Annotated in this window: 53 protein-coding genes and 1 pseudogene (2 of these 54 running past the window's edge); 34 read left to right on the top strand and 20 right to left on the bottom strand. The window is 56.4% G+C overall.

Features of this window, described 5'->3' with window-relative positions; all coding sequences use genetic code 11:
• The 3 genes from fae to RCI_RS06025 form a co-directional block, all read left to right on the top strand.
• Positions 1–382: the 3' portion of a formaldehyde-activating enzyme gene (gene fae, locus RCI_RS06040; protein WP_012035518.1), read on the top strand. The gene continues 110 nt to the left of window position 1, outside the view; the window shows 382 of its 492 coding nt (coding positions 111–492); the start codon falls outside the window, past its left edge; the stop codon is at positions 380–382.
• Positions 383–1,012: 630 nt separating this feature from the next.
• A complete protein-coding gene (asnS, locus tag RCI_RS06035; RefSeq protein WP_012035517.1) occupies positions 1,013–2,305 on the top strand; it encodes an asparagine--tRNA ligase in 1,293 nt (430 codons plus the stop codon).
• 852 nt (positions 2,306–3,157) lie between these two features.
• Positions 3,158–4,465: a glycosyltransferase family 4 protein gene (locus RCI_RS06025; RefSeq protein ID WP_012035515.1), complete on the top strand. Its 1,308-nt coding sequence runs from the start codon at positions 3,158–3,160 to the stop codon at positions 4,463–4,465.
• Positions 4,466–4,502: 37 nt separating this feature from the next.
• Here the strand turns inward: RCI_RS06025 and RCI_RS06020 are convergent, their stop codons facing one another.
• Positions 4,503–6,263, bottom strand: coding sequence for a glycoside hydrolase family 15 protein (locus RCI_RS06020; RefSeq protein WP_012035514.1), 1,761 nt, complete (start codon positions 6,261–6,263; stop codon positions 4,503–4,505).
• A gap of 31 nt (positions 6,264–6,294) precedes the next feature.
• Positions 6,295–6,975, bottom strand: coding sequence for an HAD family hydrolase (locus tag RCI_RS06015; RefSeq protein WP_048198136.1), 681 nt, complete (start codon positions 6,973–6,975; stop codon positions 6,295–6,297).
• A gap of 403 nt (positions 6,976–7,378) precedes the next feature.
• On the opposite strand from RCI_RS06015, the gene RCI_RS06010 reads away from it, so the two are divergent.
• From RCI_RS06010 to RCI_RS05975, 8 genes are all read left to right on the top strand, one after another.
• A complete protein-coding gene (locus RCI_RS06010; RefSeq protein ID WP_012035511.1) occupies positions 7,379–9,280 on the top strand; it encodes an NADH-quinone oxidoreductase subunit 5 family protein in 1,902 nt (633 codons plus the stop codon).
• Positions 9,277–10,197 (top strand): respiratory chain complex I subunit 1 family protein, encoded by a 921-nt coding sequence (locus RCI_RS06005; protein ID WP_012035510.1) that lies wholly within the window; start codon positions 9,277–9,279, stop codon positions 10,195–10,197. The genes RCI_RS06010 and RCI_RS06005 overlap by 4 nt, the downstream gene beginning before the upstream one ends.
• Positions 10,194–10,667: an NADH-quinone oxidoreductase subunit B family protein gene (locus tag RCI_RS06000; RefSeq protein WP_012035509.1), complete on the top strand. Its 474-nt coding sequence runs from the start codon at positions 10,194–10,196 to the stop codon at positions 10,665–10,667. Before RCI_RS06005 ends, RCI_RS06000 begins: the two co-directional genes overlap by 4 nt.
• The gene (locus RCI_RS05995; protein ID WP_012035508.1) at positions 10,668–11,009 is read left to right on the top strand and encodes an NADH-quinone oxidoreductase subunit C; all 342 of its coding nucleotides are present in this window, start codon (positions 10,668–10,670) and stop codon (positions 11,007–11,009) included.
• Positions 11,006–12,085, top strand: a complete 1,080-nt coding sequence (locus RCI_RS05990) for a hydrogenase large subunit (protein WP_012035507.1) — start codon at positions 11,006–11,008, stop codon at positions 12,083–12,085. Before RCI_RS05995 ends, RCI_RS05990 begins: the two co-directional genes overlap by 4 nt.
• A 13-nt stretch (positions 12,086–12,098) precedes the next feature.
• On the top strand, positions 12,099–12,551 hold the full coding sequence (locus RCI_RS05985) for a 4Fe-4S dicluster domain-containing protein (RefSeq protein WP_012035506.1): 453 nt from the start codon (positions 12,099–12,101) through the stop codon (positions 12,549–12,551).
• 243 nt (positions 12,552–12,794) lie between these two features.
• Entirely contained in the window at positions 12,795–13,172 is a 378-nt protein-coding gene (locus RCI_RS05980) for a hypothetical protein (RefSeq protein ID WP_148266543.1), read from the top strand.
• Between the two features lie 131 nt (positions 13,173–13,303).
• A complete protein-coding gene (locus tag RCI_RS05975; RefSeq protein WP_012035504.1) occupies positions 13,304–13,951 on the top strand; it encodes a response regulator in 648 nt (215 codons plus the stop codon).
• A gap of 538 nt (positions 13,952–14,489) precedes the next feature.
• Here the strand turns inward: RCI_RS05975 and RCI_RS05970 are convergent.
• Positions 14,490–14,888: a pyridoxamine 5'-phosphate oxidase family protein gene (locus RCI_RS05970; RefSeq protein WP_012035503.1), complete on the bottom strand. Its 399-nt coding sequence runs from the start codon at positions 14,886–14,888 to the stop codon at positions 14,490–14,492.
• Between the two features lie 96 nt (positions 14,889–14,984).
• Between RCI_RS05970 and RCI_RS05965 the strand changes: the two genes are divergently transcribed.
• The 3 genes from RCI_RS05965 (at position 14,985) to RCI_RS05955 (ending at position 16,919) form a co-directional block, all read left to right on the top strand.
• Positions 14,985–15,296, top strand: coding sequence for a hypothetical protein (locus RCI_RS05965; protein WP_012035502.1), 312 nt, complete (start codon positions 14,985–14,987; stop codon positions 15,294–15,296).
• 37 nt (positions 15,297–15,333) lie between these two features.
• Positions 15,334–16,038 carry a hypothetical protein gene (locus RCI_RS05960; RefSeq protein ID WP_148266542.1) on the top strand — a complete coding sequence of 235 codons (705 nt, stop codon included), beginning with the start codon at positions 15,334–15,336 and terminating at the stop codon, positions 16,036–16,038.
• 74 nt (positions 16,039–16,112) lie between these two features.
• Positions 16,113–16,919 (top strand): MBL fold metallo-hydrolase, encoded by an 807-nt coding sequence (locus tag RCI_RS05955; protein WP_012035500.1) that lies wholly within the window; start codon positions 16,113–16,115, stop codon positions 16,917–16,919.
• 278 nt (positions 16,920–17,197) lie between these two features.
• Here the strand turns inward: RCI_RS05955 and RCI_RS05950 are convergent, their stop codons facing one another.
• Both RCI_RS05950 and RCI_RS05945 read right to left on the bottom strand, forming a co-directional pair.
• Positions 17,198–18,238 (bottom strand): ABC transporter permease, encoded by a 1,041-nt coding sequence (locus RCI_RS05950; RefSeq protein WP_012035499.1) that lies wholly within the window; start codon positions 18,236–18,238, stop codon positions 17,198–17,200.
• Positions 18,238–20,076, bottom strand: coding sequence for an ABC transporter (locus RCI_RS05945; protein WP_012035498.1), 1,839 nt, complete (start codon positions 20,074–20,076; stop codon positions 18,238–18,240). Before RCI_RS05945 ends, RCI_RS05950 begins: the two co-directional genes overlap by 1 nt.
• Before the next feature lie 99 nt (positions 20,077–20,175).
• Between RCI_RS05945 and RCI_RS05940 the strand changes: the two genes are divergently transcribed.
• Together RCI_RS05940 and RCI_RS05935 are read left to right on the top strand one after the other, a co-directional pair.
• A complete protein-coding gene (locus RCI_RS05940) occupies positions 20,176–21,048 on the top strand; it encodes an ABC transporter ATP-binding protein (protein WP_012035497.1) in 873 nt (290 codons plus the stop codon).
• Between the two features lie 9 nt (positions 21,049–21,057).
• On the top strand, positions 21,058–21,336 hold the full coding sequence (locus RCI_RS05935) for a hypothetical protein (RefSeq protein WP_012035496.1): 279 nt from the start codon (positions 21,058–21,060) through the stop codon (positions 21,334–21,336).
• Between the two features lie 46 nt (positions 21,337–21,382).
• On the opposite strand, the gene RCI_RS05930 is transcribed toward RCI_RS05935, so the two are convergent.
• The 10 genes from RCI_RS05930 to RCI_RS05885 all read right to left on the bottom strand — a co-directional run bounded on the left by RCI_RS05930 (position 21,383) and on the right by RCI_RS05885 (position 28,353).
• Positions 21,383–22,018, bottom strand: coding sequence for an HIT family protein (locus tag RCI_RS05930; protein ID WP_012035495.1), 636 nt, complete (start codon positions 22,016–22,018; stop codon positions 21,383–21,385).
• Positions 22,019–22,147: 129 nt separating this feature from the next.
• A complete protein-coding gene (locus RCI_RS05925; RefSeq protein ID WP_012035494.1) occupies positions 22,148–22,822 on the bottom strand; it encodes a TetR/AcrR family transcriptional regulator in 675 nt (224 codons plus the stop codon).
• Positions 22,819–23,370 carry a CDP-alcohol phosphatidyltransferase family protein gene (locus tag RCI_RS05920; protein WP_269446495.1) on the bottom strand — a complete coding sequence of 184 codons (552 nt, stop codon included), beginning with the start codon at positions 23,368–23,370 and terminating at the stop codon, positions 22,819–22,821. The genes RCI_RS05925 and RCI_RS05920 overlap by 4 nt, the downstream gene beginning before the upstream one ends.
• A 74-nt stretch (positions 23,371–23,444) precedes the next feature.
• The gene (locus RCI_RS05915; protein ID WP_012035492.1) at positions 23,445–24,212 is read right to left on the bottom strand and encodes a flavodoxin family protein; all 768 of its coding nucleotides are present in this window, start codon (positions 24,210–24,212) and stop codon (positions 23,445–23,447) included.
• 13 nt (positions 24,213–24,225) lie between these two features.
• A complete protein-coding gene (locus tag RCI_RS05910; RefSeq protein WP_012035491.1) occupies positions 24,226–24,813 on the bottom strand; it encodes a flavodoxin domain-containing protein in 588 nt (195 codons plus the stop codon).
• A gap of 385 nt (positions 24,814–25,198) precedes the next feature.
• A complete protein-coding gene (locus tag RCI_RS05905; RefSeq protein WP_012035490.1) occupies positions 25,199–25,609 on the bottom strand; it encodes a secondary thiamine-phosphate synthase enzyme YjbQ in 411 nt (136 codons plus the stop codon).
• 37 nt (positions 25,610–25,646) lie between these two features.
• On the bottom strand, positions 25,647–26,180 hold the full coding sequence (locus RCI_RS05900) for a flavodoxin domain-containing protein (RefSeq protein WP_012035489.1): 534 nt from the start codon (positions 26,178–26,180) through the stop codon (positions 25,647–25,649).
• A 2-nt stretch (positions 26,181–26,182) separates the two neighbouring features.
• Positions 26,183–26,494 carry an NAD(P)H-dependent oxidoreductase gene (locus RCI_RS05895; protein ID WP_012035488.1) on the bottom strand — a complete coding sequence of 104 codons (312 nt, stop codon included), beginning with the start codon at positions 26,492–26,494 and terminating at the stop codon, positions 26,183–26,185.
• Between the two features lie 12 nt (positions 26,495–26,506).
• A complete protein-coding gene (locus tag RCI_RS05890; RefSeq protein WP_048198130.1) occupies positions 26,507–27,709 on the bottom strand; it encodes a DUF116 domain-containing protein in 1,203 nt (400 codons plus the stop codon).
• A 2-nt stretch (positions 27,710–27,711) separates the two neighbouring features.
• Positions 27,712–28,353, bottom strand: a complete 642-nt coding sequence (locus RCI_RS05885; protein ID WP_012035486.1) for a TetR/AcrR family transcriptional regulator — start codon at positions 28,351–28,353, stop codon at positions 27,712–27,714.
• A 253-nt stretch (positions 28,354–28,606) separates the two neighbouring features.
• On the opposite strand from RCI_RS05885, the gene RCI_RS05880 reads away from it, so the two are divergent.
• The 3 genes from RCI_RS05880 to RCI_RS05870 all read left to right on the top strand — a co-directional run bounded on the left by RCI_RS05880 (position 28,607) and on the right by RCI_RS05870 (position 30,924).
• On the top strand, positions 28,607–28,972 hold the full coding sequence (locus tag RCI_RS05880; RefSeq protein ID WP_012035485.1) for a hypothetical protein: 366 nt from the start codon (positions 28,607–28,609) through the stop codon (positions 28,970–28,972).
• Between the two features lie 757 nt (positions 28,973–29,729).
• Complete coding sequence (locus RCI_RS05875; protein WP_012035484.1) at positions 29,730–30,440, top strand: ATP-binding protein; 711 nt, start codon at positions 29,730–29,732, stop codon at positions 30,438–30,440.
• A 37-nt stretch (positions 30,441–30,477) separates the two neighbouring features.
• A complete protein-coding gene (locus tag RCI_RS05870) occupies positions 30,478–30,924 on the top strand; it encodes a GNAT family N-acetyltransferase (protein ID WP_012035483.1) in 447 nt (148 codons plus the stop codon).
• Between the two features lie 54 nt (positions 30,925–30,978).
• On the opposite strand, the pseudogene RCI_RS05865 reads toward RCI_RS05870, so the two are convergent.
• Positions 30,979–31,692: pseudogene (locus RCI_RS05865) on the bottom strand (DUF362 domain-containing protein); the annotation flags it as partial.
• Between the two features lie 180 nt (positions 31,693–31,872).
• On the opposite strand from RCI_RS05865, the gene RCI_RS05860 reads away from it, so the two are divergent.
• The 13 genes from RCI_RS05860 to RCI_RS05800 all read left to right on the top strand — a co-directional run bounded on the left by RCI_RS05860 (position 31,873) and on the right by RCI_RS05800 (position 45,854).
• On the top strand, positions 31,873–32,538 hold the full coding sequence (locus RCI_RS05860) for an acyltransferase (RefSeq protein WP_012035482.1): 666 nt from the start codon (positions 31,873–31,875) through the stop codon (positions 32,536–32,538).
• A gap of 4 nt (positions 32,539–32,542) precedes the next feature.
• A complete protein-coding gene (locus RCI_RS05855) occupies positions 32,543–33,628 on the top strand; it encodes a DegT/DnrJ/EryC1/StrS family aminotransferase (protein ID WP_012035481.1) in 1,086 nt (361 codons plus the stop codon).
• A 1-nt stretch (position 33,629) separates the two neighbouring features.
• Positions 33,630–34,613, top strand: a complete 984-nt coding sequence (locus RCI_RS05850) for a UDP-N-acetylglucosamine 3-dehydrogenase (RefSeq protein ID WP_012035480.1) — start codon at positions 33,630–33,632, stop codon at positions 34,611–34,613.
• A 13-nt stretch (positions 34,614–34,626) separates the two neighbouring features.
• The gene (locus tag RCI_RS05845) at positions 34,627–36,171 is read left to right on the top strand and encodes a glycosyltransferase family 2 protein (RefSeq protein ID WP_012035479.1); all 1,545 of its coding nucleotides are present in this window, start codon (positions 34,627–34,629) and stop codon (positions 36,169–36,171) included.
• 59 nt (positions 36,172–36,230) lie between these two features.
• Positions 36,231–37,364, top strand: a complete 1,134-nt coding sequence (locus RCI_RS05840; RefSeq protein ID WP_012035478.1) for an N-acetyl sugar amidotransferase — start codon at positions 36,231–36,233, stop codon at positions 37,362–37,364.
• A gap of 4 nt (positions 37,365–37,368) precedes the next feature.
• Complete coding sequence (gene hisH, locus RCI_RS05835) at positions 37,369–37,977, top strand: imidazole glycerol phosphate synthase subunit HisH (protein ID WP_012035477.1); 609 nt, start codon at positions 37,369–37,371, stop codon at positions 37,975–37,977.
• 2 nt (positions 37,978–37,979) lie between these two features.
• Entirely contained in the window at positions 37,980–38,798 is an 819-nt protein-coding gene (locus RCI_RS05830; protein ID WP_012035476.1) for an AglZ/HisF2 family acetamidino modification protein, read from the top strand.
• On the top strand, positions 38,798–39,880 hold the full coding sequence (locus RCI_RS05825) for a DUF354 domain-containing protein (protein ID WP_012035475.1): 1,083 nt from the start codon (positions 38,798–38,800) through the stop codon (positions 39,878–39,880). Before RCI_RS05830 ends, RCI_RS05825 begins: the two co-directional genes overlap by 1 nt.
• Positions 39,877–40,941 carry a non-hydrolyzing UDP-N-acetylglucosamine 2-epimerase gene (wecB, locus tag RCI_RS05820; protein WP_012035474.1) on the top strand — a complete coding sequence of 355 codons (1,065 nt, stop codon included), beginning with the start codon at positions 39,877–39,879 and terminating at the stop codon, positions 40,939–40,941. The genes RCI_RS05825 and wecB overlap by 4 nt, the downstream gene beginning before the upstream one ends.
• A 67-nt stretch (positions 40,942–41,008) precedes the next feature.
• On the top strand, positions 41,009–42,307 hold the full coding sequence (locus tag RCI_RS05815; RefSeq protein ID WP_231844951.1) for a phenylacetate--CoA ligase family protein: 1,299 nt from the start codon (positions 41,009–41,011) through the stop codon (positions 42,305–42,307).
• Between the two features lie 14 nt (positions 42,308–42,321).
• A complete protein-coding gene (locus RCI_RS05810) occupies positions 42,322–43,392 on the top strand; it encodes a polysaccharide deacetylase family protein (protein ID WP_012035472.1) in 1,071 nt (356 codons plus the stop codon).
• Complete coding sequence (locus RCI_RS05805) at positions 43,367–44,368, top strand: GNAT family N-acetyltransferase (RefSeq protein WP_012035471.1); 1,002 nt, start codon at positions 43,367–43,369, stop codon at positions 44,366–44,368. The genes RCI_RS05810 and RCI_RS05805 overlap by 26 nt, the downstream gene beginning before the upstream one ends.
• 4 nt (positions 44,369–44,372) lie before the next feature.
• A complete protein-coding gene (locus RCI_RS05800) occupies positions 44,373–45,854 on the top strand; it encodes a DUF362 domain-containing protein (RefSeq protein WP_012035470.1) in 1,482 nt (493 codons plus the stop codon).
• A 504-nt stretch (positions 45,855–46,358) separates the two neighbouring features.
• Here the strand turns inward: RCI_RS05800 and RCI_RS05795 are convergent.
• The 4 genes from RCI_RS05795 to RCI_RS05780 form a co-directional block, all read right to left on the bottom strand.
• The gene (locus RCI_RS05795) at positions 46,359–48,257 is read right to left on the bottom strand and encodes a hypothetical protein (protein WP_148266541.1); all 1,899 of its coding nucleotides are present in this window, start codon (positions 48,255–48,257) and stop codon (positions 46,359–46,361) included.
• An 82-nt stretch (positions 48,258–48,339) separates the two neighbouring features.
• On the bottom strand, positions 48,340–50,238 hold the full coding sequence (locus RCI_RS05790) for a hypothetical protein (RefSeq protein ID WP_012035468.1): 1,899 nt from the start codon (positions 50,236–50,238) through the stop codon (positions 48,340–48,342).
• Positions 50,235–51,479 carry an oligosaccharide flippase family protein gene (locus RCI_RS05785; RefSeq protein WP_012035467.1) on the bottom strand — a complete coding sequence of 415 codons (1,245 nt, stop codon included), beginning with the start codon at positions 51,477–51,479 and terminating at the stop codon, positions 50,235–50,237. Before RCI_RS05785 ends, RCI_RS05790 begins: the two co-directional genes overlap by 4 nt.
• Before the next feature lie 181 nt (positions 51,480–51,660).
• Positions 51,661–53,070, bottom strand: a complete 1,410-nt coding sequence (locus RCI_RS05780) for a phenylacetate--CoA ligase family protein (RefSeq protein WP_048198125.1) — start codon at positions 53,068–53,070, stop codon at positions 51,661–51,663.
• Between the two features lie 697 nt (positions 53,071–53,767).
• Between RCI_RS05780 and RCI_RS05775 the strand changes: the two genes are divergently transcribed.
• Positions 53,768–56,206, top strand: coding sequence for a NosD domain-containing protein (locus RCI_RS05775; protein WP_148266540.1), 2,439 nt, complete (start codon positions 53,768–53,770; stop codon positions 56,204–56,206).
• A 170-nt stretch (positions 56,207–56,376) separates the two neighbouring features.
• Positions 56,377–57,671: the 5' portion of a right-handed parallel beta-helix repeat-containing protein gene (locus tag RCI_RS05770; protein WP_081477288.1), read on the top strand. The gene runs 1 nt beyond the window's last position; only the first 1,295 of its 1,296 coding nucleotides appear in the window; its start codon is at positions 56,377–56,379; the stop codon is cut by the window's right edge — 2 of its three bases fall inside, at positions 57,670–57,671.

Here is a 57,671-nt window from a genome sequence, read left to right as displayed (position 1 = left end):
GCTGATGCAGCCGGCAATGGGCCACTCTCCACTACTGGCAGTGCTGGAGCCGAACCTGCCCTGCAAGCCGTCCACGCTGATGGCCAACAAGGTGACCATCAAGAACGCCTCCCAGGCGACCCTCATGTTCGGGCCAGCCCAGGCCGCGGTCGCCAACGCAGTCACTGACTGTGTGTCCGAGGGGGTCATTCCGAAGGGACAGGCAGAAGACCTGCTCCTCATCGTCTCCGTCTTCATCCACTGGGACGCGAAGGATAAACAGAAGATCTACGACTACAACTATGAGGCCACGAAGCTGGCTATCAAGCGGGCCTTCGACGGCGAGCCGAAGATCGACGAGATCCTCGCCCGGCGCAAGACTGCTAAGCATCCGTTCGCGTGATAACTCCTTACGATCACTGCGCTGTGCCAGGGTCACAGATTGCTCAGATAGCACAGATTGACACAGATGGTCGTCGAATCAGTCGGGTAAAGGTGACCGTTACCTGTTTTATCTATTGCGTTCATCTGTGCAATCTGTACGATCTGTTAAATCTGTGTCCCAGCACAGCGCAGCGTTCGTGTTGCTGTCTCACCGAATCATAGCAATCGGAGAACGCACAGCGCAGCGATAGTGTGCGGATCGCCTTCGAGAACGCCTGCATTCGCAGGCGTTCAAAAGGCGAACATCCTGGCAGGGATTAAATTATACGTTTGGGTAGTGGATTATCTTAACGGGCAACCAGAATGAATTATAAGACAGTCTACTTAGCATCTTTGCGGCCTGACGTCTCTTCTCCCTAAGTTCCATGAAAAATTAGCTCTTGGCGAGCTTGGCCTCTTGGCGAGCCTGGCGGTATTTTCGACTCACATAGGGCCGACTTTCAATTTTTCATAGCCTCTACATAAATATCCCATTTTTCATTACGCGAGTGCTTTGCGCCTTTGCAACTCTAACTTACCGTGCACCTCTTTGGCACGCTAAAAGCTTTTTATCGATGCCAGCCATGTATCTCCTTTAGCAGTGATTGACATGTTCGTGAAAATCAAGGACATCCTGGCCGGCAAGTACCCGGACGGCGAGGAGGTCCAGGTCGGCGGCTGGGTCGTGAAGAACCGGTCCAGCGGCAAGATCGTCTTTACGGTCATACGGGACAGCTCGGGCGAGATCCAGGTCACCACTAAGAAAGGCAACGTCTGCGACGACGCCCTGCGGGAAGCAGATGCACTGTCGCTTGAGGCTTCTACGATCATCAAAGGCAAGGTCCGCACGGACCCGAGAGCCCCGGGCGGGCGGGAGCTGGTGGCCACTGATGTGAAGATCGTCGGAGCGTCCCGGGACTACCCGATTTTCGGCGAGGGCCACAACCCCGAGGTGCTGCTCGATTTAAGACACCTGCACATCAGGAGCAAAGAGCTCGTCGCCATCATGAAGGTGAAGGACTCGGTGCTCAGCTCCTGTAGAGAATGGTTCCGCGCCAGCGGCTTCTACGAGGTCACTCCCCCCATCATCATGTCCAGCTCTTGCGAAGGCGGCTCTACGCTGTTCGAGCTCAAGTATTTCGACGAGAAGGCGTACCTGTCCCAGAGCGCCCAGCTCTATCTCGAGTCCCTCATCTTTGGCCTGGAAAAGGTCTACTCCGTCACCCCGTCCTTCAGGGCGGAAAAATCCAGGACCACGAGGCATCTGGCTGAGTACTGGCACATCGAAGGCGAGATGGCGTGGGTCGGCTTATACGAGATGATCGACATGCTGGAGCAGCTTGTCTCCTACGTGTGTAACAAGACAGCTGAAGAGCGTCATGAAGAGCTCAGGATGCTGGGCAGCGATCCTGAATACTTCAAGAACCTGAAGCCCCCCTTCCCCCGTATTACGTACGACGAGGCAGTCAAAATCTTACAGGCAGACGGCTTCGATTTCAAGTGGGGTGACGACTTCGGCACCCACGAGGAGCGCCAGCTTTCGATGCACTATGATAAGCCGCTGTTCATCACCGAGTACCCGCTCGAAGTCAAGGCCTTCTACATGAAGGACGCAGGTAATGCCAAAGTCCTCAACGTCGACATGATCGCGCCCAGAGGCTTCGGCGAGATCATCGGCGGCAGCGAACGTGAGACGGACCTGGCTCTCCTGGAGGAGCGGATCAGAAAGCAGGGCGAGGACCCGGCGAAGTACGGCTGGTATCTGGACTTACGTCGCTATGGTTCCGTTCCACACTCCGGCTTCGGCATGGGTGCAGAACGCCTCGTCCGGTGGATATGTAACCAGGAGCACATTCGGGACACGATACCCTACCCGAGGACGATCAGCCGGTTTAACCCGTAATAAAAATACTATGCAACGGGCTCGGACTAACCGAGTCCATATTTCTCACTCTTTTTAACAATTCGACAACAATTATCCTATTTGTTGTTAATATCCTAAGCGGGTCGACGCCCGCCTGATGGCGGGCTACTCGTCGTTTCGGGTACCCCGATGCCGGGGCCGCGCTCGCACCCTCGTAGGACGACCTGGCTGCGCCTTCGGCTGCGCCAGTCGACCCTCCTTCGCAAGCGCTAAGCAACGCCGCTTTCAGCAGGCGCCGACTGTATATGGCAGTCGCCCATTGCCCCGTCATCTCCGTATCCTGCCCTGATGGGCAGGACAAGCCCGAAACGCCTCGCCGACCGCTAAACCTTTCAGGTTGCATAGATTCGCCGATACAACAAGTTTTATGGATATGTGGTCGACGGAGGTTTTTCGGGTCTGCCCGGAGCGTAGCGAAGGGATGCGGAGGCGGCAGGGCAATGACCGCCTACCGTAGGTGGCGGTGTTTAGGGCTTGCGAAGCAACGTAAACCGGCGGCAGCGATAGCGCCCGCCGGGCTTTCGTTGCGGGGGTGCGAGCCCGGCCCTGACGGCGCAGCACCCGAAAAACCGGAGTAGGACGACCCGAAGGGTCGGCCGTCGACCAGCGTTTAGATATATTATCTGATTTGTTGTTTGTTGTTGTAATGTCTTGTATCAACTTCAACTCCCGTCCTCTAACTGATAGCCGATTGCAGTTTCGGCGTATGCAGATTCAATTATCTTCTTTCTATACTAATCGCACCTAACGCTCTACTACCACTAATCACCGTACTTTCCCGTGCTAAAATTCGGAAAATATACTTATTCTTAGATAAAAATACCCGTGTTTATGAAAATTTGTTCTGTCTCCCAGTCATTTTATCCATACGTTGGTGGGGTGACGAGGTACCTTCAGGCCCTCGGCAAGCATTTGATCGGGAGGGGTGACGAGATGATCGTCATCCATTACAAAACGCCGGAAATGTCGGACTACGAAGTGGTCGATAACATCCGGATTTACCGTATGGCCGAGTCCCCCGGGCTCAGGGAGTCCATGGACGGCTATCTTAAGTTCAAGGAACTGATCATCGATACCACTCACGGTAGCAAGGCTCCGGTCAGCGTCGACGACCGGTTCGATTACGGGTACTACGATTACCTCGGGTTCAACCTGGCCATGTACGAGAAAGTCAAGGAAGTCTACCAGACAGAACAGTTCGACATCCTGCACGTCCACGACTTCCAGGTGATGCCCCTGGCCTTCCTGCTCAAGGATGAAATCGACGTGCCTCTGGTCTTCACCTGGCACGTGCCGTTCACGAACGCCATGCCTGCAGACTGGCGGGATTTCATGGTGAGGTACCTGCGCTACTACGATCAGGTGATCTTTTCGACGGACGAGTACGTCCGGACGGCCGTGGAGAGCGGGCTGAGCCCGGACAAGGTGACCAAGATCAACCCGTTCATTGAAACCACTAACTATTGTTTCGCTGGCCCCAACAACTTCCGGGAAAAGTTCGGCATACCGGAGAAGGATAATCTAATCCTGTGCGTTTCCCGGATGGACCCGAGAAAAGGCCAGGAATACCTGATCAAAGCCCTGGCAGAAGTGGTGAAGAAGCACCCCGATACGAGCTGTGCATTTATCGGGAACGGCTCGCTGACGAAGAAGCTCATGGGCCGGAACGAGAGGGTCGAGAGCCTGAAAGCGCTGGCAGCCGAGCTTGGCGTGGCGGACAAGGTCAAGTTCCTTGGCAAGGTCTGCCAGGATGACCTGCTGGCCGGCTACGACGCCTGCGACATGGTAGTGCTGCCGTCCATCAACGAAGGCTTCGGCCTCGTCTTATCGGAGGCAATGTGCTTCGGCAAGCCTCTCATAGGCTCCAACATCGGCGGCATCCCCGAGCAGATCGTGGACGGGGTGAACGGCTTTTTATTCAAGCCGACCGAACATGAGGAGCTCGCACAGTACATCAGCTCACTGATAGAGAACCCTGAGCTGCGGAAGCAGATGGGGAATATTGGTAAGGAGCTGGTGCACACGAAGTTCTGCGTGGAGCGGGGCTACAAAGATCACTGCCAGATCTACGATACCATCCACCTGAAGAAGAGGATGAAGGATAACTCGGGGGCCGGTGAATCACTGCTGACGGGATAACACATTGGAGGTAGCCGGGCCTGTATCAGGCCCTCCATTATTCTTTCCCCAGCAGATAGTGTATCGATTTAACGAACTCCTCATGCGAGAACGACTGCGGGATGTTCCCCACCAGCCGCTGGTAATACATATCATACTCTTCGGCGAACAGCCCTAAATCGCTGGATGCATATCGCGCAGCTCTGTTAATGATGTCCAGCGAGTTCACCACTTTCCCCTTCTTCATCATGACCTGCGCGAGCCATAATGAGGATAGCATGAACGCCCCCGGCTCTTCCTCGAATCTTTTTAGTAAGCCTCCGGTGCCCAGGTGATCGGTGATGCTCTTGACGCTCGTCCTCACCAGCGGATCTGTAACGGGCAGCATGTTCATCAGTGGTATGGCCAGTATCGAGGCATCGTAGGCCTCGTCCTGGTACGCACGCTTGAAGCACTTCCTCTTTTCCGACCAGCCGTTGGCGATCACGTCTTCTCTTATCGCGTTCGACTCGTGCCTCCACCGCCTGGCCAGGTCTTCCCTGTCCACCCGGAGGGCAAGCCGGGCACCATGTTCCAGCGCCGCCCAGCACATTGTTTTGCTGTGGACGTAGTCCATGTCCTCTCTCCTGAACTCCCAGATACCGGCGTCCTTCTCGGTCCAGTGGCTGGCGACGTAGTCCACTATACGCTCGATCTCGCCGAAGTGCTCTGGCACGTATTCCGTATCCCCGGAATACCTGTCGTACAGCGAGAGGGCGTGGATGACCTCACCTTCCAGGTCGTTCTGCTTCTGATCCACGGCCTTATTGCCTATCCGGACCGGGCGGCTGTTGCCGAAGCCGACCAGGGAGTCCAGCAGCACTTCCTCTGTGCCGTTCAGATCGCCGTCGATGGATACGAGCGGATACGGGTACGGCTTACCCTCTTTGCTGGCTATGCGGAGTAAAAAGTCGAGGAGCTTGCGGGACTCGGCTTTCATGCCTGCCAGTACCAGCGCTTCGGCACTGTAGGCGCCGTCTCTCACCCAGCAGAAGCGGTAGTCCCAGTTGGAGTCCTTCCCGACGACCTCGGGGAACGAGGTCGTGGGGGCTGCCAGGATGGCGCCTGTGGGGTCGTAGATGAGCTGTTTCAGCACCAGCAGCGAGCGCATGTAATAATAGTGTAACCTGGGGCTGAGCTCGAAGACCGGGTGCGCTTTGGAGGCGTAGCACCGCCAGAAGCGGAGGTCGGCCTGATGGTCTTTGAGGAAGTCGGCCCGCTTCGCCTCCTTGTGGCACTCTTCCGGGGTTTCGCCGTACGTGAGAAGCAACGGTATCGTGAGCGGCGGCTCGACGTCGAAGGTGAGCCGGCTTTTCCTGATGGACGGCTTTTCGGTGGTCGAGATCCTGATCGCCTGGCCAGGTACAGACAGAGTGATGTCATTTTCGCCTGTCGCCATTTCCGGGATGGCGCGGTTGTAGTCGGGCCTCGGGTCGATGTTTATGTGGAGCTTGAGCCTGTCCGGGCCGGAGATGCCCAGTATCCTCCACAGCCGGCGTTTGCCCCACGGCATGAAATCGGTGGCCCTGATTGTGTCGTCCCCTACGTAGGTCGTCGTCTCCAGGACACAGGTGTCCTCGACGTACCGCTGCTCTCCCCCTTCGAATGGCAGTGTGGATCCGCCCATCTCCCAGGACAGGGTGACCGAGCCACCGTTCGTGCTGTCCAGCGCCCGGGCGAAGAAGGTGGGCGAGTCGAACCGGGGCACACAAAGCCAGTCCAGCGAGCTGAAAATGCTGATGAAGGCGCAGGTCTCGCCATTGCCGATGATACCGTACATGTGAGAAGGTTACGCCTGCAATTTATATAAATTATTCAATAGTTTTTATGGCCCGCGTCTCTATGTATTCCAAAAATTCCTTCAGGCCGAAGCCGAAGCTTTGCCGGCACACGTAGTCCGACTCTTTTTTCACCGCGGGGAGCGCGTTGCAGACCGCTCCCATCAGGGAGCAGAGGCTGCGCATCTCCAGGTCGTTCTCGGCGTCGCCAATGCAGGCCATCTGGACCGGGGTGAGGTTGTACACGCCCATCAGCCACTGTATGCCCGTAGCCTTAGAGACGCTGTGCGGCAGAATCATCAGCGAATCCACGTTCCTGACCACGTGCATGTTCTGGTAGCCCTTTATTACTTGATCGACCTCTCGCTCATAATCAACACTCACGGAAACGACTACGTCCCCGGCGTCGTACGGAACATCGAGCGATCGGAGCCCGACAAGCATCTCTTCCCTGCCCTCGGACCGTGCAATGTAGTGCTTCCGGCCGTTCGCGTAGCCCACGCAGCCGTTCTCGGCGATGAAGGAGTCGACCACGCCGCCCATGCTCTGGTAAAGGTCGTACATGAACGAGTACTTTCGCCCCGAAACGATGGAAAACAGCGTTCCCTTGCGCTTCAGCCTGATGATCGCGTCCACCAGCCCGGGCTCGACACGGAGGCTGGAGTCCGTAAATGTCCGGTCATAGTCGCTGAGCACGAGGCGTATTGAGTTCATTATGATAATTTATATATTCATACAATTAATATTTTTCTTCGCCCATAGACACACCCGTTCCTTGCGGCCGCTTTGAATCATGGCCGCTCAGCAATTGTTCTGCTATATTAGATTTTCCTCGCCACACGTCAGATCATTAATTTTTCCGCCGGCCTGGCGATCGATTACGACAAATGACGAATATATCTGCAGGCCCGGAAACTGTGTTATTTTTTCCGCCGGCCATCCTCATGTGCCCTTATCTGTTTTCGTGCCGCCGCATGGGGAGAATCCGCTCTTACAGCAATAATTAACGGCGTTTCCTGATATTTTCGCTGTCAGCGGCCTTATCATCGTGTCGATGTTCTCCCATTCACTTTATATATCATGATTGACTATGACTTTTTATTGCTTGGTGTATTGTATGGACGGATTATTGCTTTTGTCGCTTACCGTACTGGTGCCTGCCGTTTTAGGCATCATCACCTACCTGCTGCCGGGCTATGGCCTCAAAAAGTACGCGGTCATCCTGTGCGCGGTGGTGCTGTCCGCAGCCTCGCTGCTCGTACTGTACAGCGGTCCGCAGAGCGTCTCCGTTGAGTCGATTAACACGGCTATACCTATCTCAACCATCATCGTTATCTTAGATTTCCTGCTGCTCCTGACGTTCCTGTACTTCGGTATCAAGGATAAGGAGTATAAGGTGATGGCGCTGGCTGTCCTGCAGGCTATACCTCTGGTGTACCTGGAGTTCTTCATGCCGGCCTCGCATTCGGCCGCAGCCTCGACCTTCGTGATTGACGACCTGTCGATCGTCATGTGCCTTATCGTCTCGATCATCGGAGCGCTGATCCTTATCTACTCGATCGGCTACATGAAAGGCGATAAAAACGTGTCTCCGTTCTTCCTCGTGATGATGCTGTTCCTCGGGGACATGAACGCCCTCATCTTCGCCAACGATCTGACGTGGCTGCTCTTCTTCTGGGAGGTCACCACACTGTGCTCCTTCCTGCTGATCCGGCACTACCGGGACGAGGCTTCGATCAAGGCTTCGGACCGGGCCCTGTGGATGAACCTGCTGGGCGGGTTAGGCCTGGTCACCGGCATTCTCCTGATAGAGATGTTCTACGGTACCCGCTTCCTGTCCGAGCTACTGAGCGCAAAAGCGATGCTCCCCGGAGCGCTGTCGTTCCTGCCGGCAGCGGCAATCGTGCTGCCTTTCGCCTTCCTCGCGTTCGGGGCCTTCACCAAATCTGCCCTCATGCCGTTCAACTCGTGGCTCACCGGCGCCATGGTAGCACCGACACCTGTATCAGCCTTGCTGCACTCCTCGACGATGGTCAACGCAGGAGTATACCTGCTCATCCGGATAGCGCCGTTCATCATCGGCACCACCCTGTCCTCCATTATCGCCATCGTGGGCGGCTTCTCCTTCATGATGTGCGCGCTGCTGGCGATCTCACAGACCGACTCCAAGAGGATTCTGGCCTATTCGACCATCAGCTATCTCGGCCTGATCGCGATGTGTACGGGCATCAATACGGCGCTGGCGCTCACCGCAGCCGTCGCCCTGCTGGTATTCCACGCGGTCTCCAAAGGCCTGCTGTTCCTCTGTGTCGGAGACATTACCCACCTGATCGGCTCGAGGGACATCGAGAAGATGGAGGGGCTCATCACTAAGGCCCCGCTGGCAGCCATCCTGACTGTGATCGGCCTCATCTCCCTGATGGCTCCTCCGTTCGGCATCTTCGTGGGCAAGTGGCTGGCCTTCCAGTCGGCCTCGACCTTCACCGAGATCGGCCTGTCGCTGCTGGACATCTTCTTCATCATCTTCGGCAGCATCTTCTCAGTATTCTACTACTCGAGGTGGGCGGGCCGGATGATGGCTTCCCGGGGCGACGAAACGCCCGCAAAGCCGCACCACGACTGGTACATGGAAGTGCCCCTGATCATCCTCACCATCGGCATCTTCGTGTCTGTCGGCCTGACCACGGTCTTCTTCAGCCAGCTGATCGATCTTCCAGACGTTTATGGCCAGGAACCCTCGCAGCTGGTCACCGGCTGGGTGGCCCTGCAGAACGCGCTCGGAGGCTTCTCGCCGCTGCTGTTCCTGATCATCTTCCTGCTGATCATACTGGTGCCGATGATCTTCATCCGCATCAGGAAAGACTCGGTCACCCCTGCCTACTCGTGCGGTACCGGCACGGAGCCAGAGATCGGAGGAGGCTACTTTGAGAGTCTGATCGGTGAAAGCAGGTTGCTAAAATATTTAGTCCCGATCGGCATTCTGTTGTTAATCGCCCTCTTCGCGGCGGTGTTAATATGAACACGTTCCTCGATTCAATACTGACCAACAGCTATGTCACCACCTATGGTCTGCCAGTGCTGCTGCTGATCCTGTCACCGATCATCGGCGGCCTGCTCATGGGCATCGACCGCAAGCTTACCGCCCGGCTGCAAAATCGCAGAGGGCCGCCTATAGTCCAGCCCTTCTACGACGTCTTCAAGCTGTTCGGCAAGGAGGACAACGTGATGAACAAGGCGTACCTCGTGTTCGGCCTCGCCTATCAGACCACTGTGGTGCTGAGCCTGGCGCTGCTGCTGTTCGAGTACGACCTGTTAGTCATCGCGTTCGTGTTCGGCCTGTCCTTCATCTTTCTGGTGCTGGCAGGCTACAGCGTCCGCTCCCAGTTCAGCTACATAGGCTCGAACAGGGAACTGCTCCAGATGATGACCTACGAGCCCATCCTGCTGCTCGTTGTCTTCCTTATAAGGCTGGTCACCGGAAGCTTCGAGGTAGAGGCTATCTACAAGGTGGAGCCGCTGCTCTACACGCTGCCGCTGGCGCTGCTCGCCATCTTCCTCATTCTGCCGATCAAGTTCCGCAAGTCGCCGTACGACATCTCGTCCGCACACCAGGAGATCGCCCAGGGCCCCATGACGGAGTTCGCAGGGAAGTACCTCGGCCTCATCGAGTCGGCGCACTTCTTCGAGATGTTCTTCATGCTCTGGTTCATCGGCCTGTTCTTCGTGCATGACCTGGTCATCGGAGCTATCACCATCCCAGGCTGGATCATGAGGCTGGGCCTGATGTTCTTCGCCTACATATTCTCGATCGTGGTCGACAACGCCACCGCGAGGCTGCGGGTTGATCAGATGCTGAAACAAGTATACATTATAGGATTGATCCTGATCGTCCTGAACCTGGTATACATACTCATTACCGGGAGGTGGATCGCATGAGTTTTGTTGAACTGTCCCGGAAAAAATCGCCATGGGTCATTCACGTCAACACCGGCGGCTGCAACGGCTGCGACCTGGAGATCCTGTCGTGCCTGACGCCGAGGTACGACATCAGCCGGTTCGGCGTGTACAGCACGGGCAACCCCAAGCACGCCGATGTGATGCTGGTCGTCGGCCCGGTGACGCTGAAGTACAAGGAGATCATCACCAATCTCTACAACCAGATGCCGGACCCTAAAGTAGTCATGGCAGTGGGCTCGTGCGCGAGCACGGGCGCCATCTACCAGGGCTGTTACGGCACCTGCGGCTCGCTTGACAAGGTCATCCCTGTCGACGTGTACGTGCCCGGCTGCAACTGCCGGCCCGAAGGTATCATCGACGGCCTGGTGCTGGCCCTTGATATCCTGAACGAGAAGGAGAGAAAGATTCTGGAAGAGAAAAAGAAGGCTAAAGCCCAGGGGATGGCATAGATGGAAGTAACTATTGTCACGCAACAGGAGCTACAGGCAGTCGCAAAGCGGATGAAGGAGTCGGGAGCCCGGCTCATCACCATCGTCGGCACCGACGCCGGCGCAAACATAGAGGTCACCTACTTCTTCCACACCGGCACCGGTAAGACCGAGCAGTACCGGGTCGTGGTCCCTAAGACTGGCGGCAATGAGGAGATCGAGGGGATCTCCCACATCTGGCCCGCCGCCTACGTGGCCGAGAACGAGGTCTCGGAGATGTTCGGCGTAAAGGTGAAAGGCGTGCCCGGCAGGTTCTTCCTGCACGAGAGCATCACCGCGCCGCTAAGGAGGAAAACGCCATGAGATCTACAGTACAGTTTGGTCCCCAGCACCCGGTATGGATCGAGCCTATCAGGCTGAAGCTCGCCCTCGACGGAGAGCTGGTCAAAGACGTCGAGCTGGAAGCCGGATACGTGCACCGGGGGCTGGAAAAGAAGTTCGAGTGGGACTACAATAAGGCAGCATACCTCGCGGAGAGAGTCTGCGGCATCTGCACCCAGCACCACTCCACCTGCTTCTGTCTCGCAGTCGAGAGCACCATGAAGCTGGAAATCCCCCGCCGCGCAGCCGTCATCAGGAATATCATGCTGGAGCTGGAAAGGCTTCACAGCCACCTGCTGGCCATAGGGCTCACGCTCGAGGCGATCGGCTTCGAGAACCTGTTCATGCTGTGCTTCCGCAACAGAGAGATTGTCCTCGACGTGTTCGAGCGCACCACCGGCAACCGCGTCCTCCACGGCATCAACCTCGTGGGCGGCGTCACACGGAACATCGGCCCGGAGATGGCGCAGGAGATCATGGATTTCTGCGACACCATAGAGAAGCGCTGCCGCGATCTGGAAGACATGATCGTCCACAGCCGCACGATCAAGGACCGCATGAAGGGAGTCGGCATTCTCTCGAAACAGACTGCTCTCGACTACTCTGTAGTAGGTCCGATCGCCAGAGGCAGCGGCATACCGTACGACGTACGGATCGACGCGCCCTACCTGCTGTACGGAGAGCTCAAGATGAAGCACGTCGTGGAAGAGGGCTGCGACGTCTGGGCCCGCTCTATCGTAAGAGTAAGAGAGTTATTCCAGTCCATCGACCTGATCAGGCAGCTGGTACCCATGCTCGAGGGGCTGCCCGACGATATCCTGGCCAAGTCCAAGACAATGCCCGATGGCGACGGCTTCGCACGGGTAGAACCACCCCGGGGCGAGCTGTTCTACTTCGTCAGGGGAAAGAAATCCAAGGAGCTGGACCGGGTCAAGGTCAGGACCTCCACGTACGCCAACGGACCGGCACTCATCCCTGTGATCAAGGGCTGCCAGCTCGCGGACGTAGGGCCGATTACGATCAGCTACGACCCATGCATAGGGTGCTTTGACAGGTAGGCGGTGATAAGACATGCTCAAGATTCTCGAGAACATCGTCAAAAACGCGTTCAGCCCGGTGTACACGTCCAACTATCCGTACACCCCGTACCAGCATTTCCCCGGGACGAGGGCGGACGTCACCTTCGACGGCACCAAGTGCATCCTCTGCGGCCTGTGCCAGCGGTCGTGCCCTCCCGAGTGCATCATCATCCACAAGGAGAAGGAGGAGATCGAGTACCTCAACACCCAGTGCATCCGCTGCGGGTACTGCGTGAGAGTCTGCCCGACCAACGCCATCGTCCAGAACGAGGTCTACACCAAGCCCTCCAGAGAACGGCTGACCATCTACACTAAGGTCACCAACGAGAACGCCCCGGTGATCAAAAAGCGCAAAGCCGCCGAAGCCGCCGCCAGAGCAGCCCCGGCCGCCAAAGCCCAGGAGCCGGCGTCCCTGCCGGGGAAAGAAGATAAGACGGGTAAGTAAACCCGTCCATCTATTTTTTGTACAGTAAGCGTAAAAAGGCATATGCCCTTATTAATTCGATTTTATACCTTAATAACAACCACATAAATCATTTTTCTTTTACCAATGGTTAATACGGCGCTGGATAAAATTCAAGTTAGAGAAGATTGCCGGGCTTAGTAGTGAACAGCATGAACGCCAGGGCACGCTCAGGCCGGCGATCGGCGTGGATTGTGCAAATGATATCTTAATCAGGTGATACGAATGGTATTTGGCAGAAGTAGAAGGACCGGAATGGCCGGCACAATGGAGCGGCAGGCGAGCCAGATCGAGCGCAAAGGCACGGAGCTATCTCAGACGGCGGCTGAAAAGGGAGCCATGGCCAGCCGGAGGATATCCGATATCCTCCGCAGGGCGGCGGACGATATCACCCACGTCGCGCCGGAAAACTATCGGGCAAAAGTCTCTGACACCATGAGCTCTGCCAGGGTCGCCATGGATAACAGCACGGAATCCGTCAAGAGTAACATCAGATCACATCCGCTTGCCAGCGTTGCCATGGCGGCAGGCGTAGGTTTTGCGATGGGCGCTGCCATCAGCATCATAGGCAGCTTGTTATACCGGGAAACCACAGAGTACTAGGCCTTCCCCTGCCAACGGGCAGGCCGATCTTTTTTGATCCTGTCATTCGACTACAAAAGATTTATGTGTTGCAGGCTGGAATTATGTAGCGAACAACCTGCAACTCCAGGCGCTCACAGGATCAACCACATATGGCAATAGATAGCAAGCGCATACTGGTCACCGACGACGAACGTAATATCGTGGACATCATCGCCGGAATGCTCGCCCGCTCGGGCTACACTACTCTCAAAGCGTACAGTGGCGAGGAGTGCCTGAGCATCGCCCGGGCCGAGCGCCCCGACCTCATCTTTCTCGACATCATGATGGAGCGCATGGATGGCTGGGAAGTCGCCCGCATCATCAAGAACGACCCGGCCATTAAGGACATTCCCATCATCATGGTCACCGCCAAACCCCTGACCTTCGAAGACGTCAGGGATCGATCCGTCCTCATCGAGAACTACATCATGAAGCCGGTCAGCGCCGCCACCCTCAAGCAGGCCCTCGAAGAAGTCTTCACCGCCCGCACCAGGATCGAGCGCACCCTGGAGATGGCCCGCAAATCCGGCGTGGCAGCCGAGATCATCAACGCCTACCGGGACCGGTATGAAAAATTACACACCCAGGCCCAGCGCAACAAAAAACTTTTGACACTGATGTCCCAGCTTTACCCGGAGGACAAGCTCAAGGCCAGCCCCGCTTCCCGCAACATGCTCATGAGCCTCAAAAAAGGGCTGGAGAGCCAGGAAGAAGAGCTGCGAAGGCTGGAAAAAATACTTACGACGCCTGCGCAGTGATCAACAATTCTAACAGGAACCATTTCGGCGACAGGCCGCCTTGTATTTAGCTCGCAAAGGCGCAGAGCAGGCTGTCTCTTAATTCATGTTCGTTATACAATAAGGAGACATGTATCCTTTTTAGAGAATCCGTATGATCTTATCCCCGATGTTCGCCCGCCAGGACGCCTGCAATTGCAGGCGTCCGATGCGGGCGATGCAATGACGAACGCTGCGCTGTGTCAGGGCCACAGATTGCACTGATTGTACAGATTAGACAGATGATCATTGAATCAGGCTGGTAAAGACGGCCCTTACCTGTTTTATCTTTAAATTCATCTGTGCAATCTGTACAATCTGTTAAATCTGTGTCCAAGCACAGCGCAGCGTTCGTATTGATGTCTCACCGAATTTGGACAGTATGACTTATGAGACAGCCTGAGAGGCGCAAGGACGCAAAGGTTTTCCGATTATTCGTTGCGTCCTTGCGCCCTTGCGACTTTGCGATTTAAAAATAAGGCCTCGCGAAGCGGGGCCGATTGTATCCTGCATCTTCTGGTTACAGTATCTTCTTGCCCGCATCCGGGCCGCCCTTGACGATGTAAACATCCGTAATCTTCATCACTACGGCGGATTTGGGGGTGAGGTTGGGCCTTACTTCCTTCATCCAGGCCACGTTCTGCTTGAAGACGTCGTCGTCGGTGTGGAGGGTGACGGGGCCTTTGATCTGGTAGCCGCCTTTTTCTCCCCAGTAGGACAGGGCTACTTTCGGGTTCTCCTTCATGTTTGCCAGCGTCTTCAGGAAATACTGGTCGGAGATGAGGAGCGTCTCGTCGTCGAGCAGCTTGAAGGCGCCGATGGGCACCACGTTGGGGGTGCCGTCCCTCGAGGCGGTGGCCAGGAACAAAGTTTTCGTGCCGGTGAGCGATTCCTTGATCTGATCGGTTAGCTTTACCATTATATTCCTCCTGATCACAGTATTTATATTCCCGGCTATTAATCTTTATCTCTCGATACGATAAACATAATACCGATCGTCTCCATCCTTTCTTTCATGGACCGGATCATCATCAACGTAGTGGACAAGAGCACCAACTACCAGAAGCGACTGATCATCGAAGTGAAAGCTCCGTTGCAGCAGTGCGATTTCATCACCATCGGAGAAGAGCTGATGTTCGACAAGGATACTGACTTCATGACCTTCGGCCTCGACATCACGACTGGCGACCGCCAGATAGCCATCGTGGCCGGAGAAGGCCACGGATTGAGCTCCGAGGAACTTGTTGCGGAGATACGGAAGAGCCTGGCGGACCGGTTCGAGGTCGCGGGCGAGGACGAAGTCCAGATCTGGCTCCGGGAGAAATAAGGCCTTCTCAAGTACGCGGACTGTGGCGGGAGTTGACATGTCGCTCGATTCTGGAGTACAACAGCACGATAGTGAACTGATCCCGGGTGAAACAGGCCGGTGGATGGCGGTCTCTCGCCGTAAATCCGTAAACCCGGCTGATGAGCTGCGCTTTATTGCCGAATACAGCCTGCCCGGCATCATCGGCTTCGCCCTCGGCGGGTTCCTGTGGGGCGTGCTCCAGGTCTTCTTCCCCGGCTTCTCTGGCGTCTCTACTGACATTCTGTCCTGGATGTCCAGCGGCTCTTACACAGGCATTCTGTTCTGGATCGCCGGCGGCCTGATCTTCGGGTTTTCCGGCGCTTACTGTCTCGACATCCTGCCCGGAAACCGGCTCAAAATGGCTGCGTTAAGCGCCGCCGGGTACGCCACTGGCCTCGCTTTCATGGTCGTCGCGACTGAGCTGATCATGAAAGGACACCATCTCTCGGGCGGCCTCTTCTTCGCGACAGGCATTGTGGCAGTAGGCCTGATCTTCGGGCTGCCGCTGAAAAGGTCCCAACTCTTCGTCATACTGGGGTCGATAGGATTCGTGGCGGGAGGTGCGCTGGGCTTAGGGCTGTACCATACGAGCATCTTCCTCATTCACTCTCACTATCTCCCCTACATGGGATGGCTGCCAGGGCTTGCCATGCTGGTAGGCCTGGGGATCGGCACCGGGGCTGTGATGGGGCTGGGGAAGTATCTCGTGGAAACGAGGTAGCTCATATCTCTGACTGCTCAAGTTCATCCCGGGGCAAGCTGTTTTATACGATATAATACTAGTTATATATCGATATGTCGGGCGTCACTTTTCTCGGGACTGCAGGGGGGAGGATGGTGGTCACCAGCCAGCTGCGGAAGAGCGGCGGGTTCTGGCTGAGCCTCGCGGGCAAGAACATCCTCGTCGATCCCGGGCCGGGCAGCCTCATGAGAAGCGTGGAGCTGGGGCTGAAGCCGGCCAATCTCGACTGCATCGTTTTATCCCACAAGCACATCGACCACAGCAACGACGTCAACATCATGATCGAGGCCATGTCCGGCGGCAGCTTCCGGCCGAGGGGCATACTGCTCGCGCCTTCCGACGCACTGGAAGGCGACGACCCGGTAGTCCTGAGGTACGTGCGCACCTACATCCGGAACAACATCAAAGTCCTCGAGCCCGGCTTCAAGTACTCACTCGACGGCGTAGGAATCGAAGTGGCCGTCCGGATGATGCATGCGAATGTCGAGTCGTACGGCCTCAAGTTCACCTTCGACGGCAAGACCCTCGGCTACATCACCGACACAAAATACTTCAACGGCCTGCCTGAAGCCTTCAAAGGCTGCGACTACCTCATCGTCAACATGGTCCGCATGACCCACGACGCCCGGTTCGAGCACCTGCTGCCCGAAGACGTGATCAGAATCCTGAAAGTAGCGAAGCCCAGGCAGGTAATACTCAACCACTTCGGCATGCAGGTGGTCAAAGCAAGGCCAGACGCCGTAGCCCGGCGCATCGAAAAGGAGTCCAGAGTCCGCACCATCGCCGGCGCCGATGGCATGCAGTTCAGCTTCGACACCGGGAAAGCCGTCACCGAGCCCACCATAAGCAGCTTTGGCTAAAACCTTAGCCATGATGATCTATCGCTCGCTTTTCTGACTACAGAGGCACAGAGGTTCACGGAGTACTGTTTTACCACAGAGGCACAGAGGTTCACAGAGACTCACAGAGAAACGGTCAACCACAGAGGCACAGAGGTTCACAGAGTCTTACTTCATTATCTGTTGTATATCATACTTCAATTAAAAATCTCTGTGCGTCTCTGTGTTTCTCTGTGTCTCTGTGGTGAGCCGTTCTCTGTGTCTCTGTGGTGAAAATATCCTTGAACTGGTGTTTTTGTTCAAGCTTTCAGCGCAACAAGCCGCTTAGTGTTTAACATTATCGCAGCGAGCAGCAAGACGAGCGGTATGACGTACAGTAAAACGTTGATCGCCCCGACGCCCGGCGCTCCGGTGGCGAGCCTGGTGATGAGGCCGATGGGCGAGGGCTCGACGAGGTAGCTGAGGCTGGCGACGGTGATGAGGAGGACGGAGTAGATGAACTGGGATCTTTCCCTGTCTTTGAAGTACAGCGCTATCAGGGCTGAGCCGGTGGCTACGAAAGCGGCTATCAGTCCGGCCATGACGATGACGAGGACTACGTTCTGGATGTATATCCTGTTGAAGGACAGGAGTATCGACCAGAGGATGCACTGGACTACGGCGATGAAGATCGATGCGGCGAGCTTGCCGGCGATCATATCTTTGAGAGCTACGGGGGCGGCGAGCAGGGTGTCTATTGTCTTGCTCTCGAACTCTTCGGAGAGGGTGTCGATCACAATGCTGCCGGCGATGAAGGCGGGGAACAGCATGAGCATGGGTACGATGAAGGAGAACAGGAACTCGTAGGTCGTGCTCGACCGGCCTGTGACTTCCGCGAATTTGATGTCTATGCCCTGGGCTGTCCGGAGCTGGTTTTCGAACTTCTTGAGCGGCTCTTTCAGCACCATCAGGATGACGGTGCTCCTGGAGTCGGATTCGGGCAGGAACAGCTTCAAATCCATGGGGCCGCCCGTATACTGCGGTACATAGATAACCGCGTCGAGGCTGCCTCCGGCGAAGGCTTGCTGGGCGATCTCCGGGTTGTCGTAGTATGTCGTGTTGACGTGCGCCCGCCGCAGGTCCTGGATCAGCTGTGTGTTTTCGGCGCAGATGATGCCGACGTTAAGCTTTATGTTGGTGTTCTGGCCGATGGTGCCCGGGTCGTAGAACGACATGAGGCCGATCAGGATGACGGAGGACAGCGAGGCGATGATCAGCTGGATCACGATGGCCAGCACGATCGTCTTTTCCTTGCCTATCGCCCTGATCTCTTTATTGAATATGGTCCAGAAGGCGCCCATCAGAATAACCCCGCAGCTCTTAAGTTGTAAATGTTATAGGTCGTGTGCACCAGCGTGCCCGCCAGCACGGCCACAATATACCATTTCGTGCCCAGCTTCCTCGTAGAGACGCATACGATGGTTGTGAAGATGAAGTGCGCGACGAGCGGTATCAGTAAAAGTCCCGCGTCGTTGATAGCCTCCATGAGGACGTTGCCGGAGATGATGCCCAGCGACAGGTACAGCAGCGCCTTTTCCCCGATCAGGAACCCGAGGGCGGACAGGAACGAGAGCGCCACGATCTCTTTGTAAGACTTGAGCATGCCGTTCTCCAGCAGCATCACGATGCCGGCGGACTTGGCGATCTCTTCCACGAGAGCGCTGAAGACGAGGAGCACGATGAACATGAGGAACATCTGCTGGATGTTGGTCGCCAGGGCTACGATGATGAGCTGGACCATAAAGACGGCTGGTATCAGGAGCAGGCTCAGCAGGGCGATCGACAGATAAACATGATTCTTGTTGATGGCCAGGTAGATCGCGTCCCCGACTTTCCTGTATAGCGGCCCGTAGCTCAGCAGGTACTCTTCGTTGAAGATGCGCACGCCCACGTACATCGCCAGCAGGAACACAAGGTACATCGGCAGGGTGGAGAACGTGTACTCCAGCAGGCCGAAGCTTTCCCCCCGGTACATCTGGACCGCCAGCGTCAGGGGCGATATGAAGCTCAGGTTGTTGATCCCGGTGAACAGGGCGGGGAACACGAGGTACCCGGTGATGAAGGTGATCGCCGCCATAGAGAAGAACGTCTGGTCTTTGTACGTGCGGTAGAACAGCGCCACCATCAGGTAGACGGCGAAGATAAAGAGGACGATCGGGGTGAAGATGGCGATGGCGAGCAGCAGGTTGCCGTTCAGCGCCAGCGTCACGCCCACGATGACGACGAGGGCGAAGGCCAGATAGGGCAGCATCTTGCCCATGATGACGTCGAGGGCAGAGACGGGCGTCGACATGAGGATGTTCAGCTTTCTGTTGATCTTTTCGTCCATGAAGCTGCTCGTGAAGAACACGCTGATGAAGAAGATAGGCACGATGTAGAGGAACGCAATGATGACCTGGGACAGGGGCACCGGCGGGTTCATCAGCGAGGGGACGATGATCTCGTTCTCCGAGACGAACTGGGCCTTGAACTTAGGCTGGGTGCCGTTCATCGCCTGCTCAAGCTGTGCTTTCACAGCCGCATCTGTGGTGCTGCCAGTGCTGCCGGTGCCGCCACCAGTTGGCGTCGGAGCAGGAATCGCAGTCACTGTTACTACTGGAGCGCTCGTCGTAGGGGTCGGCACCGGGGCTTCCGATGCGGCCGGCTCTGGTATATGCCCGATGAGGTCCGTGATTGACCCGCCAGCGGCCTGCGCGGTAGTATTGACGTTTAAGTAATGAGTCTCGATGCGTAGGGGATAAGCCCTGTCGATGTCATACTGCTCGGTGATCCTTTCGAGCTCCTGCTTTTCCAGGTACTGCTTGAGCGCGCCTATCGCATACCTCGACCGGGAATCGCTCCTGCCTGTTACCGTATCTGCACTCACGTAGGCATCGATGGAGTTGTTACGCACCAGATTGTACCCCGTCGAAGGGTCTGTGTAAACCAGACGGAAGCGGCTGTCGTCGATGGCCGGCCCATCGGCAGACACTCCCACCGTGTACATGCCCTTGCTCAGCGTCAGCCCGCCCTGGGAGACGAAATAAGAGATGAGCAGCGAGGCGGCGATGATCGCCAGGATCAGGGCCCGGGAGTTGCCCCGGAAACGGGTGCTAAAGCGCTTTACTTCCCTCGTAGCGATGATCAGTATATTCTTCATCGGAACCCCATCACGCCCGCTCGCTCACTCACTCGCTCGTTCGCCCCCGCCCCGATGCGCACGAAAAGATTATCAATTATTCTATTTATTGGAAAGATAATGATTAAACTGACAGGGGTTACGAAATTATATAAACATTTTGCCGCGGTCAGCGATCTGAACCTGGAGGTCCGGCAAGGCGAAATTCTTGGCATCATTGGCCACAACGGCGCGGGAAAGAGCACCACGCTAAAGATGATGGTGGGCCTGGTGGCTCCCACGGCCGGCTCAGTGGAGATCCTGGGAAGGGACATGTCCCGGGACAGCACAAACGTCAAGCGGCAGATCGGCTACCTGCCAGAGGAGAGCCCCCTGTACGAGAACATGACTGTAGAGGAGTACCTGCTGTTTTTCTCCGAGCTGTACGGCATGCCTAAGAAAGCCGCTAAGGCCCGGATAGACGAGCTGCTCGGCTCGCTGAAGCTGAAGGACCAGAAAAAGCTGACCGGGGAACTATCAAAGGGCATGAAGCGTAAGGTAGCCATCGCGAGATGCCTGCTCCACGACCCATCCCTCCTGATCCTCGACGAGCCCAACTCGGGCCTCGACCCGCTGACCTCTTTCTTCATCATCGACTACCTCAAGCAGCTCCGGGGCCAGGGCAAGACCATCGTGCTCAGCGCCCATAACCTCTTCCACATCGAGTACATCTGCGACCGGGTGGCCATCATGAAGGACGGCAGGCTACTGGTCTGCGACAATATGGAGGCTATCCGCAGGAGCCTGGGCATCCGGGAGTACCAGGTAATCTTTAAGGCAGATCAGAGCCTCGATTATGAGCAGCACGAGGGCAACTACGTGTTCAAGACCGCCGACATAAGCGAAATCGCCGGCCTGCTCCACAACATCTCCGACAACAACTGGGCGCTGGTCGACCTGTCGGTCCGCCAGTCGGCGCTGGAAGACATCTACGTCAAGCTCATGACTAACTGAGGTACCAGAGTGTTCGGATTCCTGAAGAAATTGTTCGGCGGCGGCAAGAAGATCGCATTCAAAAAGTGCTTCTTCGAAAAGAACCAGATCTGCGACCAGACCTGCAGGGCGTTCTCCGAAAAAGGCACCTGCTCCATCGTGGACCGGGTGAGAGAAACTCGGGATCCCAAAGAATGTGCCGAGGCGCTGAGGGCGCTACGCAACATTCACAAAGACCCCGACCGCATTGCCCGGGACTACCCGGATCTGTTCCCTCCGCCGAAGCTGTATTACGAGAACGACGGCTAGCTTTATCCTGTACCCGTGGCGGGCCTCTGGCTACCTATAGCGGCACCTATGGTGGAAGCCCTTGATTAATGAGCTGTTCGCAGTACTTGCTGAGCTCCGACTGCTCGAATTTCAGGTTCCTGCGGATTCTCACCGCCAGCGAGCGGTAGTCGAAGTCCGGGAACATCTGGTTTATTCCCCTGAACGGCGGAGGGCCGTAATACGCGTCTCCCTCCCTTTTGTACCGGGGGATGAGGTGGACGTGCAGGTGCTCGTTCTGGTTCATGTAGATGGCGTAGTTCATGCGGTCCGGGTTGCAGACTACTTTTAATGCATCGACCGTGGCCGACACGTCCTCCATGAATGCCATGAACAGCATCTGCTTGTACTTCATCAGTTCGTTCAGGTCAGTCACGTGGTCCCGCAGGATGACCACCGAGCGGCCGGGAAAAGTCTGATCGTAGCTCAGGGCGGCTACGCTGACAGGCAGGCGCCTGATAAAAGTGGGCTCCGGGTGCTCGTACTCCTCGTTGATCAGCACGATGAGCCTGTTTTTTCTGCAAAAGCCGCAGTGCGGGTCATAGCTCACCTGAAACGGCCTGGCCATGGCGTGGCTGCGCCTGAGCACGCCTGCGGCGATCATGTCTGCCATGTCGTGGGTAAAGCACTCGTCTACCCGGCCATCTCTCTTGCTGTAATCCATCGTGACCTCCGGAGCAGTCCAGGGCGTGAGCGTAGCCCGGGCATACTGTAAAAAATATTGTTGCGATAGGCTAAATTCTTACCTGTCCTGATCTGCATGCCAGAGTTTTAATGCCACATGGGCATATGCTCACGAACTCTCCGGCTTCAGCAAGTCCTCAAACAATCCGATCTGGGCTTCCAGATCTGCCTTTATCTCATCCATGTCGAGGGGCTTGCCGTAATCGAAGACGAAGCTCTTGAAGATCCACGAGAACCTGTACGCGTTGAAGAGCCCGGAGAGCGCCCTCACGTTGCAGGGCCTGATTTTTCCTGCTTCCATCTGCTCCTTGAAGATGGCTTCGGTCGTCGCGTCTCCCCTTTCGATATACTCTCTCCGCACGTAGTCGCGGATGCGGTCGTTGTGATACATCTCGGTGAACATGATGTGCGCGATCTTGATCATGATCGGGTTGGCCTCGATAAACCAGGGCAGGCCCGCGAGCATATCCCTGAAAATACTGCTTTCCTGACGATTCTCTGCGTCCGGCGCCGGGGGCAGAGGGGCATATATCTGACTTTCCATGTAGTCGAAGATCGCATCGAGGATGGCTTCTTTGGACTGGTAGTGCCTGTAGACGGCGCTCTCCGCTATGCCTACTGCTCCTGCGATGTCTCTGATGGATGTCCTGTCGTATCCTTTCTCGGCGAACAGGTCCACCGCAGCGTCGAAGATCTTCTCCTTCGTGTGCTTTTCTCCCGGCACTCTTGCAGGCCTGCCGGTCCTGCCGGCCTGCTTTTTCTCGCCCATGCTCTCTTTCCTCATCTTAAAACCGGCCCTGTGCTTTCATTTTGATCTCTGCTGCTACGTAAACCTGACGCCAACGCCTGGCCCGAAGAGATCAGGCAGAGCAGGCCGGCGATCGTAAACAGGGCCAGATCGTACGGCGCCGGCGCCAGCAGCCCTGCAATTAAGAGGGCCAACCGCTCGGGCCTGCCGAAGCAGGCGGCGTTCGAGTTCAGTCCTCTTCTATGATTGAAAATTCTGGTAGTCAGCAGCAGGCACGAGCCCGCTATGACGACAAGCGCCATGACCGGGGCACCTCCTATAATTGCTCCCGCCACGAAGGACAGCTCAGAAAGCCGGTCGCAGACGCTATCGTAGTACCTGCCGAACTCTGTACACTCACCCGACACTCTGGCCAGTGAGCCGTCGACCGCATCCATTATAGCCCCCAATGTGAAGACGGCAATGCCCGCGTAGAGCTGACCTGAAGCGGCGAGCAGCCCCCCGATCACAGACATCAGCAGTCCGGCAGAAGTGACCATATTAGGCGTTACTCCCGCCCTATGAAGAGCACAACTGATCGGCATCAATGTCCGGTCCTTAAGGGGTTTAAACACGTAAAGCAGGCTCATCTGTTGCTCCTGATTGCATCGTACCACGATTACCTTGCGGCTAAGCTAAAGAATCTGGATAGCAGCTTTGCCGCCGTTTTCTTTACCAGGCCCGCCCGGGGCTCGTAGTAATACCATGTGTCTTTTTCCAGCCACCCGTGCTCTCTCCAGTAGTCGTAATCGTAGTATTCCGACGATAGCTTCCTGATGGACGCCTGGGCTGCCAGGAATACAGCCATGTTAACCAGGCCAGGCTTAACTCTGCCGGCTGTCACTGCGCTGTGGAACTTTTTCGCCGCTACCTCTACTTTTTTATCGGCTTTAGCCGCCCGGGTGCCGAATTCCGGGACTTCGCTGGCAGCTACGGCGAATCGGTCTGCGATACTGAAGCCCCAGACCTCTGCCATGAATGAGAACAATTTGAGCATCTGGCCTGTTCCCAGCTCAAAGCCAGCGGTAGCCAGCACTAGAGCGCTCTTGAAAAAGCGGGGGCGGTGGCAGACGTAGGCAAACCTGTCGAAGAAGTTCTTCATCAGGCCGGAGACGTTGAAGACGTAAACTGGGGAGGCAAAGATGACTCCGTCAGCCCTGTGCATTTTCTCCTCCAGCATCGCCCGGTCGTCCTTGTGAGGGCAGTGGTCTTCACCTTTGACGAAGCAGGCCCCGCAGCCGAGGCATGGCCTGAGATCCAGGTCTTTTAAATACACGTATTCGAAGTCCACGTCTCCGAGCTTTTTCATCTTCTCCTCGACTTTTCTGGTCAGCCTGTAAGTGTTACCGTTCTTTCTCGGGCTTCCCATGATTGCCAGTATCTTCACAAACATTACCTTCCTACTGTGTCACTACTGCCACCAGGTCTCTGCAACTCCGGGCAGCTTTTATCTCGTCACGATCCCCGATCAACATGACCTCTGCCTTGCGGTTTTGAAGAGAGGCCACCTGGCTCTCCAGCGAAGTCAGATCGCTTGCAACAAAGTCATTTGAGCCGGTGGTCCCGAAGACGCCCAGTTTCGTATTCTCCTGTAGCTCCAGCCCCTTCAGGTACGCCTCGATCGAGTTGCTGGCCTTCCCGAAGTAGATGGGTCCGCCGACTACGACTACATCGTATCCGGAGGCACTGGATGCTGCCGTGCTGCTTACGCCCGCCAGCTCAACTTTATAGCCCTTAGATTGCAGGTCGCCGGCAATCTCAGCTGCCGCTTTCTTCGCCGCCCCTGTGACGCCCGGATCATAGACGACCAGAGCATTTCCGGCGATCTGTCCCGCAGGGCTCAGCGATTCGGCGCCCGTAGCCATCTTGCCCGTCAAACCGGAACATATGATACCCCCGCTTGCTACGAGGGCGATTATTGCCAGCAGTACAAGAATAACTGCGACTAGAATGATTATTGTCAGTAAGGACATCCTGATTCTCTCCATCTTGCCTCATCCTGTTATGTGAGTTAACATTCACTCACATAAATTCATATGGGATATCCGCTATAAAAAGTTAACGCTCATTCACATTTACCGGTTGCCCGCGAGCAGCGCCTGCGCCCACTCTCTCTTCTTCCAGATTTCCATTGTACAGGTGCGCAAGCCGGACAACAGGGAGGTTTCGGAGGTACCGGAGATCAGAGAGAACGATCTCAGGGGGAGGTCAGGGAGGTCAGGAGATCAGAGAGGAGTACAGTGAGGAGCCGGAGGTCAGGGAGGATTTGAATGGCGAATATCCAAAAGGTTACAGTAAGAAATATACTTCGTGCATAGTCCTTACTGAAATGTTTCGTACGAGCAGTCCTATAAAAAGAATAAGCGCTGACTTCTACTCTCCGGTAATACCCACAAGCATCTTGCGGCTCCGTGGGCCGTCGAACTCGCAGAAGTAGATGCCCTGCCAGGTGCCGAGGGCAAGCCGGCCCTCTACCACCGGTATCATCTGGGAGAAGCCCATCATAGACGCCTTCAGGTGTGCGTCGGAGTTGCCCTCAGCGTGGCGGTAGTTCCCGTGGACTGGCACCAGCTTTTCCAGCGTAGCTAAAAGATCGGTGACCACGTCGGGGTCGGCGTTCTCGTTGATGGTGACGCCCGCGGTCGTGTGGGGCACGTACACGTAGCACATGCCGTTCTTTACACCGCTCTTCGCCACCTCGGCTGATACCTGCCTGGTTACGTCGATGAACTGCGCCCTGGTGCTGGTCGGTACTGAAAGTTCTTTCCAGATGATCGTGATCACTCCCGCATACTCAGGTATGCGATTGATAGAGAAAAAATTATCTGGCCTTAACGGCCACGTCCTTCGCCCACTGGCGGATGGCTTCCCAGTCCCTCTGGTCGACAGGCTTGCTGGTGTCGATACCCTTCTTCTCGAAGTCCGCCTTCATGGCGTTGGCCATTATCTTCGCTAAGATGTTCGGGCTGTCGAAGTTGACGACGCCGCCGAAGTAGGCCAGCGCTACCGGTTTTATGGCCGGGAACTGAGCCGCAGTTTTTTCGATGCTCTGCTTAGCGGCGTCAGCCTGGGCCGGATCGCTGCCTGCGAGGCCAGAGGAGAACAGCGCGACCTTTTTGGAGGCCAGCATTTTCTGATTCTTCTTCAGGAAGCCCTTCGCCTTGCCGCTCCACATACCTGCGTAGACCGAGCTGCCGACGACGAAGAGATCGTAGTCCTCTACCTTCACGTCTCTCAGGTCCGACGCGTTCTTCACGACCGATTCAAAGCCCTCCGCCGAGAGCGTTTTACCGATCTCCTCAGCGATCGCCGTGGTGGCGCCGCCTCTGGTCCCATATACTACTAACGCTTTCATCTCTAAGCCTCCTTCTGTTTCGGGGGCCACTGCACCTCGCCTGGCCCCATATCTTTCATCATATTCATGACCAGGCTGACCACCAAGTTGACTGCCGCCTTTTTGATCGGATTAATCCTGGTCTCGTAGTGGTACTCCTTGCCCTTCGTCACGCAGGCGAAGCAGCCTTTACAGAGCTGGAGATTTGCGTCCTTCAGGAAGACGTAGTCGAAGTCGACCTCGCCCTTCCGCTTCATCCGTTCTTCGACCATCCTGACTACCTTGTAGCCGCTGCCCTTGCCTTTCGGGCTGCCCATTATAGCAATGATCTTCATCTTTTTAGCCTCCTATGCCGCAGCTGCTCCCTGCGCTTTTTCCGCATTCTCCGCAGCCTTTTCATCGGTAATTCCTATGATCTGGTAGAGCCTGCCAAAGTTGATGTCCGTAGGAATGCCCTGCTCGTGCCAGTGCTTTCTGCACCCGCAGTGGTCCAGCAGGACGCACTGGGGCGGCAGGCCGAGCCCTTTCGCCTTCCACCCGCCGGAGACGAGGTTGGACACGCAGGCGATGCCCACGATGCCTACGCCTTCACCGATAAGCTGCTTTCCTGCGTCCCCCGAGAACACGGACGACTCGTGGGGCACGAGGTGGACGCTGAAGCCGTGCTTTTGGCCCAGCTTCATGAGCATGTTCACCCGGCACTTCGGCTCGCACCCGGTGCACTCGCACGATAGGCCGTTCGAGCGGGCCTGGCACTTCGGCTTCGAGTGGTAGCGCATGCAGGCCGGCAGAATCACCGCCTTGTGTTTCGTCTGCTGGAAGTCCGCCCGGAACGATCGGTTCATGATCTCTGCGCCCACCATGTTGAGGTGGTACTCCACCCTGCGGCGGGCGGAGAAGACCACGTCTTCCTTCCACCTGTGCTCCCGGTGTTTCTCCTGCAGGAACTGCTCGACGTTCGGGGTGTACTTCCCCAGACTTTTCAGGCTGCGCTCCTCAAACCACCTGGCGAAGGCAATCGCTGCCTCAATATCCCCCGATACCTGTCCCGCAGAGAGAGTTTCCCAGTACTCACTCCAGTTGTGCAGCCTCCTGACCTCCTGCACGTGATCCCCCGTCGCCTCCATCCACTGGAGCAGCTGGTCCAGGTGCTTCAGGGATGCCTTAGGGGACCATGCCCTGTCTGTCGGGGCCAGGAAAATGGTCGCGAGGACGCCTCTGATGCCGTCGGCGACGGGCTTGAGCGTCTGGTTCCGCTGGCGCAGCCTCGACAGGTATGCCATGATGCCGGTCCAGCCGCTCGAAATGTCCTGGGCGTCGTCGGCGTATATCCGCCACAGCGTCCCCAGCATCAAAAGCTCGAAAGTGTACTCCTCCGCCGACCGAATTGCTTCAATGCTCTCGTTCTGTACGTACTCCTGGAAGCGTCCGACGATCGGGAGAAGCACCTTCGCCTCTTTTAGGACTTCGTCAGTAAAGGCCGCCGCATCCTGGTAGTACTGGTTGGAGTTGAACTGGCCGTTCCTGAGGGAGTAGGTGACCACTTCCATCCTCACGCCTCCTTTACCCTGACGCTCTCGAATACGAACCTGATGTGGGGCTCCAGGTCCTTCAGCATGCTATCTGTAAACGTGTCGTATGTCGTCTCGTCGAACCGGATGATGAAGTAGTCGAAGAAGAGGTAGATGCAGTGGTAGAAGAACTCCTGGGCCAGCAGCCTGGTGTCACATTCCTTGATGTAGCCGAGCTTCATCATGATGTCGAAGGTCTGCTGCCAGGAAGCGACTGGGGTTTCCACCATGCTGGCCTTGAAGAACCTTCTGACCTTCTCGTTCCGGAAGAGCTCGATGGCGATGATCCGCCAGATCTTCGCAATCCGGGGGGTGTTGATCAACTGCAGGTAGCTCCGGGCGCCCATCTTCATGAACTCCTCGGCACCGTACTGCTTTAGCAGGTCCTCCATAGGCACGTCGAACGGGGCGGCCCGGGCCAGCTCGGCAATAAAGTAGTCGGTGATCGTGTCCATGATCTCCTCTTTGCCCTTGTAGTGGTTGTAGATCGAGCTTTCCCTGATGCCGACCTCCCGGGCGATCTCCCGGATGGATACCTTGTCGTAGCCCCACTTTGAGAAGAGATCGATGGCTGCGTCCATGATCAGCTCTTTAGTGCTGGCGGCGGGTCCAGTGTTCTTCATACTTTTCTACCTCTTATTCGACTTTTTATCTCAACTAACGAACGAACGTTCGTCATCCCTGTAGATACGCTATGAGTATATAAAACTAACGTTCGTTCGTTAGTTTGGAGCGCTTATTGCATAATCGTGGCGCCGAACTGCCCGACCCTTAGTAACCGGTACGCTTCCGCACGCAGGTGCGATCGATTACGGGGAAAGTATTTAAGGCTGCGAGTAACTGTTCGTTAATGATAGAACAATCTGGTGATATCGCATGACCGAAGAGCAAATTCGTCCCATAACCCCGGCCGAGACCTTCGCGGAGGCTGTGGATGCAGCGATCGTCCTGAAGCAGCGGCTCATCGAAAACCTCAGCACCGATGACGGCGACTACCGGGCGGCGTTCTACAAGTTCTACAACCGGTTTATGAGCCTGTACTACATGACCAAATCCGACGTGATCAACGGCAGGACCTTGAACGGGCTGGAAGACGCGGAAAAGCGCCAGGAGCTGATCAACCGCCTGGAGCAGTACGACGAAGACGTCATGACCGGCAAGCTCGACGTCGCCGACGCCCGGACCGGCATCAGCCTGCTGCGCCAGTATACTGACTATCTAAAGTACTACAACCTCGTCTGATCCCGGCGGGCAGACTCTTCTTTTTCACTTTCTCCGCAAACGTCCCGATGGACTACCCCGGGTATCTGGACGCTAAGGGCCCAAGACGCTATACTTGAGGTGAAGAGATCAAAGCCGCTAAGCCGCAAAGGGAACTCTCAGGCGGTCTCATAATTCACGGTGATTGCCTGTTTTAATAATACGCTACCCGAAAATACGATTAGATCTTGCCAGGATGTATGCCTTTTGAACGCCTGCCAATGGCAGGCGTTCTCGAAGGCGATCCGTACACTATCGCTGTGCTGTGCGTTCTCTGTTTGTCCGGGTTCGGTGAGACAGCAACACGATCGCTGCGCTGTGCTGGGACACAGATTTAACAGATTGTACAGATTGCACAGATGAACACAATGGATAAACGGGTAATAACTGTCTTCACAAGCCTGATTCGATGAGCATCTGTGCAATCTGTATAATCTGTACAATCTGTGTCCGAGCACAGCGCAGCGATCGTCATCGCATCGCCCGCATCGGACGCCTGCCACGGCAGGCGTCCTGGCGGGCGAACATACAGTATATGATTTTACGGTTTCTCTAATTGGGATAAGTTCCTTATAGTATGATAAAAACAAATTTCGAAATTACTTTGCGGCTCTGCGGCTTTTGATCTCTTCCCCCTAAATAGCGTCTTTGACCCTTTGCCCCCGACCTTTCCCTGTGAAGTGAACAGCCGGCAGGCAGAGAGTTTTTAATCCCCGGAGCCAATTGTCAGGGAGATACTATGGCTGACAAGCTTCTCCACGGCAACCGAAAGGTCGTATCCGTAAGCCTGCGCATAAAAAGCCGCCCCGTCGTCCTGACCACTGAGACGGCCGAGCAGGCCGTCCGTGAGGCTTCCTTCATCAGCCTGGCAGACCAGTGTGTCTGCCGTGCAGAGCGCAAGTGCGAGAACTACTCCCCCGGCTTCGGCTGTCTGTACCTGGGCGAGGGCGCCAGAGGTATAGTGGCTAAAGGCAACGCGAGGGAGATCACCGTAGAAGAGGGCCTCGACGTAGTCCGGCAGGCCAGAGAGCTCGGCCTGGTTCACATGATCCTCTGGACCAGCCGGGAACTGCGAGCGCTTGGAGGCGACGCTGACCATGCGCTCGAGCTGTGCTCCTGCTGCCCGTGCTGCTGCATAAACCGTAGGACCGGCGACGGCATGCAGGCGTACATCGACGGCATGACTGGCCTCGCCATCGCCCGGGCAGACGATGGATGCACCTCCTGCGGCGACTGCGAGCGGGCGTGCTACTTCAAAGCCGTCTACATCACCGAGGACGGCCCGTCGATCTACGCCGATCGCTGCAAAGGCTGCGGCCTGTGCGAGATCGCCTGCCGGCAGGGCGTGCTGAAAGTTTACCCCCTGGAGCAGGTGCCCGTTTACGATGACGGCTGGGAACAGATACCCTCGCAAGAGTTCATTGACCAGATTCTAAGAACCATTCGGTAGGAAAATCTTTTCTCGCTACCGATAGTAAAGTGATCTGATGCCCGAAGAAGTGCGCCTCATCCGTCCGGAAGAGCTCGATCAGCTGCTGGAACTCTACCGGCTGCTTCATCCTACAGACCCCGACGCCCGGGAAAATCCCGGCCTGCCACAGTTGTGGGAAGAGATCATTGCTGACAAAAATTTGTTCTACCCTGTAGTCGTCGCAGACGGAAAAATCGTCTCCTCCTGCACGCTGGCTATCGTGAAAAACCTGACCAGGGGTCTCCGGCCATACGGCCTCATCGAGAACGTGATTACCCATCCTGATTACCGGAAGCGAGGCTACGGCACGATGGCCTTGCATAAGGCGGTCGACATCGCCCGGGAACACAACTGCTACAAAGTCATGCTCCTCACCGGGCACAAAGACGAGGCTACGCTGAACTTCTATGACCGGGCAGGGTTCGTCCGGGGCGAAAAGACTGGGTATATCCTCCACCTCTGAATTATACATGTGATAATTCACTACACTGTCTTCTCTGTGTTTCTGCTGTAAAAATTAGGTTGTCCGGACAACTGTGGCGCCTTTTAGCTCGCTTTCGATAACTCTGGCCGCATCCCGGGCGCCGTCGTTGAGTGGTATAATCTCAATATCCTCCGGCCTTTTGGCCCCCAGCCCGAGTTCGGCGGCGCGCCTGATCTGGGGCAGGCTGAATATGTCGCCGTCTGCCACTTCCGGGGTCGTCCCGTACGATCTTAATATTGCGACTCCGCAGGCGTCTATGGCAATGCGGTCGCTGCTGGCGAGCATGAGGCCCGGCTCTATTAAAGTGCCTTTCTCCGGCCCGCCTCTGGAGAAGCCCTTGATTGCGTCCATGATAGCTACTGTGGGGGAGTACGCGGCGTTGATCTCGGCGATCATTTCCCGCTGGTAAGGTGACGAGTGGAGCTCGTCCATATAGTCATAATTATCCCCGGGGTCGTACCGGGCGACCATGCCTACGCTGTTTTTCAGGGACATGGTGAAGTGGCCGCCGAACCTGTGGGCTTTGAGGCAGCAGGTCTGGATAGTCAGGTCGGCGTCGGCGAAGTATGGGGCGAACAGGTAGCCTCTCTTCCAGTGGCTGGCGCTGTGCTGTACCCAGTCTCCCATGTCCTGCAAATCGTCCAGGACGATAACGTCTACTCCGTTGCGGCGGGCGAGATCCAGGGCTCCCATGTCCTGCAGCACTTCTCGGGTGACGCCCATGCCGCTGCGCTCGGCCAGCCAAAAAGTTGCCTGACCGGAATGCCGGCCATGCGGCTACGTATGCCGAATTATTCTCCCTGGGTCTGCATTTGCCTGACAGCCCATAATGCATACAGGTATTTTTATAGAAATGTTTAAGTATTAAACAGTAAATATAATTGTGGCATTATTTAACACGATGGGGTTGAAAGCATCGAGACACAAGTGATAGCAAAAAGCCGTATACACGAGTCGTGCAGGCTGTACGGCATCAACACGATCGGCAGGAACTGCACCATTCTCGAGAACGTCACTCTGGGCTATCCCAGCGGCCGCATTCTGGACGAGATCGCAGCGGCCGGGGCTACGCCGGAGACTTATTCCTACGTCGGGGTCCGCCTCGGCGACGATGCGGTGATCCGGCCAGGATCTACCCTCTACTGTGACGTAGTGATCGGGAATGCCCTGCGAACCGGGCACAACGCCCTGATCAGGGAAAATACTCTGATCGGAGACCGGGTGCTCGTCGGTACCAACGTCGTCATCGACGGCAACTGCAGGATAGGGAACCGCGTCAGCATCCAGAGCAACGTGTACATCCCGACAAACACGACCATCGAGGACAACGTGTTCCTCGGGCCGTGCTCAGTCCTGACTAACGACAAGTACCCGATCAGGATACCCTACGATCTGAAGGGCCCCGTCTTGCGCAAAGGGGCATCCGTCGGAGCTAACGCCACCATCCTGCCCGGAGTTGAGATCGGGGAGGGAGCAATGGTTGCGGCAGGCGCGCTGGTCACCAAAGACGTGCCGGCATGGAAGCTTGCCATCGGGGCGCCGGCGAAGATCGTCGAACTGCCAGAAGCGCTCAGGAGCTTAAACAGGATTTGATGCTATGATTCCTATTGCAAAACCATTGATAGGCCAGGAAGAGATCAACGGAGTCGTGAGTGTCCTCCAGTCGGGCACTCTCGCCGAAGGTCCCAGGGTCAAGGAGTTCGAGGAGGCCTTCGCCTCGTATACCGGCGTAAGGCACGCCATTGCAGTAAACTCAGGCACAGCCGCCTTACACGTGGCACTGCTGGCGAAGGGTATCGGCAAGGATGACGAGGTTATCGTACCGCCGTTCACGTTCATTGCCACCGCCAACTCGGTGCTCTTCGCAGGAGCAAAGCCTGTGTTCGCAGACGTGGACCCCGAGACCTTCAACATCGACCCGGAGAAGATCAAGGAGAAGATCACGAAACGTACCAGAGCCATCATTCCGGTGGACCTTTACGGGCAGGCGGCGGCCATGGAGACCATCATGGACCTCGCCAGAGACCATGGGCTTGCAGTCATAGAAGATGCCTGCCAGGCTCACGGGGCTTCAGTGAACGGCCGGAAATGCGGCTCGTTCGATGTCGGCTGCTTCAGCTTCTACCCGACCAAGAACATGACCACCAGCGAAGGCGGCATGATCACCTCTGACGACAGAGAGTTCGACGCCAGGGCACGCATGATCCGGTCCCACGGCTCCCGGGTCCGGTACTATCACGAGATGCTGGGCTTCAACCTACGCATGACTGACATCAGCGCAGCCATCGGGCTGGCCCAGCTCAGGAAGATCGAGGAGTACAACGAGAAGAGGATCGCCAACGCGAGCCGGCTGAGCCAGCAGTTGCAGGGCATCAAAGGCATCGTCACGCCCGTAGTTCGGCCCGGTCACAGGCACGTCTTCCACCAGTACACCCTGCGGATTACGCCAGACTTCCACCTGTCAAGGGACGAGGTCGTCAGGAGGCTCGGCGACGCCGGCATCGGCTCCGCAGTCTATTATCCTGTGCCTGTCCACCGGCAGCAGCTGTACCAGGAGATGGGCTACACCGACTCCTTCCCGGTATCGGAGATGCTTTCCGGCCAGGTCATTTCTCTGCCGGTGCACCCGTCCGTGACTCCCGAAGAGATCGACTTTATCGCCGCCACTATCCGGAGGCTCTGAGATGCGAGTCGGCGTCATCGGAGCTGGCGCAATGGGCCAGAACCACATCCGCACCTATAGCCAGATGAACGACGTGGAGCTTGTCGGCATCGCTGACGTGGATCAGCAGCGCATTCAGTCCCTCTCGAAGCAGTATAACACCATGGGTTTCACTGACTATAACGAGCTCCTGAAGCAGAACCTCGACGCGGTGAGCATCGTGGTGCCGACCACCCTGCACAGGAAGGTGGCCATAGATGCGATTCACGCAGGTACCAACATTCTGGTCGAGAAGCCTATCGCGGACACGATCGAGAATGCTCAGGCTATCACTGATGCAGCGGACGCCGAGGGCCTGACCCTCATGGTCGGCCACATCGAGCGCTTCAACCCTGCCGTGGTGAAGATGAAGCAGATCATCGACAGCGGCAAGCTGGGCAAGGTCGTCTCCATCTCCACCAGCAGGGTAGGCCCCTACAACCCGAGGATCAGGGACGTCGGCGTGATCCTCGACATCGGCGTCCACGACATCGACATCATCTCCTACCTCTACAACAGCCGGGTCACCGACGTCTACGCCATCGCGGGCAAGGAAGTTCACTCCCTCGAGGATCACGCTTCTATGTTCCTGAGGTACGAAGGCGACCGGGCGGGGGTCGTGGAAGTCAACTGGCTGACGCCCCACAAGACCCGCAAGTTCACGGTCATAGGCACGGAAGGCGTCGCCTACGGGGACTACATAGAGCAGCGGGTCACCATCCACGACAAAGAGTGGGTGAGGGATGCCAAGATCGAGAAGAGGGAACCGCTTGCACTGGAGCTGGAAAGCTTCCTGGACGCGTGCAAGCACCACAAAGAGCCTGTGACCACCGGCCCGGATGGCATACATGCCCTGGACGTGGCCATCGCCGCGATCGACTCATACAAGAGCCGCTCGATGGTGAAGATCCACTCGGCCCGGTATGCTATCCCGAGAGCAGACCAGCCTTCGAAGGCAACCGTATAACTATGGTGAAAATATGAGCACGCTGTTTCACGAGCGGACCACTGCGCTAAGCGCTGTTCCTTCTCCTGGCGTCCTGTCGGGTAGCGTGGTACTGATCCACGGCAGGCTGAACCCGCTCGTTCTCGGCACAATTGTGGCGGTAGCCAGAGGCTGTGCCGACTCAGTGATCGTGGTGCCGGAACGGCACGATGCCAGGCTGGAGCAACTGGCAGGCTCCCTGGGCGCCCGGGTCGTGCCCGCAGATCCTGATGGTGCCAGTATTCTCGGCTCTGTGCTGGCTGAGGCGGGCACAGTCGTTGCTATGTATGGTGACGGGTCTCACGATCCGTTCCGGATACCTGCCCTGTTAAGGCAGGCGTCGGGTGGCAGCGACGTGGTCGCCGGAGCACCGCTTCAGTCGTCTGGCTCCAGAGATGCAGCGAGGCTGCTGAACAATCATAAGCGGACGATGCCTGAGTCCCAGTTTATCGCTGCGTCGCACCGGGCCCTGGAAGGGATCGGCATCCGGCCGGGAACCGACCTGTCGCAGCAGATACAGGATCATGCCAGGCGCTGCGGCATCAAGGTCCGTAACGTCGACCCGGCTCCGGACTATTCGTATCTGGGCATGGCCAGGATCGGCGTCGTCGTGCCGGCGTATAACGAAGAGGTCTTGCTCGGGGAAACTGTCAGAGGAATGCCCTCGTACGTCAGCCGCATCTACGTGATCGATGACTGCAGCACTGACAGGACTCCGGAGGTCCTCCGGAAGCTCGCGGATGAAGATCCCCGGGTGGTGGGCCTGAGACACGAGGTAAACAAGGGCGTCGGAGCCACGATCATCGACGGCTACAAGCTTGCCCTGCAGGACCGCATGGACTACGTGGCGGTCATGGCCGGGGACAACCAGATGGACCCGGAGGAACTGCCAAGGCTGCTTTTGCCTGTCATGGAAGGCAAAGCCGACTATGCCAAGGGCAACAGGCTGCTCGGCCGGCAGATGAGAAAAGGCATGAGCAGCTGGAGGTTCCTGGGCAACTCGATGCTCACGATGCTGAACAAGATCGCCAGCGGCTACTGGCACATCAGCGACCCGCAGAACGGCTACACAGTCATCTCACGCGAGGCGCTGGAGACGCTGGACCTCGACTCGATCTACACGTACTACGGGTACTGTAATGACCTGCTCGTCAAGCTAAACGCGGCCGGCTTCAGAACGATAGACGTGCCCATCCCTGCCCGGTACGGCAGGGAGAAATCCAAGATACGGTACGGGCGGTTCATCTTCAAGGTAGCTCCCATGCTGTTCCGCGGCTTCCTCTGGAGGCTGCGCGTTAAATATACTGTGCTCGATTTCCACCCGCTGGTTCTTTTTTATCTGGCGGGAATGGCGCTGCTGCCGGCAGGAATCCTGACGGGACTCCTGTCGCTCGCGCTCCCGTGGCTGAATCCCCCGGCCTTCGCGCCCGTGGGGCTGTTCGCCACAATCCTGGCTCTGGCCGGGCTGCAAAGTCTGCTGGCTGCAATGGCCATGGACGCGCAGATCGACCGGGAGTCGGTGAAGTCAATTAACAATTAAAAAGGTGAGGGCTCCGGGCGGAGTCTTCACACTATTATTTCGACTATGGAGTGATGGATATGGCTAAGCAACAGAGCGTATGTAGCAGGTGTGTCTCGGATACGACGATACCTGGTATCAAGTTCGATGCGGAAGGGGTTTGTAATTTTTGCAGGATGCACGAGGAGCTCGAGAAAGCTCACCAGCTGAACGATGAGAACAAGCGCCGGTTCGAGAAGCTCATCGCCAAAATCAAGCACGAGGGCCGGAAGAAAGAGTACGATTGCGTGGTGGGAGTGAGCGGTGGCAGGGACAGCACTTACGTTCTGTACAACGCCATAAAGCTAGGCCTCAGGCCGCTGGCAGTCCACTTTGACAACGGGTGGAATTCCGATATTGCTGTCAGCAACATCAAGCGGGCTACGACCAGGCTGAACGTCGACCTGCATACCGTCGTCGCCGACTGGGAAGAGTTCAAGGACCTGCAGAAGTCCTTCCTGAAAGCTTCCGTATCCGACGCGGAGATCCCCACCGATTACGCCATTCTGTCCGTGCTGTACAGGGAAGCCGCCAACGCGGGCACCCGGTACATCCTGAACGGCCACTCTTTCAGGACCGAGGGTATTGTGCCGCTGGGCTGGACATACATGGACGGCAGGTACGTCCACAGCGTCCACAAGCAGTTCGGCCGCATGAGAATCAGGAGCTTCCCGGTCATGTCCATGTCCGACCTGATCTACTACACCCTGGTGAAGCGCATCACCTTCGTCAACCTCCTCCGGTACATCGAGTACGACCAGAAGAAGGCCGGAGAGATCATGAGCCGGGAACTCGGCTGGCAGTACTACGGCGGCCACCACCATGAGAACGTGTACACCCACTTCTTCCAGTCTTACCTCCTCCCGCAGAAGTTCAAGATCGACAAGAGGAAGGTGGAGTACTCTGCCCTCATCCGCTCGGGCCAGATGGACCGGGAAGCGGCGCTGAAGGACCTCGAGAAACCTTACCCGTACGACAAAGAAGTCGTCAAGTACACGATCTCCAAGCTCGGCCTGACCCAGGCACAGTTCGAGGAGATCATGTCCACCCCTCCGAAGACCTTCCATGACTACGCCACGTACTACCCCTTGATCAAAGCTTTGCGTATGCCGATCAAGGTCGCCTGTAACCTTGACCTGCTGCCCATGATCTTTTACCAGAAGTACCTGGGGTAAGGCTATGATCGTCATCGTGGACTACGGGATGGGCAACCTCCGCTCCATACTCAACAAGTTTGAGCGCATGGAGGTGGAGGCGAAAATCTCCTCCGATCCCGCGGAGATCGAGCGGGCGGATAAGCTGGTGCTGCCTGGCGTGGGGGCTTTTGACGCCGCCATGCAGAACCTCCGCCAGCGGGGCCTGATCCCTGTGCTGGAGAAGAAAGTGCTGCGGGAGAAGACTCCCATCATGGGCATCTGCCTCGGCATGCAGCTCTTCACGAAGCACAGCGAGGAGGGCAACGTAGCCGGCCTCGGCTGGATCGACGCCCGGACCGTCAGGTTCCGCCTCAACGGCAGCGGCCTTCGCGTGCCCCACATGGGCTGGAACTCGATCACCGTAGACCGGGACTGGCAGGCGATGAATGGCCTGGAAACAGGCTCCCGGTTCTACTTCGTCCACTCGTACCACGTATGCTGCAACGATCCGGCTGACAGGCTGGCAACCACGAATTACGGAATTGACTTTACATCGATGGTGCAGCGCGACAATATCCTCGGCGTCCAGTTCCATCCGGAGCGGAGCCACAGGTATGGCGCCCAGCTGCTTGAAAACTTCGTGAGATGGTAACTATGCTACAGATCAGAGTAATCCCATGCCTGCTGCTCCAGGGCGACGGCCTGGTGAAGACCGTACAGTTCAAAGACCCGAAATACGTCGGCGACCCCATCAACGCAGTGCGCATCTACAACAAGAAAGAGGTAGACGAGCTCATCTTTCTCGACATCATGGCCTCCCGCAAGAAGAGCCTCTTCGGGCCTAAAGCCACCGGCCCGAGAGTGGACCTGATCGCCAAAATCTCGGACGAGTGCTTCATGCCCCTCGCTTATGGCGGCGGCATTAAGACTGTAGAGCAGGTGCGGGACATCCTTGGCACAGGAGTGGAAAAAGTGATCATCAACACCCAGGCCGTCGAAGACCCGGCGTTCGTCCGCAGGGCAGCCGACATCTTCGGCAGCCAGAGTATCGTCGTGGCCATCGACGCCAGGCGCCGGCCGGACGGCAAATACGAGGTGTACACCCATGGCGGCGCTAAGCCCTGTGGTCTCGACCCCGCAGCTCACGCCAGGCGCATGGAAGAAATGGGCGCCGGGGAGATCTTCATCAACTCCGTCGACCGCGACGGCATGATGAACGGTTATGACCTTGAGTTGATCAAGTCCGTGTCCTCGGCGGTGAAAGTGCCTGTCATCGCCTGCGGAGGCGCCGGTAAAATAGATGATTTCGCCCCTGCGGTTAAGGCAGGCGCCTCGGCCGTCGCGGCCGGGAGCTTCTTCGTGTTCCATGGCAAGCGCCGGGCTGTGCTGATCAATTACCCGGCGAGAGCTGAGCTGGGCAGCGTACTGGATGCGGGACAGGAGCCCAGTCCGAGCGCAGGAGGTGCGATGTAATGAAGATCGCAGTCGACATCAACCACCCGGCCCACGTCCACTACTTCAGGCATTTCATCCGGGAGATGAAGAACAGGGGCCACGAGGTCATGATTACCGCCAGCGAGAAGGAGATTTCCTACCAGCTCCTGAACGAGTACGGGCTGGAATACAAGAAACTAGGCACATATGGTATTTCGTTACTGGACAAGGTCAAGAACATCCTCATCCTGGACTTCAAGCTGCTGCAGGCAGTCAAAGACTTCAGACCCGACGTCTTCTTCGGCTTCGGATCCATCCGCAATGCCCATGTCTCCTTCCTCCTCGGCAAGCCATGCGTGGCGTTCGACGACAGCGAGCCGTCTCCGATTGAACACCTGCTGTACGTTCCCTTCACTAATGCCATAGTGACCCCGGATTGCTTCAAGAAGGACTTCGGCAGGAAGCACGTCCGCTACAACGGTTACACTGAGCTGGCATACCTGCACCCGAAGTACTTCACCCCCGATCCTGAGGTTCTCAAAAAGATGGGCCTCAAACCCGGGGAGAAGTACGTGGTCATGCGATTCGTAGCCTGGAAAGCCGGCCATGACTTCGGCAAAGGCGGCTTCAGCGACGAGGCCAGGATCCGGGCTGTACGGGAGATGGAGAAGCACGCCCGGGTGTTCATCACCTCAGAGCTGCCCCTGCCGGCCGAGCTGGAAAAGTACCGGATCAAGATCTCGCCCGTCAACATTCACAGCGTCCTGTATTATGCGCAGATGCTGATCGGCGACTCGCAGACGATGACCACTGAGGCAGCCCTGCTGGGCACCCCGGCGATCAGGTGCAACACCTTCGTAGGCGAGCACGACATGGGCAACTTCCTCGAGCTGGAGAAGAAGTACGGCCTCATCTTCAACTACGATAACCCCGGCCAGGGCATCGATAAAGCTGTGGAGCTGATCAGCCGGCCTGATCTGAAAGCGGAGTGGAAGCGAAAGCTGGACGTGCTGCTCGCGGACAAGATCGACGTGACCCAGTTTATGGTCGACTTCATCGAGCGCTACCCCGCAAGCCTGAAAAAAGCTACTCTGGCCGTCGAAAAGAAGGTGCCGGCATGAAGGTCCTTACAGTAGTCGGGGCCCGGCCGAACTTTATCAAGATGGCCCCGGTATCCAGAGAGCTGCAGAAGAGCATGACAGAGGTCATCGTTCATACCGGCCAGCACTACGATTACGAGCTGGACAAGATCTTCTTCGACGAGCTCCAGATCCCTGCCCCCGAATACCACCTCGGCGTCGGCTCCGGCTCCCACGGCTACCAGACAGGGGAGATGCTCAAGAAGATCGACGGTATCATCGCTCACGAAAAGCCGGACATCGTGCTGGTATACGGCGATACGAACAGCACTTTCGCAGGTGCGCTGGGCGCCGCCAAGATGCACGTGCCCGTGGCCCACATCGAGGCAGGGCTCCGGAGCTTCGACCGGCGGATGCCGGAGGAGATCAACCGGGTGCTCACCGATCACATCTCCGACTTACTGTTCTGCCCTACGCAGGCGGCAGTAAGGCACCTGGCGGCGGAAGGTATCACTGAAGGAGTGCACCTGACGGGGGATGTCAGCGTTGACGCGATGAAGGCGGTGGCGGAGATCGCCGAAAAGCGGACCGACGTGCTGGCCGATAACGGCCTCAGCAAGAAAGGCTACAGCCTCGCCACGGTTCACAGGGCGGAAAACACCGACAGCTACCTGAACCTCAGCAACATCGTGGACGCGTTCTCGGAGATCGGCGACGTAGTCCTCCCCGTGCACCCCCGCACGGAGAAGTACCTCAAAAAGTTCAACCTCTGGGACCAGCTGGCCGACCACGTGAAAATCATCCGGCCGGTAGGCTACCTCGACATGATCACGCTTGAGAAAAACGCCCGCATGATCCTGACCGATTCCGGAGGGGTCCAGAAAGAAGCCTACATCCTGAACATCCCCTGCATCACCCTGCGGGAAAACACAGAGTGGGTGGAGACCGTCGCAGACGGGTGGAACGTGCTGGTGGGCAGCGACAAAGACCGGATAGTCGGAATGTACCGGGACTTCCGCCCGGCCTCAAGCCCGAAAAACGTCTTCGGTGATGGCAACGCCCGGACGAGGATCAGGGAAATCATCGAGGAGTATTCTGCTTAGAAGGCATAGAAGGCGCAACAGAATGTTAAACAAGTACGTGTTTACTTTGGCCCATGAGATAGGAGACATGAATTTCTATCCGACCTACAGGCGACTGCTGAAGAACCAGTGGAAAAGCTACGAAGAGCACAAGGCAGAGCAGGAGCAGCAACTGGTCAACATCATTAACTTCGCTTACCGTAACGTGCCCTTTTATCGCCGGCTGTTCTCCATGCACGGCCTGAAGCCGGAAGATGTCAGGACCCTGGAAGACCTGGAAAAGCTCCCCATCATCACCAAGGAAATGATCAACGAGAACTGGGAAGCTTTCAAGCCCGTACAGCTGAACCGGATCAAGTACACGACGGCGGCCACCGGCGGCACTAGCGGCACGCCGCTCAACTACCGGCTGTCGAACTTCGACCGGTTCCTGAGCGGAGCGATCCTGTACAGGGGCTGGGGGTATGGCGGCTACAAGCTGGGAGACCGGATGGTCTTCCTGGCCGGCTCCTCCCTCGACGTCGGGCTGAAGCCCGGCCTGGTCACCCGGGCCCACGAAGTTGCCCGCAATCTCAAAAAGCTCTCGTCCTTCGACATGGGCGACAAAGAGATGCGGGAATACGCCCGGGTAATCAACTCCTTCAAGCCCAAATTCCTGAGGGGGTATGCCTCTTCTCTGTCCACGTTCGCCACATGGCTGGAGCTGAACGACGTCAAAGTAAACCCTCCAGAGGGGATATTTACCACCTCTGAAAAGCTCTACCCCGCCATGCGGAAGAAGATCGCCGAAGTCTTCGACTGCCAGGTCTTCGACACCTACGGCCTGAGCGACGGAGGCGTTACTGCCTTCGAGTGCCCGGAACACTCCGGCCTGCACATCGACACGGAGCGCAGCATCATGGAGGTCGTTGACGGCACAGGCGCACAGATCACCAAAGGCGAGGGCAGGATCGTGGCGACCAGTCTGTATAACTACGCCATGCCCTTCATCCGGTACGATACTACTGACGACGGCTACCTCACAGACGAAATGTGCGGCTGTGGCAGGGGCTACAAGCTGCTGAAAGAGGTCAAAGGCAGGAGCACGGACATCCTGCTGACCCCCGAAGGAAAGCACGTCCACGGGTGGTTCTTCCTCTACATCTTCTGGGAGCAGAAAGGCATCAAGGAATATCAGGTAGTCCAGGAAAGCCTCGACAGAATCGTCATCAAGCTGGTGCCGGACAAATCCTTCAAGGAGCGCCAGCTCGAGGAGATCCGGGAGATCGTGAGACAGCGCAGCGAAGGCTGGACCGTGGAGTTCCAGATCGTCGACCACATCGAGCGGACGACATCCGGGAAGTTCAAGTTTATCGTCAGCCACATCGACGACAAGCTGACCGCCTGAACCGTTTTACAGGGGTGGCCACACTGAACATACCAGATACTTTAAGCAAGCACCCCCGGATGTGGGACCTCTACACTCTCAAACACGAGTACGTCCCGCCCCGGGAGGACGTGTGCCGTTCCATTTACGTGCCGAAGGACCGGAAACAGATACTCCGCCCTGTCGCCTCCAGCTACCTGGCCCACAGTGGCCTGAAGGCAGAATACCCTGACGGCAAAAAGTTCGCCGTCATGCTCTCCCACGACATCGACGACGTCTATCCTCCGTTATCCCACACGCTGCTGTCCTCCGTTTACCACGCGAAGAACCTGAGGCTGGGCAAGCTCCGGAGGGAACTGCTGTGGAAGGTCTCCGGCAGGCATACCAGCCCTTACCGGAATTTTAAGGAGATCATGGAGATCGAGAGGCAATACGATGCGAAGTCCTCGTTCTACTTCATGACCGCAGACAGGGACATCAAGCGGCACCGGTACGACATCGAAGAGCTGGAAAGCGATCTCGGCTACATATCCGACAGCGGCTGGGAAGTCGGGCTGCACGGCGGCTTTTACACCTGCGCCGACCTCGGGGAGATGAAGAAGGAAAAGGCCAGGCTGGAGAAAGTGCTCGGCAAACAGGTCGTCGGCTACCGGAACCACTACCTCCGGTTCAGGGTGCCCGTCACCTGGGAACTCCTCGCCGAAGCGGGCTTCAAGTACGACACCACGCTGGGGTACAACGACGTGCTCGGATGCAGGAATGGCATGTGCCACCCATTCAAGCCCTTCAGCCTGAAAACCGGGAAAGAGATCGACCTGGTGGAGATCCCCCTCATCATCATGGACGGCACTCTATTCGGCGCCTCGGAGTCCTTTTCGGAAGCCTGGGAGCTGGCAAAGCGGATCATCGATGATGTCGAGCGGTATAACGGAGTCGTCACAGTCCTCTGGCACAACAACGTCTTCAGCTCCGCCTTCCGGGAGACGTGGAAAAAGATATATATAAATATATTAAAATATAGTAGTGGTAAAAACGCCTGGATCACAAGCGGTGAAGAGATCTGGAAATGGAGTTGCAGGAATGACCATTGCACTGATAGACAATAAAAAAGTATGGGATGATTTTATCGATCAGAGCCCCCAGGGCCAGCTGTTTCACAAGTGGGACGCGCTGAAGATCATCGAAAAGCACACCGGGTACAAGCTGTTTACCTACGCTGTCTACAAAGGCAATGCCATCATAGGGGTTTTCCCGGTGTTTTACCGGAACATCAACGGCATCAAGGCGATCTTTTCCCCGCCTCCCAACACCTGCGTGCCATACATGGGCTTTGCCATGTGCACTGAGTACTCGGGCTTAAAGCAGAAGCGTAAGGAGCACTACCTCTCCTCCGTGGTGGACGAGGTGAACGCGGAGATCAACAAGCTTGGCCCCAATTTCATTTCGGCCAACATCATCCCCGGGTTCATCGACGTCCGGCCTTTCAAGTGGAACCACTACGCGGGAGACCTGAATTTCACCTTCATCATAGACCTGGAGCGGCCCCTCGAGGACATCATGGCCAGCTTCGACTCGACCTGCAAAAAGAACATCAAAAAAATGGAGAAGCTGGACCTACCCATAGAGCCGACTACGGACGTGGAGACCTTCTACGACATCATGAACCGCCGGTACAACGAGCAGGGCATCAAGATGCCCATGATCAGCGCGAAGTACCTGAAAGACATCCGGGAAGCATTTCCTGACAACATCAAGCTCTATTTCCTCTACAACGAGGGCAAAGTAGCCGGGCTCAACGGGAACATCGAATATAAAGACAAAGTCACGCTCTGGCTCGGCAACGCTAACATGCACATGGACTTCGCAGCCAATGACTATCTGGTGTGGCAGTTCATCAAGAGCGCCAAAGAGCGGGGCTTCAAGAGGCTCGAAATTCAGGGGGCCGGTGAAAAGCGCCTCTCAGAATTCAAGTCCAAGTTCAGCCCTACCCTGGAGCTGTGCCACTACATCTACAAGAAGGACAACCTGGGCAAGCTGGCAGAGGTCGCCTACGCGAACATCGTCAGAAAGAAATGGGTGTGACACCATGAAAGTCGCCATCACCAGAAACGAGCAGGCAGGCTACTGTAAACAGCCTCCGTTCCACCCGCCGGAAAAGTATCCCGAATACCCCTTCGGGGACTTGTGCTCTGATAACCCCTGTTATGGAGAGGTCAGGGACGTCCTGTACCGGCTCGGCCTGGACAAAGAGCACTTCGGCACCCCGGAGTGGAACCCCCTGGGCGAAGTGATCAGGCCGGGCGACCGGGTGTTCCTCAAGCCCAACATGGTCAGCCACAGGAATAACGCGGGCAGCGTCGAGGCCATCATCACCCAGGGCTCCGTCATCCGGGCCGTCCTCGACTACGTTTTCATCGCCCTCCAGGGCAAGGGCAGCATCGGCATAGGCGACGCTCCCTTCTTCGACACCGACTTCCCGGAGGTAGTGAGACTCACCGGCCTGCAGGAGGTCGTGGACTACTACCGGGACGTCGCAGGCATGCACATCGATCTGCTGGACCTGCGGCAGGAGAAAGGCCAGGTCCGGTTCGGGGCGCTGAAAAAAGAGCCCCTGCCCGGCGATCCTAAAGGATACGCGGCAGTCGACCTGAAAGGCGACTCCGCCCACGCCGAGATCATCGGCCAGTGCGACCGGTTCAGGCTGGGCTACTACGACAAGAACGAGCTGGTGAAACACCACAACCGGGATCGGAACGAGTACCCGATCGCCGGCAGCATCCTCCAGGCAGACGTGATTATCAACCTCCCCAAACTAAAGACCCACGGGAAAGCAGGGATCACCTGCGCGCTGAAGAACCTGGTCGGCATCAACGTCTTCAAAGGCTGGCTGCCCCACCACCGGGCAGGCTCAGCCGAAAGAGGCGGCGACGACTACGAGCGCAGCGACTTCCGCCAGGATCTCATGGGACGGCTCAAGGACGAGATCCCCAGCCAGAGCACCGTCCTGACCATGATCCCCCTCAGAGCAGCCTGCGGTGTCCTGTTCTTCTCAAAATACCTCGTCCCCTTCAGGGCGGACGGCCCCGGAGGAAGCTGGCACGGCAACGATACCATCCCCAGGACGATCTCCGACCTCAACCGGATCATCTTCTACGCCGACAAGAACGGCGTCATGCAGAAGACCCCCCAGCGCCGGATGTTCATACTGGTGGACGGCATCACCGGAGGCGAAAAAGAAGGCCCCATGCGAAACACCGCCAAACCCTGCGGCGTCCTCATCGCCGGCACCAACCCGGTGGCAGTAGACCTCATCTCCAGCATGGTCATGGGCTTCGACTACAGGAAGATCCCCACCTTCAAGTACGCCATGAACGCGGGCAAATACCCCATCTTCACCGGCGCACCCGAAGACATCAGGATCTTCGCCGAAGGCTGTCTCACCCCCTTAGACGTTTACCACGTCCACAACTGTCACTTCGTGCCAGCCGACGGCTGGCAGAACTATGTGGAATACAGGCCTGAGGGGAAAATTGACAGCACCCCGCTCCAGACTGTCGCCGCCCGGTGAAAACTGCATGCTGCCGGATGGTTACAGGAACCACAGCGGTACGGAGACGGTTACATTATAAGATCAGTTTACAGCCATCCGTTTTATCGTACTTTGAGTACTTCGGGTACTTCGCGTACTTCGAGTAAATAGTACGGGCGCTCGTATGTAACATTTCAAGAATGAATCGTGGATGAAAGGGAATTTTCAAGCAGGGCTATGAAAAATTTAATGTTTGCCCTGCTATTGGTCGAAAATACCGCCAAGCCCGCCAAGGGGCCAAGCTCGCCAAGCTATATACACCTATTCGTCTAAATTCTGATCGAAAAGCCCTTGGCGAGCTTGGCTTCTTGGCGAGCCTGGCGGCTTACAAACGCAAGATCAGAGCAACCGTAGCTCAAATATTCATAGGACTATTATGTAGTTGTCTCTTTGTCGTCAGCCCGCCATGTCGCCGTGGATCAAGTTACCATCCGGCAATAAATCTCTGGCTCTCGCCGACGGGGTTACTCTCAGCAAAGCTGTTTAGATGTACCCGCTCACTCTGGCAGAATCGTATACCTGGTCGTACCGGCCGAGGTTGGCCCAGATTTCCGAGTCTTTGTAGTAGTAATCATAGGTGTCTATTCTCGGGTACCGCTTGAACTCTCCGATGTTGTTCGTGGAGAGCTTGAGGGGCCTTTTTTCCAGCTCGGCGTTTCTGATCAGGATGATATCGTCAGGGCTGCTTTTGTAGAAGTCGGTTTTGTCGCCGGCGACTTCGAGGATGTTGAACTGGGGGTCGTATGGCGTGCTGTCCAGGTAGCGTGTCGTGATGAAGTCCGCCTGAATCATGGCTGTAGTGCCGACGGCTATGCGGTCGAAGCCCGCTATCTCATCCTGGGTGAGGTAGTATGTGTAGAATGGCCTTTTCACCAGCGGATTGTCTGACGCGACCCAGTCGTTGGTGATCGAGAGCATCACCCATACGGCGAACAGGAGTATGATGCAGGCTTTGACGTACTTGTTCGACCGGGTGAGGAGAGCGGCTATGCCGGCGCTGCTGACGATGGCCAGGAGGAAGGGGGTGTACTCCGCGAACCGGTCGATGCTGAAGTTGTACAGCAGCTTGTTGAACAGGTACAGCGGGCCGGGGAAGGTGATCCAGATAAACATAAAGGCCACGACGGCAAACAGCTTCGCCCGGACATTGAACCTACTGGAGAGCAGGATGACGAGCGCTCCTGTCAGGATGAAAAGCACCGCGGGCGAGTACTGCAGGTAGTTGAAGATTTCGCTGAGCGGCGTCAGTACCACGGATTTCGTGACGATTCCTGAGGGTGCCTGGAGGACGATGTTGTTGTACAGCTCCTGAAGCAGGATGGGCCCGAAGAAGTACCAGTAGGCCAGCGTAGCTCCCACTGTGAGCGCGAGGTACCTGAAGTTGATCCTGCGGAGCCGCTCATCCTTCTTCATGAGGACTTTCTGGACCACGTATAGCGAGCCCAGGATGAATAGGGCGAAGATGATCGATACTGAGTGGTAGACGATCACGGCCAGGGTTGCCAGAGCGATCAGGAGCAGACAGTACTTTTGCCTGCCATCGACCGCCAGGTAGAGGATAAACGCTATCAGGACGACGGCTACCGCGCTGGAGATGCCGGAGATGCTCCAGTAGGTGATGTTGGGGAAGAAGAATGCCAGCAGGGCGGCGATCATCGCAGTCTTCTGGTCTTTGAACAGCCTGATCGCCACCAGGTATGCCAGCAAGGGCAGGCAGAGGAAGATAATGCAGCCTGTGATTGCCATGACTTTGTCAGTGGGGAACGTCCCGTCCCCTATCATGTATATGATCGCATTCAGGATGTGCCACAGGGGAAAAGCCTGGTAGTCGAAGAAGACCTCTGTGACATGTCCGGTCTGGACCACGCTGTTCACGTACTGGTTATGAATCATCACGTCGGTCCTGCCGATGAACCTGAAATACTTGAGAGTCACCCCGAGGTTGAGGTTTGCCACCAGGCCCATGATCTGCAGTAAGACCAGGGCAATTCTTTCTCTGGTCGGGCTGAACTTCATGATCTGGATGAGCACGGTGATCGTCATCGTCGTAATGATCAGGAAGTACGCGAGAGGCCGGAGATCGTAGACGGTGAGCAAAATGGCCGAGAGTGAATAGCAGAGAAGGTAGGCTACCAGTAGCAGCCTGAATGTGCCTTCGTCCAGGCTCGCCGAAGTGCTTTCCTCCCTGGTGCTCAGGCTTCTGAATAGTATGGAGACCAGGAGGAGTGGTATGACGAGATACAGGCTCAGGATCAGGAAATTTGTCTGGCCCAGGGCCGTGGTCAGCACAATTCCTGCGATGCCTATGATCGGGAGCAGGTACATTGCAATTGTTCCGATCGTCTTGTACGCCTGTTCTGAGTTAATGTTAAACAAGCTCATGGCAAACACCCTATATGATGCTCAGTTCTCGTCACTGCGATAAGACGTCAGGCAAAGCCGCCCAGGAGACGGCTTTGCATGATCATCCAATGTAGCCTCCTACGGACGCGGAGTCATAGACCCTGTTGTACCCTCCCAGAGTGCTCCACATACCTGCGTTCGAGTCGGCGTACTCGAAGGTATCGAACCTCGGGATGCGCTTGAAGGTATCCTCCTCGATCCTCGATATCTTCAGCGGCCTCTTTTCCAGCTCGCCGTGCCTGACCAGCATGACGTCGTTCGTCCCGTTCAGCAGGAACCGGGAGCTATCGCCGGTAACTTCCAGCATGTTCACCTTATCGCCGTACCTGGAGCTGTCCAGGTACCTCATCGGAATGTAGTCGGCCATCACCAGCCCTGTCGCGCCTTCCGCTATGCGGTTGAAAGCCGAGGTCTCGTCCTGTGTGAGGTAGTAGGTGTAGAACTGCCGCTCGACCAGCGGGTTATCCGAGGCGACCCAGTCGTTGGAGATGGACAGCATGACCCATACTGCGAACAGCACGATCACGCATGCCCGGAGGAATTTGCTCGATCTGTAGAAGACCGCTCCGATGCCGGCTGCGCAGACTACGATCAGTATCGGATACGTGTATTCTGCGAACCGGTCTATCCCGAAGTTGTACATGAGCTTGTTCACGAGGTACTGCGGCCCCGGAAAGGTCAGCCACATGAGCAGCAGGGCGGCGAGGGCGAACAACCTGGCCCTGGCGTCGAACTTCTGGGTGAGCATCAGGGCGAGGATGCCGATCACTATGAAGAGTACCGACGGCATGTACTGCAGGTAATTGAATGCCTCGGTGGTCGGCGCTGTTATAATCGACTTGGTGATAACGCCTGAGGGCGCAGGCACTACGATATTAGTGTACAGTTCATGCAGCAGGATGCTGCCGAACACCGCCCAGTAGGCGAGCGTCGCCACTGCCGTGATCACGAGGTACCAGAGATTGAGCTTCTTGAGCCGCTCTTCCTTATTGAGCAGGACTTTCTGCAGCATGTACAGTAGCGCCAGTATGAGGACTACGAAGATGATCGATATTGAGTGGTAGACGATGACTGCGGCGGTGGCCAGCCCGATCAGGAGCAGCTTGTGCTTGTTCTTGTTATCGATCATCAGGTACAGGAGGAAGATCAGCATGAGGGAGGCTACGCTCCTGGATATGCCCGACATGGTGAAGTAGGTCATGTCCGGGAAGAAGAATGCCAGCAGCGCCGCTATCAGGGCGAAGCGCTGGTCTTTGAACAGCCGCAGCGTGATGAGGTATAGCAGCACCGGGAGGCAGAGGAAGATCAGCCCGCCAGCGATGGCGATGATCTTGTTTGTCGAGAAGTAGCCGTCGCCTATGATATATATGGCCGCGTTCAGGATGTGCCACAGGGGGAAGGCCTGGTAGTCGAAAAAGATCTCTGTGACGTGCCCTGTCTGCACCAGGCTTGTGACGTACTGGTTGTGGAACATGACGTCCGTCCGCCCGATGAACTCGAAGTACTTCATGGTCACCCCCCAGTTCACGTTCAGCATCAGCGCCATGATCTGCGCCAGGATGATCGCTATCTTTTCCCTGACCGGCGCGAACCCGAGGATCTCGATGAGCACTGTCAGCGTCATGGTCACTACCGTGAGGTAGTACAGGAAGGACCTGACTTCGCTGATGGTCAGCAGGATGACGGAGATCGTGTAGCACAGGAGGAAGGCTACCAGCAAGAGCTTAAAAGCGCTGTCGTCGAGGCTCTTGTACTCCTTTTCCTGCTTGCCGAGGCTCCGGAATATCACCGAGCCTATCAGTAAAGGCAATATCAGGTAGGTGCTCAGGACTAAAAAGTTCACCTGGCCTATGACTATCGTGGCGATAATCCCTGCTATACCGACAACAGGGAGCAGATACAGAGCTGCAGTCCCTATTCGTCCGAAAGTCCTTTCCGAGTTCCGGGTAAATAAGCTCATAACCAACCTTCCATTTTGATGATGCCGAGGACGATCAAAGCCATGATCAGGTAAGTGGTCAGCATGGCATAGCCGACTCCTACGACACCGAAGTAGATCAGGAAAATGCAGGACAGCCCTGCAAACAGTACGAACAGTACCACGTTCAGGGTCAGCACGCTTCTCACTTTCATCCTCACGTTCTGGATGGGTATCATCAGCGCGTAGATCGCGAAGAAGAAGCTCGAGAACGCGATGATCCTCAGCAGATCGGTAGACTCGACGTATTGCGCCCCGAATAGCGCGAGTACCGAGCTTCCGAAGAAGTATATGAAGATGTTAGCGGGGATCAGGATTGCGTAGATGATTCCAAGCGCCCTGAACGCATTCTTGCGCAGCGATTCCCCGTGGCTGCCCTCCACGAGCAGAGACGTGCCCACGGAGTAGGGTATCTGGAAGAAGAAGCAGCCGATGGTGAACGCGATATAGTACTTGGCCGCGGCCACCTCGCCGAGGATGTTCAGGACCAGGATAGGCGTTATAGAGTACGTGGCGTTGTAGAGCATGTTGGAGATGTAGTTCCCGGAAAAGAAACTCTTGTACTTCTGGAGGAACCCGTAGTCCACGTCCCACGCGAACCGGACAAACTTTCTCATCTGGTAAAATACCAGGATACAGACCAGCACGTAGGCAATTCCTATGGCAGACAGGATGCCGATCGCGCCCAGGAAGAACAGGGGTACCAGGAACACTATCCTGGACATGAGCACGATGTTCTGGGAAAGAGCGTACTCGGCCTTTCTCAGGCCTACGAACGCGCTGCCTGTCACCATCACGACTGAGCTGATGATCACGAAGAACAGGAAGATAGTACCGTACAGCGGCTCCTGGATGAATCCCAGGTCAGGGGATACGATGCCTGCTATCATAATGTAGACGAGCCCGAAGATGAAGGCGGAGACGGTGGTCACGATCAGGCTGGTGTTGATGACCTTGTTCTTGTCGTGGGATCCGAAGAACCGCATGATGGAGTTTTCCAGGCCGAAAGTGGAGAACTGCAGGATCAGCGTGGCGGCCGAGAACAGGGCTGTCGCCAGGCCTACGTTTTCTATGGAGTAGAGCCTGGCTGCGACCAGCCAGAAGACGAACCCGGTGACGACTGTCAGGAATCTGGTTGTGATGATGAAGAATGAGTTTTTATAAAGCTGGATGTTCAGGCCTTTCCTGACAAACCCCGCCAAATTCACGTCAGCTAGTGCCATACCACATAAATTATAATCAGCTTACTATATAATTGTTTCCATAGTAAGCACATGGTAAAAATCATGCCGGAGTAAGCCTTTTTACTGATATTGCGGCACGCCTTGCGCATAAAAAGTTACAGTCCGAGTTGCAGGGAATCCTGCCGCGCTTCTCTCTCCCGGCCTGTGTCCTGCGCCCGGGTCACGAGGAGGGGAAGGCGGAAAGTTTGCCATGGGACTGCTCACTCATCACCTTGTTGATGACGTACTTGTACTTGCCCGCCCGAGTCTTCTCTATGCGGTCGACGATGTCGAACTCGATGTTCCAGCCCTGGCTTCTGGCCTTGATCAGCCGGACGATGTCCTGGAGCTGCTTCTGATCGAAATCTCTGCCCGTCGATATCCTGACTACGATCCGGTCCAGCTTCTCCTGGACGATCTGGTATTCCCGCACCGACATGATCTCGTCGAAGATGGTGGCGAAGAACAGCGAGTTAATCGCTTTTCCCTCCGGCGTGATCAGAATGTCGCCGCTTCTGCCGCAGATCTCCTTCAGCAGTTTGTATCCTCTGCCGCAGGGGCACTCCTCTTCTAACAGGTTGCCGATATCGCCGGTATCGTACCTGAGGAAGGGCATGGCATAGTTGTGGAGGCTGGTCCCGACGATCCGGCCTTCCCCGTGGTCGAGCTGGTTTCCATCTTCATCTACTACCTCGGCGATGCTCCTCTCCGTGTAGATGTGCATTCCCCTGTGTTCGGAGCACTCGAAGGCCGTGACGCCGTCGTCGTTCAGCCCGTACCCGTCGTACACGTCGCAGCCGAATACTTTGCTTATCTTCTCCCTCATCTGCGGGTAGAGCTTTTCAGAGGTGGTAAACACGCTCATGGGCTGGTGTACTTTGAGGTCGTTCTCCTCCAGCCATCTCGCGAAGAAGTAGATGGAGGACGCGTAGCCCCGGAGGAACTTCGGCTTGAACGTGTTCATGACGCTGACAAACTGCCGCATGCCTTTATCGTCCATGTCGAAGGACGAGAACTTCCGGAGGTTTCGGGCTATCTCGTGGAATCGCTTGACCAGGTACGGTTTCGGGCCTACGCCCAGAGAGGTGCCCGCGAGAAAGATCGTCTTGTCACCCAGCTGGTAGCCGCCGTAACCCCAGCCCCGGTATAGTATAGCTCCGCTCAAAAACCTGTCATGGCTAGTGATCCTGTACTTGAACGGGGTGCCCGTGGAGCCTCCGGTAGTCTCCTCCTGGTACTTCATCCGGTTCAGGTGCAGGGGCTTGAAGTCCTCCCAGTTTTCCCTGATCACGCTCTTGGTCAGGATCGGCAGCTTCTGCAGGTCCTCGATCGTCCGGATCGACTCAGGCTTCAGCCCGAGGCTGTCGAAAAGCCGGTGGTAATAAGGAATATTATAATACGAGTAATAGATGATATTTCTGAGCTGCTTCTCCTGTTCTGCCTTTAGTTCTTCGTAAGGCTTCCACTGAGATTTCACCAGCCTGCTGTAGGTGGGATAAAACTCGATGTCTCCGACTTCGTGCGTAAAGATAAACAGATACTTGCTTAACGTACCACTGTTACCGGACGTCTGCAACTTTAGGGCATTCATGAATACTGCTCCGGAAAGATAGGGTGTTCTTGTTCCGGGCTGACGGATGCCCACCGCACCTCAGAGACCCCCGAATATGTCCCTTATACGGTATCTAGACAGCCATATGCCCGGAATGCTATTATTGAACTATTGTTTATATATCAAAATTTATATTTAACTCTTTTGTTACCCTGCCTATAGCATGGTAATTGTAGAATTATTTCCGACAAACGCCGGATCAGTGGACATAGGTGTGACATGGTGAACGATAACCGAAAACTGATAAAACGTCAGGGTGTCAGGCGGACGTTCTCGAAGGCGATCCGTACACGATCGCTGGGCTGTGCAATCTGTGACCCTGGCACAGCGCAGCGTTCGTCATCGGATCGCCCGCATCAGACGCCTGCCAAGGCAGGCGTCCTGGCGGGCGAAATTTCCGGATAATGTCAGGAAAAATTATCTATTGCTTATATAGGTTATAGAATTGGTTCTACTTTCTCAGGTATATAGTGAAAAATTTTTACCATCCTAAGTAAAAAGTATATATAAGATTGCTCTTTAACCAACAGACAAGGAAACCGTCATCCGGACGCTGGTTATCAGAGGTGATCACTCGGAAGATGTATCTGCCACTTTTCGCGTCCGGGTGACAAAAACGTAAAAACAGGTGGTGAAAATAATTAATAAACGGATAATATCGACGGCCCTGATCGCAATGGTCCTGGTGTCGTTACTGAGCTTTGTGCCCAGCGCCGCCGTGGCTAAAACGATCACGGTCGGCTCGGGCGGCAGCTACACGAGCATCCAGTCCGCTATCAACGCGGCCAGCGCTGGCGACACCATCGTCGTCAACAGCGGAACTTACTCCGAAAGCATCACATTAAACAAAAATATCATCCTCCAGGGGTCCGGCTCTCCTGTACTTAGCCCGGGCGGCAAAAACGGCATCACTGTGACCGCCAGCGGCGCCACAGTGCAGGGCTTCACGATCAAGGGAGCGAAGCACGGCATCCTGGTCAGCGGCGCCAGCAACGTCGTAGTCAAGGGTAACACTGTTACCGGCGGCAGCGGTGACGGCATTCGCCTCACCGGCGCCAACTACGCTACCGTCAGCGGCAACACCCTCAACTCCAACTACTTCGGCATCGAGATGTTCGACACGAAGGGCGCTACCATCTCCGGTAACAGCCTGAGCACCAACCACGAGATCGACATCTACATGGAGCGTGTCTCCGACGGCACCATCAAGGGCAACAATGTCGGCGCGAACGCCGGCGCGAACAACCAGGGCGGCGACGGCATCGGCATGAGATACGGCACCAACATGCTCATCGACGGCAACACCGTCGGCAAGCACTACTACGGTATAAAGGTCTACTACTCCAACAAGACCACCGTCTCCAACAACGTAGTCAAGGACTCGGGCTGCAATATCCGGTTCGACTTCGACTCGACCAACTGTGTCGCCCGGGGCAACACCGTCAGCAACGGTATCGAAGGCATCCTGATCAACAGCAGCGCCAGCTACATCACTGTCGAAGGCAACAAGCTGTTCGACAACAGGCAGGCCATCTACATCCTGAAGTGCAACAACCACGTCATTCAGGGCAACACCGCCTACAGCAACACGTACGGCGTCAGGGCTCAGAGCACCTCCGGAAACAAGATCATCGGAAACGACTTCGTCGACAACACCTACGGCGTCTACCTTTCCGGCAGCAACAACCAGGTTTACCTGAACGACCTCAAGTCCGTGTCAGTATCCGGCTCGGGCAACACCTTCAGCTCCCCCAGTGCAGTCTCCTACAAGTACAACGGGGCCAGCTACTCGAGCAGGCTCGGGAACTACTGGACCGGCTACACGGGATCTGACAGCGACAAGAACGGCGTAGGCGGCACCAGCTACTCTAACGGCGGCGCCACCGACTCGTACCCGCTGATGGCCAAACACACGAACTACGTGACCTCAGCCAACCCGGTGCCTACGACGACTCCGAAGCCGGCAACACCGACTCCGACCGCCACCCCGAGGCCGACCACTGCTCCGACCGCTACCCCGACGCCTGCGCCGGGCTCCATCCTGCACGACGACTTCGGCTACCACCAGACGAACCTGTGGAGCAAGACCTCTTCGGCCAGCGGCCCTGAGGGCACTAAGTACCTGCCCGAGAACATCGAGTTCGTCGGCAACTGCCTCGTGATTAACGCAGACGCAGTAAAGCACACGGGCGGAGAGTACAAGAGCCTGAAGGCCTACTCGTACGGCAACTACAAGGCCAGCCTGAGGGTCGACCTGACCACCGGCACCTACGCCACGCTCATGACCTCTGGCGGCTCCGACGAGATCAAGGTCCAGTTCCAGAAGGCTGACGGCAAGAACTACGTGTACTTCTCGACCACTGCAGCCGGTGCTCAGAACCAGTACAAGTACGAGCTGCCCTTCGACCCGTCGACATCATACCATGTTTACGGGTACAACTGGCTGGGAGACCGGGTACAGTTCATTATCGACGATAAAATCGTCTGGACTTCCACCAAAAACGTGCCAACCAAGGCAGGTAACCTGATCTTCAACCACTGGGTCGTGACCAGCCCGCCGGCCGGCTCGACCACCGGCAAGTTCCTCGCCGGATACGTCTCCGTCGACTCCAACGGGGCCGTAGCGCCGACACCCACGCCGACGCCGAAGCCGACCGCCACCCCGACTCCGACTCCGACTCCGACCTCGACTCCGAAGCCGACTGCTGCTCCGACGCCGACTCCGAAGCCGACCGCCACTCCCACACCCACTCCATCGCCGGGCACCCCCGACTACGCTGTGGACAACATGAGGACTATGGCGCACTACAACAACGACGTCAAGCGGATGGAACAGTTCAGCGTCACCAAAGGCACGACCCTGACCCAGGACGTCTACTATAAGAACATCGGGCTAAAAGCCGATACCTACACAGTCGTAGTATCCGGCATCCCGGCCGCCTGGTACAAGGTGAACATGTACGAGACCAGCACCGTCGACCCGTCCGACTTCCGCTCCGGCTACGTGACCATCACCCCTGCAGCGGCAGGCACCTACCAGGTGAACATCCAGGTGAAGTCCACGACCAACCCTGGAGTCCAGGACACGGTCAACTACGTGCTGAACGTGAAGTAAAGTTAAATGAAGTGAAGTGAGGGTAATACCTCACACCTTTCTTTTTTAAACCCCGGCTCCAGGGTACTCTCAACCGCATTCTCTTGCTCTCCAATCGCAACTTATTTATTTGTTAGACTTTATTTATAAAGATAATATTATAATGTTAAGGAGATGCTATTATCCCTGGAATGCGTTGTCTATTCATCTCAGTGCTGGCATGCCTGCTGCTGTGCTTTTTTGGCCAGTCATGCTGCCTGGCCGCAGAATCGGTAATCGTGGAAGGTAGCGGTAGCTACTCCTCCATCCAGAGCGCCCTTGATGCTGCCGTCCCGGGGAGCACTATCCTGGTTTACAGCGGCACTTACAACGAAGACCTGCACGTCGATAAGCGGGTTACTTTGAAGGGCGTGGACAACGGCGGCGGCATGCCCGTCATCTACGGTAGCGGCGCCGGCGACGTGATCACCATCACCGCCGACGGGGTCCGCATCGAAGGCTTCGTCGTCAAGAACTCGGAGAAATACGCGTCCGCCATACTGGTGGAATCCAGCGACAACGAGATCGTCGGCAATACTATTACCGAGTGCAACGAGGGCATCCGCCTCGACCAGGGCGATCGTAACCTGGTGAGGGGGAACACTCTTGTTGGCAACAACGGCGACGGTATCTACATCCACTATTCGGACGGCAACACCATCACGGACAACCGCGCAAAAAACAACGAGTTCGGCATACAGGGCTACAACCTGCGGAATAACGTCATCTCCGACAACCACTGCGAGGGCAACACCGGCATCGATATGTACTTCGAGCAAATCTCGAACTCCGTGATCAGCAATAACCGGATCGAGGGCAACGAAGAGTCCAGCCGCAGCGGCGGCGATGGCATAGGCATGCGCTACGGCTCGAATGTGACCATCCGGGACAACTACGTAGGAAAGCACTACTACGGTATCAAAGTCTACTACTCCGATACCACGACCGTATCCAATAACACTGTCGAAAATTCCGGCGTCAACATCCGTTTCGACTTCGGCACCCACGACTCGGTCATCAGCAACAACACCGTCCGCAACGGCGTCGACAACATCCTCGTCGCAGGCGAAAGCAGCAACATCTTCATCGAGTACAACCTCGTCTCCAACGGAAAAGACAGCATCTACCTCTTCGGCTCCGGGGACAACATCATCCGGCACAACAACGTCTACGACAGCACCTACGGCATCAGGCTCTACAAGTCCACGGATAACCTGATCATCCAGAACTACCTTCACGACAACGAATACGACATCTATCCCTCCGGCACCGGCAGCACCGTCAGAGACAACGACAGGCGCGCCAACTACTACGGGGAAGAGCCTAAAGTCAGTCCTACTCCTACGAGCACCGTGGATGCCAGCGCCGTGCCCTCCCCGAGGCCCGGAGAAGACGAGGACTTCTTCTCGTGGCTGTGGAGGATAATAAGCAGCCTGCTCTCGCTGTA

Origin of the sequence: Methanocella arvoryzae MRE50 (assembly GCF_000063445.1) — an archaeon.
Classification (GTDB): Archaea; Halobacteriota; Methanocellia; order Methanocellales; family Methanocellaceae; genus Methanocella_A; species Methanocella_A arvoryzae.
The sequence above is the reverse complement of the archived record's forward strand: the minus strand, read 5'-3'. Positions and strand labels throughout refer to the sequence as shown.

What these genes read in the sequence shown, in the direction of transcription:
- RCI_RS05830 (WP_012035476.1), top strand. Translation starts at nt 37,980, where the DNA reads ATGCTACAGATCAGAGTAATCCCATGCCTGCTGCTCCAGGGCGACGGC.
- RCI_RS05870 (WP_012035483.1), top strand. Translation starts at nt 30,478, where the DNA reads ATGCCCGAAGAAGTGCGCCTCATCCGTCCGGAAGAGCTCGATCAGCTG.
- RCI_RS05990 (WP_012035507.1), top strand. Translation starts at nt 11,006, where the DNA reads ATGAGATCTACAGTACAGTTTGGTCCCCAGCACCCGGTATGGATCGAG.
- RCI_RS05850 (WP_012035480.1), top strand. Translation starts at nt 33,630, where the DNA reads ATGCGAGTCGGCGTCATCGGAGCTGGCGCAATGGGCCAGAACCACATC.
- RCI_RS06010 (WP_012035511.1), top strand. Translation starts at nt 7,379, where the DNA reads ATGGACGGATTATTGCTTTTGTCGCTTACCGTACTGGTGCCTGCCGTT.
- RCI_RS05965 (WP_012035502.1), top strand. Translation starts at nt 14,985, where the DNA reads ATGGACCGGATCATCATCAACGTAGTGGACAAGAGCACCAACTACCAG.
- RCI_RS06015 (WP_048198136.1), bottom strand. Translation starts at nt 6,975, where the DNA reads ATGAACTCAATACGCCTCGTGCTCAGCGACTATGACCGGACATTTACG.
- RCI_RS05775 (WP_148266540.1), top strand. Translation starts at nt 53,768, where the DNA reads ATGGTCCTGGTGTCGTTACTGAGCTTTGTGCCCAGCGCCGCCGTGGCT.
- RCI_RS05970 (WP_012035503.1), bottom strand. Translation starts at nt 14,888, where the DNA reads ATGGTAAAGCTAACCGATCAGATCAAGGAATCGCTCACCGGCACGAAA.
- RCI_RS06000 (WP_012035509.1), top strand. Translation starts at nt 10,194, where the DNA reads ATGAGTTTTGTTGAACTGTCCCGGAAAAAATCGCCATGGGTCATTCAC.
- RCI_RS05840 (WP_012035478.1), top strand. Translation starts at nt 36,231, where the DNA reads ATGGCTAAGCAACAGAGCGTATGTAGCAGGTGTGTCTCGGATACGACG.
- RCI_RS05825 (WP_012035475.1), top strand. Translation starts at nt 38,798, where the DNA reads ATGAAGATCGCAGTCGACATCAACCACCCGGCCCACGTCCACTACTTC.
- RCI_RS06025 (WP_012035515.1), top strand. Translation starts at nt 3,158, where the DNA reads ATGAAAATTTGTTCTGTCTCCCAGTCATTTTATCCATACGTTGGTGGG.
- RCI_RS05930 (WP_012035495.1), bottom strand. Translation starts at nt 22,018, where the DNA reads ATGGATTACAGCAAGAGAGATGGCCGGGTAGACGAGTGCTTTACCCAC.
- RCI_RS05785 (WP_012035467.1), bottom strand. Translation starts at nt 51,479, where the DNA reads ATGGCACTAGCTGACGTGAATTTGGCGGGGTTTGTCAGGAAAGGCCTG.
- RCI_RS06020 (WP_012035514.1), bottom strand. Translation starts at nt 6,263, where the DNA reads ATGTACGGTATCATCGGCAATGGCGAGACCTGCGCCTTCATCAGCATT.
- RCI_RS05920 (WP_269446495.1), bottom strand. Translation starts at nt 23,370, where the DNA reads ATGCCGATCAGTTGTGCTCTTCATAGGGCGGGAGTAACGCCTAATATG.
- hisH (WP_012035477.1), top strand. Translation starts at nt 37,369, where the DNA reads ATGATCGTCATCGTGGACTACGGGATGGGCAACCTCCGCTCCATACTC.
- RCI_RS05925 (WP_012035494.1), bottom strand. Translation starts at nt 22,822, where the DNA reads ATGAGGAAAGAGAGCATGGGCGAGAAAAAGCAGGCCGGCAGGACCGGC.
- RCI_RS05790 (WP_012035468.1), bottom strand. Translation starts at nt 50,238, where the DNA reads ATGAGCTTATTTACCCGGAACTCGGAAAGGACTTTCGGACGAATAGGG.
- RCI_RS05900 (WP_012035489.1), bottom strand. Translation starts at nt 26,180, where the DNA reads ATGAAAGCGTTAGTAGTATATGGGACCAGAGGCGGCGCCACCACGGCG.
- RCI_RS05995 (WP_012035508.1), top strand. Translation starts at nt 10,668, where the DNA reads ATGGAAGTAACTATTGTCACGCAACAGGAGCTACAGGCAGTCGCAAAG.
- wecB (WP_012035474.1), top strand. Translation starts at nt 39,877, where the DNA reads ATGAAGGTCCTTACAGTAGTCGGGGCCCGGCCGAACTTTATCAAGATG.
- RCI_RS05885 (WP_012035486.1), bottom strand. Translation starts at nt 28,353, where the DNA reads ATGAAGAACACTGGACCCGCCGCCAGCACTAAAGAGCTGATCATGGAC.
- RCI_RS05910 (WP_012035491.1), bottom strand. Translation starts at nt 24,813, where the DNA reads ATGGAGAGAATCAGGATGTCCTTACTGACAATAATCATTCTAGTCGCA.
- RCI_RS05855 (WP_012035481.1), top strand. Translation starts at nt 32,543, where the DNA reads ATGATTCCTATTGCAAAACCATTGATAGGCCAGGAAGAGATCAACGGA.
- RCI_RS05960 (WP_148266542.1), top strand. Translation starts at nt 15,334, where the DNA reads ATGTCGCTCGATTCTGGAGTACAACAGCACGATAGTGAACTGATCCCG.
- RCI_RS05975 (WP_012035504.1), top strand. Translation starts at nt 13,304, where the DNA reads ATGGCAATAGATAGCAAGCGCATACTGGTCACCGACGACGAACGTAAT.
- RCI_RS05795 (WP_148266541.1), bottom strand. Translation starts at nt 48,257, where the DNA reads ATGAGCTTGTTTAACATTAACTCAGAACAGGCGTACAAGACGATCGGA.
- RCI_RS05845 (WP_012035479.1), top strand. Translation starts at nt 34,627, where the DNA reads ATGAGCACGCTGTTTCACGAGCGGACCACTGCGCTAAGCGCTGTTCCT.
- RCI_RS05805 (WP_012035471.1), top strand. Translation starts at nt 43,367, where the DNA reads ATGACCATTGCACTGATAGACAATAAAAAAGTATGGGATGATTTTATC.
- RCI_RS05800 (WP_012035470.1), top strand. Translation starts at nt 44,373, where the DNA reads ATGAAAGTCGCCATCACCAGAAACGAGCAGGCAGGCTACTGTAAACAG.
- RCI_RS05980 (WP_148266543.1), top strand. Translation starts at nt 12,795, where the DNA reads ATGGTATTTGGCAGAAGTAGAAGGACCGGAATGGCCGGCACAATGGAG.
- RCI_RS05985 (WP_012035506.1), top strand. Translation starts at nt 12,099, where the DNA reads ATGCTCAAGATTCTCGAGAACATCGTCAAAAACGCGTTCAGCCCGGTG.
- asnS (WP_012035517.1), top strand. Translation starts at nt 1,013, where the DNA reads ATGTTCGTGAAAATCAAGGACATCCTGGCCGGCAAGTACCCGGACGGC.
- RCI_RS05955 (WP_012035500.1), top strand. Translation starts at nt 16,113, where the DNA reads ATGTCGGGCGTCACTTTTCTCGGGACTGCAGGGGGGAGGATGGTGGTC.
- RCI_RS05815 (WP_231844951.1), top strand. Translation starts at nt 41,009, where the DNA reads ATGAATTTCTATCCGACCTACAGGCGACTGCTGAAGAACCAGTGGAAA.
- RCI_RS05940 (WP_012035497.1), top strand. Translation starts at nt 20,176, where the DNA reads ATGATTAAACTGACAGGGGTTACGAAATTATATAAACATTTTGCCGCG.
- RCI_RS05880 (WP_012035485.1), top strand. Translation starts at nt 28,607, where the DNA reads ATGACCGAAGAGCAAATTCGTCCCATAACCCCGGCCGAGACCTTCGCG.
- RCI_RS06005 (WP_012035510.1), top strand. Translation starts at nt 9,277, where the DNA reads ATGAACACGTTCCTCGATTCAATACTGACCAACAGCTATGTCACCACC.
- RCI_RS05945 (WP_012035498.1), bottom strand. Translation starts at nt 20,076, where the DNA reads ATGAAGAATATACTGATCATCGCTACGAGGGAAGTAAAGCGCTTTAGC.
- RCI_RS05875 (WP_012035484.1), top strand. Translation starts at nt 29,730, where the DNA reads ATGGCTGACAAGCTTCTCCACGGCAACCGAAAGGTCGTATCCGTAAGC.
- RCI_RS05780 (WP_048198125.1), bottom strand. Translation starts at nt 53,070, where the DNA reads ATGAATGCCCTAAAGTTGCAGACGTCCGGTAACAGTGGTACGTTAAGC.
- RCI_RS05895 (WP_012035488.1), bottom strand. Translation starts at nt 26,494, where the DNA reads ATGAAGATCATTGCTATAATGGGCAGCCCGAAAGGCAAGGGCAGCGGC.
- RCI_RS05890 (WP_048198130.1), bottom strand. Translation starts at nt 27,709, where the DNA reads ATGGAAGTGGTCACCTACTCCCTCAGGAACGGCCAGTTCAACTCCAAC.
- RCI_RS05950 (WP_012035499.1), bottom strand. Translation starts at nt 18,238, where the DNA reads ATGGGCGCCTTCTGGACCATATTCAATAAAGAGATCAGGGCGATAGGC.